The 54651-nt window shown below is 44.6% G+C and carries 54 protein-coding genes and 1 pseudogene; 29 read left to right on the forward strand and 26 right to left on the reverse strand.

All coding sequences use genetic code 11. From position 1 onward, the window contains the following. The 6 genes and pseudogenes from ACFPIK_RS16710 to ACFPIK_RS16735 all read left to right on the forward strand — a co-directional run. Positions 1 to 118, forward strand: a pseudogene (locus tag ACFPIK_RS16710) (IS1595 family transposase); the annotation flags it as partial. Positions 119 to 537: 419 nt separating this feature from the next. Next, positions 538 to 2049 (forward strand): S10 family peptidase, encoded by a 1512-nt coding sequence (locus tag ACFPIK_RS16715; RefSeq protein WP_377917351.1) that lies wholly within the window; start codon positions 538 to 540, stop codon positions 2047 to 2049. Positions 2050 to 2235: 186 nt separating this feature from the next. Next, a complete protein-coding gene (locus ACFPIK_RS16720; protein ID WP_377917353.1) occupies positions 2236 to 2454 on the forward strand; it encodes a DUF433 domain-containing protein in 219 nt (72 codons plus the stop codon). Between the two features lie 8 nt (positions 2455 to 2462). Further along, positions 2463 to 2804, forward strand: a complete 342-nt coding sequence (locus ACFPIK_RS16725) for a DUF5615 family PIN-like protein (protein ID WP_377917355.1) — start codon at positions 2463 to 2465, stop codon at positions 2802 to 2804. 55 nt (positions 2805 to 2859) lie between these two features. Then, the gene (locus ACFPIK_RS16730) at positions 2860 to 3468 is read left to right on the forward strand and encodes a nitroreductase family protein (RefSeq protein WP_377917357.1); all 609 of its coding nucleotides are present in this window, start codon (positions 2860 to 2862) and stop codon (positions 3466 to 3468) included. Positions 3469 to 3517: 49 nt separating this feature from the next. Beyond that, complete coding sequence (locus ACFPIK_RS16735) at positions 3518 to 3865, forward strand: hypothetical protein (protein WP_377917359.1); 348 nt, start codon at positions 3518 to 3520, stop codon at positions 3863 to 3865. A gap of 41 nt (positions 3866 to 3906) precedes the next feature. Here ACFPIK_RS16735 and ACFPIK_RS16740 read toward each other — a convergent pair whose 3' ends face one another. Further along, positions 3907 to 4470, reverse strand: coding sequence for an LOG family protein (locus ACFPIK_RS16740; protein ID WP_377917360.1), 564 nt, complete (start codon positions 4468 to 4470; stop codon positions 3907 to 3909). A 101-nt stretch (positions 4471 to 4571) separates the two neighbouring features. Between ACFPIK_RS16740 and ACFPIK_RS16745 the strand changes: the two genes are divergently transcribed. The 11 genes from ACFPIK_RS16745 to ACFPIK_RS16795 all read left to right on the forward strand — a co-directional run bounded on the left by ACFPIK_RS16745 (position 4572) and on the right by ACFPIK_RS16795 (position 15141). Then, complete coding sequence (locus tag ACFPIK_RS16745) at positions 4572 to 5153, forward strand: non-canonical purine NTP diphosphatase (RefSeq protein WP_377917362.1); 582 nt, start codon at positions 4572 to 4574, stop codon at positions 5151 to 5153. A gap of 33 nt (positions 5154 to 5186) precedes the next feature. Continuing rightward, complete coding sequence (locus ACFPIK_RS16750) at positions 5187 to 5807, forward strand: uridine kinase family protein (RefSeq protein ID WP_377917364.1); 621 nt, start codon at positions 5187 to 5189, stop codon at positions 5805 to 5807. Between the two features lie 55 nt (positions 5808 to 5862). After that, a complete protein-coding gene (locus ACFPIK_RS16755) occupies positions 5863 to 6207 on the forward strand; it encodes a hypothetical protein (RefSeq protein ID WP_377917366.1) in 345 nt (114 codons plus the stop codon). A 92-nt stretch (positions 6208 to 6299) separates the two neighbouring features. Then, positions 6300 to 9302 (forward strand): protein translocase subunit SecDF, encoded by a 3003-nt coding sequence (gene secDF, locus ACFPIK_RS16760; RefSeq protein WP_377917368.1) that lies wholly within the window; start codon positions 6300 to 6302, stop codon positions 9300 to 9302. A 116-nt stretch (positions 9303 to 9418) separates the two neighbouring features. Then, positions 9419 to 9781: a molecular chaperone DnaK gene (locus ACFPIK_RS16765; protein ID WP_377917370.1), complete on the forward strand. Its 363-nt coding sequence runs from the start codon at positions 9419 to 9421 to the stop codon at positions 9779 to 9781. A gap of 422 nt (positions 9782 to 10203) precedes the next feature. Then, positions 10204 to 10554 carry a hypothetical protein gene (locus ACFPIK_RS16770; RefSeq protein WP_377917372.1) on the forward strand — a complete coding sequence of 117 codons (351 nt, stop codon included), beginning with the start codon at positions 10204 to 10206 and terminating at the stop codon, positions 10552 to 10554. Next, complete coding sequence (locus tag ACFPIK_RS16775; protein ID WP_377917374.1) at positions 10547 to 11302, forward strand: sensor histidine kinase; 756 nt, start codon at positions 10547 to 10549, stop codon at positions 11300 to 11302. Before ACFPIK_RS16770 ends, ACFPIK_RS16775 begins: the two co-directional genes overlap by 8 nt. A gap of 62 nt (positions 11303 to 11364) precedes the next feature. Then, entirely contained in the window at positions 11365 to 11991 is a 627-nt protein-coding gene (locus tag ACFPIK_RS16780; RefSeq protein WP_377917376.1) for a response regulator, read from the forward strand. A gap of 10 nt (positions 11992 to 12001) precedes the next feature. Then, a complete protein-coding gene (locus ACFPIK_RS16785; protein WP_377917378.1) occupies positions 12002 to 13048 on the forward strand; it encodes a Gfo/Idh/MocA family oxidoreductase in 1047 nt (348 codons plus the stop codon). A gap of 53 nt (positions 13049 to 13101) precedes the next feature. Further along, positions 13102 to 13539 (forward strand): outer membrane insertion C- signal, encoded by a 438-nt coding sequence (locus ACFPIK_RS16790; RefSeq protein WP_377917380.1) that lies wholly within the window; start codon positions 13102 to 13104, stop codon positions 13537 to 13539. A 135-nt stretch (positions 13540 to 13674) separates the two neighbouring features. Beyond that, positions 13675 to 15141 carry a glycine--tRNA ligase gene (locus tag ACFPIK_RS16795; RefSeq protein WP_377917382.1) on the forward strand — a complete coding sequence of 489 codons (1467 nt, stop codon included), beginning with the start codon at positions 13675 to 13677 and terminating at the stop codon, positions 15139 to 15141. A gap of 90 nt (positions 15142 to 15231) precedes the next feature. Here ACFPIK_RS16795 and ACFPIK_RS16800 read toward each other — a convergent pair whose 3' ends face one another. Genes ACFPIK_RS16800 through ACFPIK_RS16810 form a run of 3 tightly spaced genes read right to left on the reverse strand, consistent with a single transcriptional unit; the run spans position 15232 to position 17366 of the window. Then, a complete protein-coding gene (locus tag ACFPIK_RS16800) occupies positions 15232 to 16071 on the reverse strand; it encodes a hypothetical protein (protein ID WP_377917384.1) in 840 nt (279 codons plus the stop codon). Then, positions 16065 to 16826, reverse strand: a complete 762-nt coding sequence (locus ACFPIK_RS16805; RefSeq protein WP_377917386.1) for a hypothetical protein — start codon at positions 16824 to 16826, stop codon at positions 16065 to 16067. Before ACFPIK_RS16805 ends, ACFPIK_RS16800 begins: the two co-directional genes overlap by 7 nt. A 51-nt stretch (positions 16827 to 16877) precedes the next feature. Continuing rightward, positions 16878 to 17366 (reverse strand): DUF6702 family protein, encoded by a 489-nt coding sequence (locus tag ACFPIK_RS16810; protein ID WP_377917388.1) that lies wholly within the window; start codon positions 17364 to 17366, stop codon positions 16878 to 16880. Between the two features lie 82 nt (positions 17367 to 17448). Here ACFPIK_RS16810 and ACFPIK_RS16815 point away from each other — a divergent pair, with 82 nt between their 5' ends. Beyond that, positions 17449 to 18027, forward strand: coding sequence for a HupE/UreJ family protein (locus ACFPIK_RS16815; RefSeq protein WP_377917390.1), 579 nt, complete (start codon positions 17449 to 17451; stop codon positions 18025 to 18027). Positions 18028 to 18110: 83 nt separating this feature from the next. Then, the gene (locus tag ACFPIK_RS16820) at positions 18111 to 20441 is read left to right on the forward strand and encodes a M1 family metallopeptidase (RefSeq protein ID WP_377917453.1); all 2331 of its coding nucleotides are present in this window, start codon (positions 18111 to 18113) and stop codon (positions 20439 to 20441) included. A 147-nt stretch (positions 20442 to 20588) separates the two neighbouring features. Here the strand turns inward: ACFPIK_RS16820 and ACFPIK_RS16825 are convergent, their stop codons facing one another. Further along, positions 20589 to 21002: an OsmC family protein gene (locus tag ACFPIK_RS16825; protein WP_377917392.1), complete on the reverse strand. Its 414-nt coding sequence runs from the start codon at positions 21000 to 21002 to the stop codon at positions 20589 to 20591. Positions 21003 to 21273: 271 nt separating this feature from the next. Between ACFPIK_RS16825 and ACFPIK_RS16830 the strand changes: the two genes are divergently transcribed. Beyond that, a complete protein-coding gene (locus ACFPIK_RS16830; RefSeq protein ID WP_377917394.1) occupies positions 21274 to 21555 on the forward strand; it encodes a GxxExxY protein in 282 nt (93 codons plus the stop codon). A 102-nt stretch (positions 21556 to 21657) separates the two neighbouring features. Here the strand turns inward: ACFPIK_RS16830 and ACFPIK_RS16835 are convergent, their stop codons facing one another. The 10 genes from ACFPIK_RS16835 to ACFPIK_RS16880 all read right to left on the reverse strand — a co-directional run bounded on the left by ACFPIK_RS16835 (position 21658) and on the right by ACFPIK_RS16880 (position 34667). Then, on the reverse strand, positions 21658 to 22782 hold the full coding sequence (locus ACFPIK_RS16835; RefSeq protein ID WP_377917396.1) for a glycosyltransferase: 1125 nt from the start codon (positions 22780 to 22782) through the stop codon (positions 21658 to 21660). Further along, entirely contained in the window at positions 22758 to 23918 is a 1161-nt protein-coding gene (locus ACFPIK_RS16840) for a glycosyltransferase family 4 protein (protein WP_377917398.1), read from the reverse strand. The genes ACFPIK_RS16835 and ACFPIK_RS16840 overlap by 25 nt, the downstream gene beginning before the upstream one ends. A 70-nt stretch (positions 23919 to 23988) precedes the next feature. Next, positions 23989 to 24888, reverse strand: coding sequence for a class I SAM-dependent methyltransferase (locus tag ACFPIK_RS16845; protein WP_377917400.1), 900 nt, complete (start codon positions 24886 to 24888; stop codon positions 23989 to 23991). A 3-nt stretch (positions 24889 to 24891) separates the two neighbouring features. After that, positions 24892 to 26016, reverse strand: coding sequence for a glycosyltransferase family 4 protein (locus ACFPIK_RS16850; protein WP_377917402.1), 1125 nt, complete (start codon positions 26014 to 26016; stop codon positions 24892 to 24894). Positions 26017 to 26262: 246 nt separating this feature from the next. After that, positions 26263 to 27645: an O-antigen ligase family protein gene (locus ACFPIK_RS16855; protein ID WP_377917404.1), complete on the reverse strand. Its 1383-nt coding sequence runs from the start codon at positions 27643 to 27645 to the stop codon at positions 26263 to 26265. Further along, positions 27636 to 28559 carry a glycosyltransferase family 2 protein gene (locus ACFPIK_RS16860; protein ID WP_377917406.1) on the reverse strand — a complete coding sequence of 308 codons (924 nt, stop codon included), beginning with the start codon at positions 28557 to 28559 and terminating at the stop codon, positions 27636 to 27638. The genes ACFPIK_RS16855 and ACFPIK_RS16860 overlap by 10 nt, the downstream gene beginning before the upstream one ends. Continuing rightward, positions 28543 to 29835, reverse strand: a complete 1293-nt coding sequence (locus tag ACFPIK_RS16865) for an oligosaccharide flippase family protein (protein WP_377917408.1) — start codon at positions 29833 to 29835, stop codon at positions 28543 to 28545. Before ACFPIK_RS16865 ends, ACFPIK_RS16860 begins: the two co-directional genes overlap by 17 nt. Positions 29836 to 29848: 13 nt before the next feature. After that, positions 29849 to 30916 (reverse strand): GumC domain-containing protein, encoded by a 1068-nt coding sequence (locus ACFPIK_RS16870; RefSeq protein ID WP_377917455.1) that lies wholly within the window; start codon positions 30914 to 30916, stop codon positions 29849 to 29851. Further along, positions 30916 to 33510 carry an SLBB domain-containing protein gene (locus tag ACFPIK_RS16875; protein ID WP_377917410.1) on the reverse strand — a complete coding sequence of 865 codons (2595 nt, stop codon included), beginning with the start codon at positions 33508 to 33510 and terminating at the stop codon, positions 30916 to 30918. Before ACFPIK_RS16875 ends, ACFPIK_RS16870 begins: the two co-directional genes overlap by 1 nt. A gap of 107 nt (positions 33511 to 33617) precedes the next feature. Next, complete coding sequence (locus tag ACFPIK_RS16880) at positions 33618 to 34667, reverse strand: radical SAM/SPASM domain-containing protein (protein WP_377917412.1); 1050 nt, start codon at positions 34665 to 34667, stop codon at positions 33618 to 33620. Positions 34668 to 34733: 66 nt separating this feature from the next. Between ACFPIK_RS16880 and gldB the strand changes: the two genes are divergently transcribed. Then, complete coding sequence (gene gldB, locus ACFPIK_RS16885; RefSeq protein WP_377917414.1) at positions 34734 to 35738, forward strand: gliding motility lipoprotein GldB; 1005 nt, start codon at positions 34734 to 34736, stop codon at positions 35736 to 35738. Here the strand turns inward: gldB and ACFPIK_RS16890 are convergent. Genes ACFPIK_RS16890 through nth form a run of 3 tightly spaced genes read right to left on the reverse strand, consistent with a single transcriptional unit; the run spans position 35701 to position 39364 of the window. Continuing rightward, complete coding sequence (locus ACFPIK_RS16890; protein ID WP_377917416.1) at positions 35701 to 36921, reverse strand: glycosyltransferase family 4 protein; 1221 nt, start codon at positions 36919 to 36921, stop codon at positions 35701 to 35703. The two genes, gldB and ACFPIK_RS16890, sit on opposite strands and share 38 nt — an antisense overlap. Further along, positions 36921 to 38693 (reverse strand): asparagine synthase (glutamine-hydrolyzing), encoded by a 1773-nt coding sequence (asnB, locus tag ACFPIK_RS16895; protein WP_377917418.1) that lies wholly within the window; start codon positions 38691 to 38693, stop codon positions 36921 to 36923. Before asnB ends, ACFPIK_RS16890 begins: the two co-directional genes overlap by 1 nt. Then, positions 38693 to 39364, reverse strand: a complete 672-nt coding sequence (gene nth, locus ACFPIK_RS16900) for an endonuclease III (RefSeq protein WP_377917420.1) — start codon at positions 39362 to 39364, stop codon at positions 38693 to 38695. The genes asnB and nth overlap by 1 nt, the downstream gene beginning before the upstream one ends. Before the next feature lie 179 nt (positions 39365 to 39543). Here nth and ACFPIK_RS16905 point away from each other — a divergent pair, with 179 nt between their 5' ends. Then, positions 39544 to 40677, forward strand: coding sequence for a DmpA family aminopeptidase (locus tag ACFPIK_RS16905; RefSeq protein WP_377917422.1), 1134 nt, complete (start codon positions 39544 to 39546; stop codon positions 40675 to 40677). Positions 40678 to 40695: 18 nt separating this feature from the next. Beyond that, positions 40696 to 41904 (forward strand): hypothetical protein, encoded by a 1209-nt coding sequence (locus ACFPIK_RS16910; protein ID WP_377917424.1) that lies wholly within the window; start codon positions 40696 to 40698, stop codon positions 41902 to 41904. Positions 41905 to 41909: 5 nt separating this feature from the next. Here the strand turns inward: ACFPIK_RS16910 and ACFPIK_RS16915 are convergent, their stop codons facing one another. Beyond that, positions 41910 to 43286, reverse strand: a complete 1377-nt coding sequence (locus tag ACFPIK_RS16915) for a methyltransferase RsmF C-terminal domain-like protein (protein ID WP_377917426.1) — start codon at positions 43284 to 43286, stop codon at positions 41910 to 41912. 129 nt (positions 43287 to 43415) lie between these two features. Between ACFPIK_RS16915 and ACFPIK_RS16920 the strand changes: the two genes are divergently transcribed. Further along, positions 43416 to 43775 (forward strand): DUF1304 domain-containing protein, encoded by a 360-nt coding sequence (locus tag ACFPIK_RS16920; RefSeq protein ID WP_377917428.1) that lies wholly within the window; start codon positions 43416 to 43418, stop codon positions 43773 to 43775. Between the two features lie 162 nt (positions 43776 to 43937). On the opposite strand, the gene ACFPIK_RS16925 is transcribed toward ACFPIK_RS16920, so the two are convergent. Both ACFPIK_RS16925 and ACFPIK_RS16930 read right to left on the reverse strand, forming a co-directional pair. Next, entirely contained in the window at positions 43938 to 45464 is a 1527-nt protein-coding gene (locus tag ACFPIK_RS16925) for a P-loop NTPase family protein (RefSeq protein ID WP_377917430.1), read from the reverse strand. Between the two features lie 2 nt (positions 45465 to 45466). Continuing rightward, positions 45467 to 46567, reverse strand: a complete 1101-nt coding sequence (locus ACFPIK_RS16930; protein WP_377917432.1) for a vWA domain-containing protein — start codon at positions 46565 to 46567, stop codon at positions 45467 to 45469. A 151-nt stretch (positions 46568 to 46718) separates the two neighbouring features. Between ACFPIK_RS16930 and ACFPIK_RS16935 the strand changes: the two genes are divergently transcribed. Continuing rightward, positions 46719 to 46949, forward strand: a complete 231-nt coding sequence (locus ACFPIK_RS16935) for a hypothetical protein (protein ID WP_377917434.1) — start codon at positions 46719 to 46721, stop codon at positions 46947 to 46949. Here ACFPIK_RS16935 and ACFPIK_RS16940 read toward each other — a convergent pair whose 3' ends face one another. Then, positions 46950 to 47360, reverse strand: a complete 411-nt coding sequence (locus ACFPIK_RS16940; RefSeq protein ID WP_377917436.1) for a type II toxin-antitoxin system VapC family toxin — start codon at positions 47358 to 47360, stop codon at positions 46950 to 46952. Beyond that, positions 47353 to 47592 carry a DUF6364 family protein gene (locus tag ACFPIK_RS16945; RefSeq protein WP_377917438.1) on the reverse strand — a complete coding sequence of 80 codons (240 nt, stop codon included), beginning with the start codon at positions 47590 to 47592 and terminating at the stop codon, positions 47353 to 47355. Before ACFPIK_RS16945 ends, ACFPIK_RS16940 begins: the two co-directional genes overlap by 8 nt. Positions 47593 to 47701: 109 nt before the next feature. Between ACFPIK_RS16945 and queG the strand changes: the two genes are divergently transcribed. Further along, the gene (queG, locus tag ACFPIK_RS16950) at positions 47702 to 48634 is read left to right on the forward strand and encodes a tRNA epoxyqueuosine(34) reductase QueG (protein ID WP_377917440.1); all 933 of its coding nucleotides are present in this window, start codon (positions 47702 to 47704) and stop codon (positions 48632 to 48634) included. A gap of 62 nt (positions 48635 to 48696) precedes the next feature. Here the strand turns inward: queG and nadC are convergent, their stop codons facing one another. Further along, the gene (gene nadC / locus ACFPIK_RS16955; RefSeq protein WP_377917442.1) at positions 48697 to 49554 is read right to left on the reverse strand and encodes a carboxylating nicotinate-nucleotide diphosphorylase; all 858 of its coding nucleotides are present in this window, start codon (positions 49552 to 49554) and stop codon (positions 48697 to 48699) included. A gap of 53 nt (positions 49555 to 49607) precedes the next feature. Continuing rightward, complete coding sequence (locus tag ACFPIK_RS16960) at positions 49608 to 50000, reverse strand: DUF4783 domain-containing protein (protein WP_377917444.1); 393 nt, start codon at positions 49998 to 50000, stop codon at positions 49608 to 49610. Positions 50001 to 50137: 137 nt separating this feature from the next. Here ACFPIK_RS16960 and gpmI point away from each other — a divergent pair, with 137 nt between their 5' ends. Both gpmI and ACFPIK_RS16970 read left to right on the forward strand, forming a co-directional pair. Then, entirely contained in the window at positions 50138 to 51664 is a 1527-nt protein-coding gene (gpmI, locus tag ACFPIK_RS16965) for a 2,3-bisphosphoglycerate-independent phosphoglycerate mutase (protein ID WP_377917446.1), read from the forward strand. Then, entirely contained in the window at positions 51661 to 52218 is a 558-nt protein-coding gene (locus ACFPIK_RS16970; RefSeq protein WP_377917448.1) for a hypothetical protein, read from the forward strand. The genes gpmI and ACFPIK_RS16970 overlap by 4 nt, the downstream gene beginning before the upstream one ends. A gap of 38 nt (positions 52219 to 52256) precedes the next feature. Here ACFPIK_RS16970 and ACFPIK_RS16975 read toward each other — a convergent pair whose 3' ends face one another. Next, positions 52257 to 53936, reverse strand: coding sequence for an amidase (locus tag ACFPIK_RS16975; protein ID WP_377917450.1), 1680 nt, complete (start codon positions 53934 to 53936; stop codon positions 52257 to 52259). 74 nt (positions 53937 to 54010) lie between these two features. On the opposite strand from ACFPIK_RS16975, the gene ACFPIK_RS16980 reads away from it, so the two are divergent. Next, complete coding sequence (locus ACFPIK_RS16980; protein WP_377917452.1) at positions 54011 to 54454, forward strand: hypothetical protein; 444 nt, start codon at positions 54011 to 54013, stop codon at positions 54452 to 54454. The last annotated feature ends 197 nt before the right edge of the window (positions 54455 to 54651 follow it).

The following is a 54651-nucleotide window of genomic DNA, read 5'->3' on the forward strand; positions in this document are numbered from 1 at the left end:
GATGCAGAACTACCTGGATGAGTTTTGCTACAAGCTCAACAGAAGATACTTTGGTCAAAAACTGTTTGACCGACTCATCATTGCTTCGGTTTACCCATACTGGTATGATTGCGGATAATCATATTAAACAATACTTCTCGTGAATTAAGCTGCACGAAATACACAAAGTTGAAATAAGCTAAGCGAAATACAGTTGAAATAGACTTCGCTTTGCTCAGTGAAATAAAAAATCGACATGATCTCAAGTATTTCATCTGTTTATAATTTCTTTTTCATTGGTCAGATGGAATCTCGCATGGATTATAATCCTTCCTCTGTGTGTCACTTGCGTCATGCTCGATTTCATGTGTTTATAATTTGATTTTCATTTGCCACTTAGCCTGTCCCGATTTTTCATCGGGAGAATGCCCTAGATAATTATTTCCCTGTGTGAGAAGCCATTCTCATGGGTATTTCACCCTGATTTATCAGGGTTTATTTCTATGGTATTTCACGAAGTGTATTTCCACTATATTTCAATCGTATTTCAGTCTTAATATGAAAAAATATACTCTTCTTTTAATAGCAGTCCTAATCTCAACTTCTTCCTTTTCCCAAGAAGATAACACTGAATCCAAATGGGTTCCCCGCGATCCAAAGAAATTTGAATCCGTCCACACGGGGACTTTCAATGGCCAAAAAATCACCTACAAAGCGGTCGTCGGGGAGACTTTTCTGAAAAACTCCAAAGGAGAAGTGACGGGAGCACTGTGGTCGACTTCGTATATCCGAGAGGGCGTAGATTCTTCCAAAAGGCCCGTACTTTTCATCTTCAACGGAGGTCCCGGTTCGGCTAGTATTTGGCTGCATGTGGGATTTTTTGGTCCCAAAGTGGTCAAGACCGACTCAGAAGCCAAGAATGATGACGGTGCCGCACCCTATCGGTTTGTGGAAAATACTCAGGCGATTTTGGATCTGACGGATTTGGTATTTATCGATCCGATTGGGACTGGGTTTAGCCAAATAGAAGGTGTGGGCAAGACTTCCGATTTTTGGGGATTGAATGAAGATGCGGAGTCGATCGCGCAGTTTATGCGGACTTGGGTGACGCAACACGGCAGATGGCAAGCCCCAAAGTTTATGGCCGGAGAAAGCTTTGGCACCACCCGCGCAGCCAAAGTGGCTGAAGTCCTGGAAGAAGGTGGCCAAACGATGGCCTTGAATGGGATCATTCTGATTTCTCAAGCCTTAGACTATGCGGGTTCGTCCAGTTGGGCGGATAACCTGACCTCCTTTTTCACCTACCTTCCCTCCCAAGCAGTGACCGCCTGGTATCATGGCAAAGCCGGGAAAGGAAAAACGATTGAAGCTTTTGCCCAAGAGGCGAGAGAATTTGCCTACGGAGCGTATTTGACTTCTCTTTTCCTCGGGGAAAAGCAAACCCAAGCACAGAAAGAAGCCATTGCCGAAAAACTAGCTTACTTCACCGGATTGGACAAGGCGTATATCCTTCGCTCTGATAATCAAATCCTGATGCATCGCTTCAAAAAAGAATTGCTGCGCGAAGAAGGCAAAGCCATCGGGACTTTAGACGGCAGGTATTTGGCTACCGAGACAGACAAGGCTGCTGAAGGACCAGTGTTGGGCGACCCGGCGAGCTACATGACGGGTGCCGCATACACGGCGGTATTCAACGACTACCTGATGCGGGATTTAAAGGTGACGATGGATCGGCCGTATTTCACCTCAGCCGAAGGAATGGGTGGCAGCTGGAACTGGAAGCCTGTGCCGGATGGAGCGTATTGGGAACCGACTTATGTGAGTACGGCGAGGTCTCTGAGCGAAGCCATGCACCGCAATACACGAATGAAAGTGATGGTAGCCAACGGATACTACGATTTGATCACTCCGTTTTTTGATGCGGAATACACCTTTGCACGCCATAATTTTCCTCAGGAACGGATAGAGATGACCTACTACGAGGCAGGTCACATGATGTACAATCGTCAGGAGGATTTTGATGCCTTGGCAAAGGATGTGAGGAAGTTTTTGGAGGGGCTGTTGAAATAAAAACCATGGGGAACACAACCTCCTAAAGGCTGGCCAGAGGCTTCCCAAAAAATGCGTAATCCGGTAGTGATTTGCTTTTAATTCTGGATTTATTTGAGGATGAGTCCTTTCTCAAGGATCCAGACATCGATTAGAAAGCGTCAAAAAAGTCAGCCGAATCAAAAAAACATCCGTAAATTATGCCCTATGAACTACTTGGAATACATCAGTATCGACCCCATCATTCGGTTTGGTAGACCGTGTATCAAAGGAACTCGAATCAGTGTCTCTGACGTGCTAGGCTGGATGGCCTCAGGAATGAGTATGGAAGATATTTTGGCTGACTTTCCAGAATTGACACTGGATCAATTGAAGGCTTGTTTGGCTTTTGCTGCGGATCGAGAGCAGAAATTAAAGTATGCCTAATCAATTCCATGGCATTACTTTTTGATCAGAATATCTCTTTTAGGTTAATCAAAGAAATCCTTCCTCATTTTCCAGAATCTAAACAACTTCGTGAAGCTGGCTTGGAGGGAAAGCATGATCGGGAAATTTGGAAATGGGCAAAACTCAAAGGATACTGTATAGTTACCTTCGATTCCGATTTTGTCGATTTATCGTTACTGTTCGGTTTTCCTCCGAAAGTTATCTGGCTAAGATTGGGAAATTCCTCCACAGATAGAATAGCAAAAATTATAATTAGCAAAAAAGAAGAGATTGAAGATTTTTTAAAAAATGAAGTGGAGGGAATTTTAAAATTAGAATCTGCATTTTAGCATCAGACTCAAACCATCCAAGAGTCGTTAAGAATTGATTAAAATTTAAATCACCATGCAAAAACCCGAATTCAATACCGAAGAGGTTACTAAAATTATTCGTGGACGTCGGTCCATGTTTCCCGCCCAATTCAAAGAAAATGACCCAATCGAGGACTCCATCATCGAGGAAATACTCGAAAACGCTAATTGGGCACCAACGCACAAGCTTACTCAGCCTTGGAGATTTATTGTTTACACCGGCGAAGGCCTGAAGAAGTTTGCGGATTACCAAGCTGAGATGTATAAAATGAGAGCTGAGAAAAACGGTACCAACTTCATCGAAGCCACCTATCAGAAGTTTAAAGAACAGCCATTGAAAGCTTCTCACGTGATCGCCATCTTGATGAAGCGAACCGAAGGATCAGGGATTCCGGTAATGGAGGAAATCTCTGCGGTTGCCATGGCTGTTCAAAACATGTACCTGACTGCCTGCGCTCATGGACTGGCCTGCTATTGGGGTACGGGCGGACCGACATTCTGGGCAGAAGCTCGGGAGGATTTCGGACTCGAAGGCGAAGACATGCTCATGGGCTTTTTCTACGTGGCCAAACCAGCTACGGATAATTGGCCTGCTGGAAAGCGAGAGCCAATTGCGGAAAAAGTGAATTGGGTGAGGGGGTAATTAGCATCTGGGAATGTATTTCTTCGATAATTGAAGGGTAATTTATTCTATGAAAAAATTTTTCAAATCCAGATCTGCACAAGTCTTTAGAGGCCTGTTGATAGTGGTTCTATTTGCAAAACTATCCAACTGGTTTTTAGACTTCACCGATGAAACCAATCAGCTCCTAAACATGATCATGTTTAGCTTGATAGGACTTGCCTATTTATCTTATTCTTGGGCTTTTGACAGGTTTTTTTTAAAAGTAATCTTCTTCATTTGCGGAGGATATTTAATACTGATGAATTTCCTCCCTGATTCGGCTTGGAAATCATCAATCGGGATTATCAGTATCGTTATCCCCATCATCATCGGCAGATTCATCCCAGAAGAAAAACAGGAAGTCCCCAATCCATAATTCATCAAAAAAGGAAGGCTCATCGCCTTCCTTTTTATTTGTTACCAATCCGCCGGTCTTCTTGCTTGATATTCGGCCATTTGATCCAATAGATCCGAGGGGTCATCCGAAATAATCAACATATCCTCCTGCTCAGGATAGAGAAATCCTTCGCCCATGGCATGATTAAGAAAGTCGATCAGCTTGTCATAATACCCATTCACATTATAAAGTGCCAAAGGCTTTTGGATGTAGTGAAGCTGATTGAGCGTCATGATTTCAAAAAGTTCCTCAAGCGTCCCGATCCCTCCTGGCATGGCAATAAATCCATCTCCCCGCTCTGCCATCAGCCACTTGCGATCCCGCATGGTCTCCACGATAATCAGTTCGGTACATCCTTGGTGTGCCACCTCCCGATCCACCAACTTTTGTGGGATAATGCCCAACACTTCTTTGCCAGCAGCGAGCATCTCGTCCGCAATTACCCCCATCAACCCTACCCGGCCAGCACCATAGACTAGGGATAAGTCACGCTTGATCATTTCCTGGGCTAATGCCCTCGAAGCAGTTTCATAAATCGTCGAGTTCCCTTTCTTGGAACCACAATAGACGGTGATCTTTTTCATGGGGGAAATTTAAAAGGAAAATCTCAGCACTTAGCCTGACACATCAAAATGGTTTGGATGCTGACGATTCGCTTTTCATTTTTGTCAAAAACCAATCCTGCATGAAAATCTGCTTTGCCACCAACAACAAAAAGAAAATCGAGGAAGTAAAAGCGGCCCTTGGGCCTGAGTTTGAACTCGTCTCTTTACAAGAAATAGGTTGTGTGGAAGAACTTCCTGAAACAGGAGATACACTGGATCATAACGCCTTCCAAAAAGCACGATATGTCAAAGAGAATTTTGGTGTGGATTGCTTTGCGGATGATACAGGCCTGGAAGTAGACGCTTTGGATGGAGCTCCGGGAGTGTATTCGGGTCGATTCGCAGGAGAACCACGCAGCGATGAGCGGAATATCGACTTGCTTTTGGAGAAAATGGCGGGAAAAACCAATCGAAAGGCTAGGTTCCGCACCGTGATTGCCTTGATTTTGGAGGGAAAAGAATACCAGTTTGAAGGAATTGCTGAGGGCGAAATTCTAATGGAACGGATAGGCGAAAAGGGGTTTGGGTATGATCCTGTTTTTAAGCCAATCGGTTTTGACAAAACCTTTGCACAGCTTTCTTTGGAGGAAAAAAATGAAATTTCCCATCGGGGAAAAGCAGTAAAAGCACTAATCGAATTTCTCAACCATAGAAAATTCTGAGATCACGTTAAAAATGAATTAACTTTGACGCCCATGAAGAAGCCTTTCATCGTCGGGATCACTGGAGGTTCAGCCTCAGGAAAAACATTGTTTTTGGAGCGATTGCTCAGCAGCTTTGATCCAGGGGAAGTTTGTCTGATCTCACAGGACAACTATTACAAGCCTAGGCATCAGCAGCCAGTAGATGCGCAAGGCATTCACAATTTTGATACTCCTTTCAGCATTGATTTTGAGCAATATGCCACTGACATTCGAAAAATCCAGGAGGGAGAGATCGTTTTTCGGGAGGAATATACTTTTAACAACGCTGCAAAAAAGCCTAAAATGTTGACTTTTTCCCCTGCACCGGTGGTGGTGGTGGAGGGAATTTTTGTGTTGTATTATCCGGAATTGGCAGATCTTCTGGATTTGAAAATTTTTATTGATGCCAAAGATCACATCAAACTCAAGCGTCGAATCATCCGGGATAAAGTAGAGCGAGGCTATGATTTGGACGATGTGCTCTATCGCTACGAGATGCATGTGATGCCTACTTACGAAAAATACATCGAACCTTTCAAAAGTGAGTCAGATCTCATTGTTACCAACAACCAAAGCTTTGACCGTGCCCTCGATGTGATCCGTACCTACCTGAGAGCCAAGTCAGGCCAATAGCAAAAAATACCGAGCAAAAAGCTTGAATTTCAAATATTGTCTATATTTGCCGCTCATGAAAAACAGGACAATCTATAGCAACACCTTCCGACAGCGATTCTCCATGCTGATGGCTTTGTTGTTTTGCCTGTTTGTGTCGAGTATCGAATACATTCCTCAGCACGAAGAGGCTGTCAAATCAGAACAGTCTTCCGAAAATCCAGATCAGACTTTTTTAAATGTTGCGGTGGATGCAGTAGTACCCTTTGTACTGCATGTAGCTGACACTGTTCTTTATCTGATTTACCAGATTTTCAGTTTCGAATTCAAAATCCCTACTCATCAGGCGGTATCTGCTTTTTTCTCCAATCAGCTGATTGAGATTCTTTTTGAGCGGATCATTTCCACCAAGGGGCCCTGATCCTTTCACCTTCTCGCGTTTATTTCCCTGTTTGGTTCTTTCCTGAGCCAACCATTCTCTTGTATTTATCAATCAATTAACTAGTTATCCTTATGCAAAACAAAGGTGTCATTGTGTTTTTGACGGTGATTATTACGGCACTTTGCCTGTATTACCTGTCATTCACACTCGTATCCAATGGCGTTCAGCAAAAAGCAACCGAGTATGCTACTGACGCTTCCGGCAATGTTGACTTTGCCAAAAGAAGAGCTTATCTCGACTCTGTCTGGAGACAGCCGGTATACAATTTTCTAGGTGCGGATTTTACCTATCAGGAAGTAAAAGAAACCGAGCTAGGTCTTGGACTTGACCTTCAGGGCGGGATGCACGTGACCTTGGAAGTTTCTCCTGTGGAAATTGTAAAAGGCATCGCGGGCAATCCAAAAGACGAGGCTTTCAACAAATCTGTGGACGAAGCAAGAGAGGAAGCCAAAACCTCCAATGCAAAATTCGTGGATCTTTTCTATGCTTCTTGGCAGCGAAACAATCCCGGTAAAAGCCTAAGCAGCATTTTCGCCACAGCAGCCAACAGAGGTAGAATTTCCCTGGAATCTTCTGATTCGGACATCTTGGCCATCATCGACACGGAAGTAGAAAATGCGATTGATCGTTCCTTCAACATTCTCAGAACGCGTATTGACCGATTCGGTACTTCTCAGCCAAACATTCAGCGAATCGCCGGTTCGGGCAGAATCCAGATCGAACTACCAGGTGCCGACAATCAGGAGCGAGTTCGTAACCTCTTGCAGGGTGTAGCAAAGCTTCAGTTTTGGGAAGTTCTCGAACTCAATGAGTACGGCGGTGCTATCGAAACAATCAACACTACCTGGGTTGCTGATCAAAAAGCATCAAAGTCAACCTCAACTGTTGCGGCCGACAGCACAGCCAGTGACAGTACTGCAGGTGACTCCACAGCAGTAGTTTCTCCTGAAGATTCTCTTAGAAATGCGCTTGAAAAGCAGTTGGAGCAAATCGATCCAACGAATTCAACCGGTACGGTTTCTCCGTTGATTACTTTGATGAAAGCCAATTACGGCTTGGTATACGATGTAAGAGACACGGTAATCATCAACAGAATTCTGAAAAATGAGCGTTACAAGTCTTTCCTTCCAAGAGACCTAAAGCTCCTTTGGGGCGTAAAGCCAACCACCGCTGAAGACGGAACAGAGGTATTGGAGCTGTATGCAATCAAACTAAACAAAGGTTCTGATCAAGCACCTTTGGAAGGTGATGTGGTAACGGATGCCCGTCAGACACTGGATCAGACTTCCCGCCCAGCAGTATCCATGCAAATGAATGCTGAAGGTGCCAGAAAATGGAGAAAACTTACCTCTGAAAATGTAGGCCGAAGAATCGCTGTAGTCTTGGATGACTATGTGTATACTGCACCGATGGTAAATGGTGAAATCCCTAACGGACAATCAGAAATCTCCGGAAATTTCACCCTATTGGAAGCACAAGATTTGGCCAACATCCTAAAGTCGGGTTCACTTCCGGCTCCAACTCAAATCGTGGAAGAGAGCATCATTGGACCTACCCTAGGTAAAGAAGCACAAAGTCAAGGTATCATCTCCATGATCGCTGGTTTGGTATTGGTAGTCTTGTTTATGGCTGCTTATTACAGCAAGGGAGGTTTGGTTGCTATTGCAGCCTTGGTGTTCAACATTTTCTTCATTCTTGGTATCCTTGCCCAGCTTGGTACGGCCTTGACCTTGCCTGGTATCGCGGGTATCGTATTGACCATTGGTATGTCAATTGACGCCAACGTATTGATCTTTGAGCGTATCAAAGAAGAACTTCGAAACGGTGTAGGCTTGATGGCTTCCATTCAGGCAGGTTATAGCAAAGCATTCTCTGCGATTTTGGATGGTAACGTAACGACCTTCTTGACTGGAGCGATTCTTTACGCCTTGGGTCAGGGTCCTGTAAAGGGCTTTGCAATCGTATTGATGATCGGTATTGCTTGCTCGTTCTTCTCTTCTGTGTTTATCACTCGAGTGATTGTATCATGGATGACCAAAAAAGGAGATAAGAGTACGATCAATTTCTCGGCGCCATTTGCAAAAAATGCACTTACTAGCCTGAACATTGACTTCTTGAGCAAGAGAAAGCTTGCCTATACTGTTTCTTCCACCATCATTGTAATTGGTTTGGCCATAGCTGCAATCAATGGGTTGAAGTTTGGTGTCGATTTCACTGGTGGCCGTTCTTATGTAGTAGCTTTCAATGAACCTGTGGTGCCTTCTGACCTGAAAGTAGGTTTGGATGGTGAATTTGACGGGTCAGTAGAGGTAAAAACCTATGGAGCTAGCAATACACTCAAGGTAACCACTTCCTATCTCATCAATGAAGACGACGACGCTTCCAACAAAGAGGTGGAAAGCAAAGTAAAAGAGGGAATTGCTAACGTAACAGGATTTACCTATGTAGAAAATGCCGAGCAAATCGGTGACAAGCAATTCTCCATTACCGGTTCATCCAAAGTAGGAGCAACAGTGGCTGATGACATCAAAGCCTCTTCTGCTGAAGCAATGATTGCTGCCTTGATCGCGATCTTCCTATACATTTTGTTGAGATTCCGTAAGTGGCAGTTCTCCTTGGGATCCATCATTGCATTGGTTCACGATGCATTGTTCGTAATCGCAGCATTTGCTATTGCGAGTGCATTCGGTGCCACATTTGAGATCGATCAGGTGTTTGTTGCTGCGATCTTGACCGTGATCGGTTATTCGATCAACGATACGGTGATCGTATTTGACCGAATCCGTGAGAACCTAGAAAACCGCGGGACTGGCAAGTTGACCAAAGTATTCAACGACTCTATCAATCAGACTTTGGGCCGTACCTTAATCACCTCATTTACCACCTTGATCGTAGTGATTGTATTGCTCTTCTTTGGTGGTGAAGTATTGAGAGGCTTCTCTTTTGCCTTGTTTGTAGGTATTACCGTAGGTACCTTCTCCTCTATTTACATCGCTACGCCTGTGGTAGTAGACTTGATGAAGAAAGAGTTGGAAAATGAACCTGCTCAAAAAGAAGTCAAAAAAGGAGCTTAATTTCTAAAATCGATCAGTTTATAGGAGTGGGAGAAATCTCACTCCTTTTTTTGTCCTGTTTTGTATAAATCCAGTATCTTTTGGTCATCAAACAAACAAACTTTTATCAACAAACTATGAAAATCAGCAAAGCAGACTTCGAACAGATGAAGGGGAAGTATGATCAGGAAGTAAAAAAGGGGAAACCTGCAAAAGACAAGAAAGGTGATGTAACTAATCAAACAGACTGGATATTTTTTGATCGAAGCACCTTGGAAGAGATTCTGGCTGATTCAAATGCAACTGGAATCAAATTCTATTTCACCGAATACACTGAAGCAACTGCCAAAGCTTTTTATCCAGAAAATCCAGATCAGTATGTTGGCAGAATAAACCTAGTCATGACTGCCTCAGGCGATGGACAAGGTGATATCTTAGATGCAAGCGGTGATCCCAGCTATTTCAACAAGGGGCAAATGTGTCCACCGCATTGCCAATAATTAGTTGAATTACTGTGCTTAGCGAATTGAAGAACATCATTTTTGGAGGTCCCTATTTTCTTTCAATTAACACAATTGGATTTTTAGGGATCTTTTTTTTTCTGATTTTACCCTTTTCGAAAAAAATAAAGACAGAAAACTATCTGCCTTTCTTACTACTGATTTTAGTAATCTCATACGAGGACTTTGCCCGTTATTTAACAGTCGATAAGGCCCTAAATCAAAAAATTCACGAATGGCTGTTCGATGTTCCTTTTCAGGGATGGAATGTTTGGGCTTACAATCTGTTTTATGGACAGATTTCTAAATTTCTCTTTCTATTTATCATTTTAAATCAAGTCCAAAATCAACGACTTCGTAATGCTATCCATGGAATCTGGAGCTTCTTTTTGCTATTCTGTATCCTACTCCAATTACTTGAATTGGAACCACTTTATGGGCTCCAACCGATAATTGGAGGTACTGGAAATGCTTGTATCATCATCGCCTGTTGCCTTTTTTTCGTAGATCTGATCACCTCAGATTTTTACTTGGAAAAGGACCCACTGGTACTTTGGCAGTTTTGGTTTGCCACCTTGACCCTTTTTCAGACCAGTCTTGTATTTCTTTCAGAAGTGTCATACGAATACCTAATATTTAGTAATACCTCCTTGTATAATTCATTGGTATATATTTCTCAGTTTTTGTACACCTCCACCATGGGTTTAATTGTCGCTAAATTCATCTCTGAATTGATGCTTAAATCAGCTAAAAAAATCAGACAAAATGCTTGAACAAGGAGATCAAATTGGCTTTTTGATCGTATCAGGCACATTTTTGACGGCAATGATGGGGACGTTCATCGTAGCCATGGTCGTGCTCCACCGTCAGCGACAAGTCCAGAACCGTCAGAAAATCGACAACTTAAAATCGGAGTACGAAAAGACTCTTCTCAACATCGAAAATGAAATCCAGCAGGAAACCCTGACCCAGGTCGGAAGAGAACTCCACGACAACATCGGGCAGCTGCTTTCTTTGGCCAAACTCAATCTCAATTCAGCCAAGCCTGAAAAACAGGCAGAAGGAAAAGAATTCATCAACCAAATCATCAAAGAGGTACGTGCGCTTTCCAAAACATTAAATCTGGATTGGGTAGAAGAAATTAGCATGGATGATTTCATCAGGCAACAATTGCATCGAATCGAATCCACAGGATATTGCCAAACTCTATTTGATTCGGATCAGTCCTTCAATGAACTTTCAAAAGACAGTAAGCTGGTCATGATCCGTGTGATTCAGGAATGCCTCAATAATGCCATCAAGCATGCCTCTCCCGATCAGATACAAATCAAGATTTACAAAGAAGACTCCCTCAGAAAAATTGATATTATAGATAATGGACGGGGATTTGATACTTCTATCCAATCAAGGGGAAGTGGCATGACCAATCTCAAAAAACGAATGGAAACCATTGGTGGCTCTATTCTCTTGTCATCCGTACCCGGAAAAGGAACACACATCACATTGAGTTTGGCTTTTTAGTTTCCGATGCCTACTTTCATCGTAATTCTTGATTCTGTAAATAACACCAATCTCACCCTGACATGATCCGAGTAGCGCTGGCCGATGACCACAAGCTTTTTGTTAAAGGATTGGAGGGCCTCATTGAGGAAAATCCCGGGTTTAAGGTTCAGGGAGTTTATCCCAACGGCAAAGAACTTTTGGAGTGCTTGGAAACACTGGAAGTGGATGTGATCCTTACAGATCTTAACATGCCCATCATCGACGGCTTTGGTGTGCTCAAACATGCTAAAAAGCATTATCCGGACATCAAGGTAATCGTGCTTTCGATGTATGATGATGAAAAGATTTTTAAAGAAACAATGAAACTTGGTGCTGACGCATTTTTACTCAAGGATGCAGATCCCGATGAATTGATTTTCACCATCAATGAAGTGTTTGAGGGCAGGTATGTGAAGAATTTTGAGCGGGTCATTCAGCAATCAAACCAAGCACCGTTTTTTGATGCATTCAGAGAAAAATACAGGCTCTCCAGAAGGGAAGCCCAGATTCTCAAAATGATCAGTGAAGGAATGCCAAACAAGGAAATAGCTGATTCTCTTTCCTTGAGTGTGCAGACGATCGAGACTCACCGAAAAAACATCAACCAAAAACTCCAAGTCAGTTCATTGATGGACCTTATCAACAAGGTCAACGAAATGAATCTGTAAATTAATCCCCATGAAGAAGCCTATCAAAACCGCCCTGATCGGCTATGGATCCGTGGCAGAAAAAATGCATGCCCCACTCATCGAGGTCTGTCCTGATTTGGATTTTGTCGCTGTAGTTGAACGAAACGGAACAAGATGTGAAGAAAAATACCCTCATGTAACCACCTTCAAGAGCCTCGAAGAGCTCCTCCAAGCTGATGTGGCTGATCTCATCTGTATTACGACTCCCAATGAATTTCATTTCCCAATGGCCAAGCAGTGTCTACTGGCAGGAAAACATGTCGTCGTGGACAAACCGGTGACTGTGCACTCTTGGGAGGCGGAGGAGCTTCAGAAAATTGCTTCAGAAAAGGGATTGATATGCAGCGTCTTCCATAATCGTCGATACGATGGAGACATTCGGACAGTACAAAAATTGGTGGCCGAAAACACCCTGGGAAGACTGGTCTACCTGGAGTCGCATTTTGATCGCTTCAGACCTCAAGTCTCAGAAAACTGGAGGGAAAAAGAAGTTCCCGGAAATGGAATCACCTACGACTTGGGCGTCCACTTGATCGATCAGATTGTATTGCTCTTTGGAGCTCCGGAAAGCATTTTCGCAGACATCCAAAAGCAGCGAACTAATGCTGTTTCGGATGATTACTTTGATATTTCACTTTTTTACCCCAGCTTCAAAGCAAGAGTGACAGCAGGAGTTCTGGTCAATGTGGCCACACCAAAATTTCTCCTTTTGGGAGAAAAAGGAAGTTACCAGAAGTTTTTCCTGGACGTACAAGAGCAGGCCTTCAAAGACGGCAGAAAGCCGGAAGGCGCAGATTGGGGAGTGGATCCGGAGGAGCGATGGGGAAAACTTTATCTAGAAAATGAAACTCGCCCATTGCCTACAGAAAATGGGGACTACCGGATCTTTTACCAAAATGTGGCAGATGCAATCCATCAAAAAACTCCTCTTCAGGTGACTTTACCTCAGACGATTAGGGTGCTCAAACTGATAGAAGCGTCATTTCGCTCGGCAAAAAAGGGCCGTAAAATCCAGCAGCAGGAAGGAGCTTGGTGATCAAATTGGCTTGGACTTTGCCAATAGGTGAGTTCAAACCAACTTTGTTTACCATGAAAAAACTGCTTTTCGCGTCCCTCTTTTTCTTGGGACTCATTCACGTCTCCACCGCTCAAGTCAGCGTGGGGATCAACCTTCAGAACACCCGCAATTTCATCACAGTAGGCACAAATCCGGACAAAGAATTTTTCTTTGACGGACGTCTGGGATTGGGTAGAGAAATCGGTCTGGAGCTCGTAGGGGCTTACAATTTTGTCCAAAAAAGCAATGCCAATGCCTACGTTGGATTGGGCTTGGGTCTCTTTGATCATTACCATCCCCGCAAGGACAGGTATTACGATGAGACTTACTTTGCCATTCCTTTTGGAGCCTTGATCAAGCCTTTTGACAATAAGAATTTTGGAATCCTGATCGAAGCCGCCCCGATCTTTTATGACGACTATGGAAGCTATCTCCGTGGTGGGATCGGGTTTAAGTACACCTTTAGGTAACCCAAACGGATTCTCAAGAAAGGCCACAAAACAATGGATTTTGTGGCTTTTTTTTGTCTAAAATTCAATAAAATACCTTTTTCGTTTCTATTGCTTCACTCTTGAAATCAATTTGTTTCCTTAATTTTGCGTCCTATGGCAAAGACAGAAACTCCCGGCGAAAACGCCCAATTGAAAGATATTATTTCCCATGCCAAAGAGTATGGTTTTGTATACCCTAGCTCTGAGATCTACGACGGCCTGCAGGCAGTATATGACTATGGAGCTTATGGCGTCGAACTGAAAAACAACCTCAAGCGCCTGTGGTGGGAAACCATGACCCGCGTATCTGACAACATCGTCGGCATCGATGCGGCGATTTTTATGCATCCGACTACTTGGAAAGCTTCCGGTCACGTGGACTCTTTCAATGATCCCATGATCGATAACAAGGACAGCAAAAAGCGTTACCGTGCTGACGTCCTCGTCGAAGAGCATGCTGCCAAGTTGGAAAATGAAGGACAAGTCGAAAAAGCCAAGTCTCTGACAGCTGCCCTGGCTAGACTCTTGGAAGCGGAAGACTTAGCTGGAGTGCGTGACCTGATCACCAATGAGGGTATCAAATGCCCGATCTCCGGCACGTCCAATTGGACCGATGTACGTCAGTTCAACCTGATGTTTTCTACTCAAGTGGGTTCGGTAGCGGAAGATTCCTCAACTATTTACCTGCGACCTGAGACTGCCCAGGGGATTTTTGTGAACTTCCTCAATGTGCAAAAGACGGTACGAATGAAAGTTCCTTTTGGCATCGCCCAGATCGGAAAAGCCTTCAGAAACGAGATCGTAGCCCGTCAGTTCATCTTCCGTATGCGTGAATTCGAGCAGATGGAAATGCAGTTCTTCGTACGCCCTGGCACGGAACTCGACTGGTATCAGAAGTGGGCCGATACCCGCATGAGATGGCATTTGGCCTTGGGTACGCCTGCAGCAAAACTCCGCAAGCACGACCACCAGAAGCTTGCCCACTATGCCAATGCCGCCATGGACATCGAATTTGAGTTCCCGTTTGGATTCAAAGAAGTGGAAGGTATCCACTCCCGAACTGATTTCGACTTGAAATCGCACCAAGAATACTCCAAGAAAAAGCAGCAGTACTTTGATCCGGAGATCAACCAAAACTACATCCCGTATGTGATCGAGACTTCGATCGGAGCAGATCGCTTGTTCTTGTTGACGCTTTGCAATGCGTTCGCCGAAGAGAAAACCGAGGAGAAAAGCAGAACCTACCTGAAGTTCCATCCGGCCATCGCACCGGTGAAGGCAGCTATCCTTCCGATCATTAAGAAAGACGGACTTCCAGAGAAAGCTCAGGAAATCGTAGATGCCCTGAAGTATGACTTCAACATTATTTACGAAGATTCCGGATCTATCGGAAAGCGCTACACCCGTCAGGACTTGATTGGAACTCCGTTCTGTATCGCTGTGGATCATCAGACTTTGGAAGACAATACCGTCACCATCCGTCATCGGGACACCACCGAACAGGAACGTGTAGCAATCTCTGAGCTTCATGGACGAATCGCTGAGGCGACGAGCTTCAAAAGGATTTTTGAGAAGATTTGATTTCGGATTTTTGATTTCGGAATTCGGATTTAAAAAAGCCGTCAGAATTGAGTTTCTGGCGGCTTTTCTATTGGGTAAATTAAATGGGTTTCACCACTTAAAAATCAAACTGGAACCAAGATTCCAAGTTCTAAGATTCACAGAATCATCGATAATTACTTCCAAGCTTCTAGGAGCGTATGAGATTTTTTGTTCGAATGGAAAATTTCCATGGATATAATCCAGATCAATACTCCAAAGAACCTGTGGACCTAGAATAAGCCGAACTGATACACCTCCATGGATTAGGAAAGCAGATGAGTTGTTTTTGAGAGGTTGGTGGACAAACTTGGAAGGAGCTCGAGTCGGAACAATTACTTCATAATCCAAATTACTTAAAATGCCATAACCTAAGCCTTGCTTCCAAGAGAAACTAAGTTTTTTATCCAAACCAAGCGTATAGCTATACCCGACTAGAAGATGGTGGATTTGATAATCCTTGTGGATAAATCGAAAAGTGGTTCCATCAAACTCAAACGGAAAAATTGAATTATCTGAACCTCCATTAGTAATTGGAAGAGAAGTCACCGGCAAAAGTGGTGTTGATCTTTGATCTTTTAATAGCTTAGCAAAGCCAGATGGATCAAATCCATTATTGGAATATCGATAAGCCGACCAAAAACCCAAACCTTTCAACATTCGATAGTTAACTCCCACTTGGTAGTAGTTTCCAGATTTTGCTGCGGCATTACCTCGTTTTTGTAACTGATCATAGTATAAAAAACCTACTTGAAATGGGGGCTGTCCCCAATCCGAAACGTTTTTTTTATAAGGCCCAATAGCAGAACTGAAACCTGCCGAAAATGACATTTCCCATCGGCTTGGAATAGTGTCCTGAGAAAAAGCAGGAAAGGCAGCTAGCAAAAAAAGAAGTGCAACGAATCTTACCATGTGTAGGAGATTTGGAAACCTGCATTTAGTGTACGGTAGTTCACTTCATCATTGAAATAAGTGTAGTTGGATCCTCCGGGAATCAGACGAAGCACATACCGGTAATTAAAATCTGCCCGCTGATAACTGATCTTTCCTCCAATTCGCAGTCCTTTAATCAATTCAAAGGACAAAGTCGAAACCAACCCTGCTACCAATCCATTGATCGGTTCTTTGGAATTATCATTGGCAAAATTGAATGGATCATAGAAATAGCGATAATCAGGATAGTCTAGCCTTCCAGGACCCGCCAAAAGCCCGAAATTTCCCTGCCATTTATTTTTTTCCCAAACATAACTTACCTCGGAAAGAACCGATTTTAGATTATAATCCGAATGAACCAAAAACTGCTCTCGTTCTACTGGTTGGGGAAGTCCATTTCGAATTGTTGACCCCAGCTGTTCAATAGGAAGTGTGTGTTGACTATTTTGGTAAATCAGAGAAATTTTCAAGGGATAAGAGGTTTGAAAACCAATTCCAAAACTCATTTGGCTCCCAGGTCTTGCATAGCCGTTTCCAAACTTTTGGATACCCAAATACCTCGGATTCGAAGACGTGGTATTATCAAAAATGCCAGCATAGTTTGCTTTTGCATAGCTACCTACAGGAAAAGAGGCACCGTATTGGGCTTGCAATTCTAGAGAATTCCAGAATTTACTCTGAGCCTGTAAAAATGTAGAAAGCCCCAAAAGCCAAAAAAACAAAAACCATCTCATATACTTTGAATTTCCTAAAGCTAGTAAAATAAAGTACTTAGTTTAACTAGTTTAAAACTCAATCTTCCCCTTTTCTTTTCCCTCACCTAGCAAGAGACTGCGGGGAGATTTGGACTGGGAATAGACGTGGACGATATTTTGCTGACCGTCAAAGTCTTTCAATAAGATGGAGCTTTGAACTTCGACGCTTTTTGGCATTTCCGCCACGGATGACTCCAAGTAAAACCAAGCCGCGTCCTCTTCCACCTCATAGCCCAGGTAGGTCAGTGTCACCGATTTTCCATTGACCCACACCTGATTGTGCTTGAGCAAGTAGGTTTTGACTTGGTTCTCCAGTTTGGCTTTATCCTTGGGCTTTAGGAAATCTACTTTTTCTTTAAACTCACTAGCCAAGGCGACCTCCAAGTCATCCCAAAAGATCTTCTGGGCAATCTCCATTTTCTTGCTTTGAGGATTGTAGCGCATTTCGGTCAGGGAGATAAAAAAGGGATGAAGCAAGGTCATCCAAGCGGCCATCACGAAAATGTAAACATGTTGCATTTAGGGGAGAGATTTAGACTTTTGTGAGAATTATCCTGTATTATTGCTCGCAAATTAACTCTTTTAGAGGCATCACCCGAACATGAATTCATTTGAACTCTACTTCAAACTGGGACTTCAGCACATTCTGGATATCAACGGTTTTGATCACATCCTGTTTGTACTCGCCCTTTGTGCCGTATATGTGGCAAGAGACTGGGCCAAAATCCTAATTCTGGTCACGGCTTTTACCATTGGTCATTCCCTGACGCTGGCATTGGCCACGTTCAATATCATTCAGGTACGCTCTGATGTAATTGAGTTTCTGATTCCGGTCACGATTGCAATCACAGCATTGGTTACCATTTTCAAGCCAAAACCAAGTTCGGGCAAGGGTGTTCAGTTGAATTACTTTTTTGCTTCCTTCTTTGGATTGATTCACGGTCTTGGCTTTTCCAATTACCTCAAGGAGCTATTGGGAAAAGAAGTGGCCATTTTCCAACCACTCTTGGCTTTCAACATTGGCCTCGAAGTAGGTCAAATCGTCATTGTAGCAGCATTTCTACTGCTTACCTCTCTCCTCAGCCTGGCAGGGGTCAATCGAAAAGAGTGGACGCTGATCGTTTCAGCGTTCGTCTTGGGGGTCGCTTGCATGCTCCTATTGGAAACCAAATTTTGGTAAAAAATCACCGTCAAAAACAGAATACTTTTCTGTTTGGCAAACAGATAGTTAATTAGGATTGGATTAGAACCCGAATGGATATGATGAAAAAATTACTTGCAATTGCAGCTTTAGGTCTAGCAGGAATTTCGCCTGCACTTGCTCAGCACACCGAGCAAAACCATGCGGTTAGATTTGAGCAGCTGGGCACTATGCTCCGCACACCCAATGTGTACCGCACTGCCTCCGGAGCTCCGGGCCATATGTACTGGCAGCAGCAGGCCAACTATGTGATCGATGTCGAGCTAAACGACGACAATCAGTCCATCAAAGGCAAGGAGACTGTCACTTACATCAACAACTCACCCGATCAGCTGACCTACCTATGGGTGCAATTGGATCAAAACAACCGAAGTAAAGATTCTGACACCCCAAAAACTACCGAATCCAGCATCAATCCCCGCATGAGCTTGCGTCAGTTGGAGGGAATTCTATGGCATTCGGAAGACTACGATCTGAAAATCCTTTCCATCAAAGACGCTTCCGGCAAGCCTCTCAACGTCGCCATCAACAAAACGATGATGCGGGTGGATCTTCCTCAACCCTTGAAAGCTGGGGAAACCTTTTCATTCTCCATCGACTGGAGCTTCAATATCCACGATCGGGTAGGCTTTATCGGTGGTCGCCCGGGTTATGAGTTTTTCCCGAAAGACGGCAATTACCTCTACACCATGGCAGAATGGTTCCCAAGAATGGCTGTGTACTCTGACTTCGAAGGCTGGCAAAACAAGCAGTTCCTCGGAGCAGGTGAATTTGCCTTGACTTTTGGTAATTACGAAGTACGCATCACTGTGCCTGCTGACCACATGGTCGGTGCGACCGGAGTTCTTCAAAATCCTGAGGAAGTACTTTCAGCTACCGAATTGCAGCGTTGGAATACGGCCAAAAAGACTTACGACAAACCGGTCATTATCCGTACCCAAGCTGAAGCGGAAGCACTTGAAAAGAAAAAAGCCACCGGCAAAAAGACGTGGATCTTCAAAGCTGAAAACGTACGTGACTTTGCCTGGACTTCTTCCCGTAAGTTTATCTGGGATGCCATGGCAGTGAAGCAAGGCGGAAAAGACGTGATGGCTATGTCTTACTATGCTAAGGAAGCCAACCCGCTTTGGGAGCAATATTCAACCCGAGTCGTAGCTCACACCATTAAATCTTACTCTTCGCACACCTTTGACTACCCTTATCCTACTGCCATCTCTGTGGAGGCAAGCAACGGGATGGAGTATCCGATGATCTGCTTCAACTATGGTCGTCCGGATGCAGATGGTACCTACTCTGATGCGATCAAGTACGGCATGATCTCCGTGATCATCCACGAGGTGGGACACAACTTCTTTCCGATGATCGTTAACTCTGACGAGCGTCAGTGGACTTGGATGGACGAGGGATTGAATACCTTCATGCAATTCATGGCAGAGCAGGAATGGGATAGAAACTATCCTTCCCGTAGAGGTCCCGCACATAAGATTGTGCCTTACATGGCTAGTGAAAAAAACCTACTGGAGCCGATCATGACCAACTCCGAAAATATCATCCAGTTTGGACCAAATGCCTATGCCAAGCCGGCCACTGCCCTGAATATCCTCCGCGAGACGGTAATGGGTCGTGACCTGTTTGACTTTGCCTTTAGAGAGTATTCCAGAAGATGGATGTTTAAGCATCCGACCCCTGACGACTTGTTCCGCACCTTGGAAGATGCCTCTGCGGTAGATTTGGACTGGTTCTGGAGAGGCTGGTTCTACGGGACAGACCCGGTAGATATTTCCCTCGAAGATGTGAAGTGGTACAAACTGGACAACCGCACTCCGGCACAGAAAAAGGCAGATGCGAAAAACGCCTTTGACCGTGAGGAGAGCTATGTTTCAAAGGAATTTAACAAGACGGATGTAGAGCGTACTGTCGTGGAGGCTGATCCGGCTACTCGCGATTTCTACAACAGCTACAATCCATTCACGGTGACTCCGGAAGATGAAACGGCCTACAAAAACTTCCTTGGAAGTCTAACTGAAAAAGAAAAAACACTCCTCAACAGCAACATGAACTTCTACGAGATGACCTTCAAAAACGTAGGAGGTCTCGTGATGCCGTTGATCATCGAGTTCCACTATGCTGATGGTACTTCTGAGATTGAGCGCATCCCTGCTGAGATCTGGAGAAAGAATGAATCTCAGGTGACCAAGGTATTTGCAAAGCAAAAAGAAGTGGTACGCTTTGTCCTCGATCCAAAAAGGGAAACAGCTGACATCGACGAAAGCAGCAACTACTGGCCAAGACAATATCAGCCGACTCGATTTGAACTCTTCAAAGGAGGAGGCGGAGTAAGAGGTGCTTCTATGGGAGACAATCCGATGAAGAAAGCTCAGAATAAAAAATAAGACAAATCCCGGGGAGTGATCTCCGGGATTTTTTGCTTTAAGAATTGGGGAATTTTAAAGGCAAAAAAACTCTCCTGAAAGACAGAACTTTCGGAGAGTTGATAAAGATTTGACCTAGGTGTAGAAAGAAAATCTCCTTTTTTTTGATTAGGCGTTCAACGTGTATTCCACACTGATTTCCATATTCAATGCTCTGGAGATCGGGCAGTTTTTCTCAGCATCTTTGACGAGTTCTGCAAATTGCTCTTCGGAGATACCCTCCACAGTTGCTTTCAATACAAGGTGAGATCTTTTCAACGTGCCTTCTTCGAAAGTGATTTGAGAAGTCACGTTCAATTCTTGGGGAGGGAAATTAGCTCCGCTGAGGTTGAAGCTAAGCTTCATAGCAAAGCAACCGGCATGCGCTGCTGCGATGAGTTCTTCAGGATTGGTACCCACACCGTCTTCAAATCGGGTGTTGAATGAGTATTGGGTTTGGTTAAGAACGGTGGAGTCAGTGGTCAAGCGACCTTTGCCTTCTTTGCCGCTGCCATTCCATACGGCTGTTGCTTTTCTGATCATGGGATTAAAGAGTTTTTATGGTGAAAAGATAATGCATAAAGGAAATTTGAGAGGTGAAAGTTTCAAGGTTTCTTGTTTCCCACAGATCTTCACGGATAAAATCACGGATTGACACAGATCACCAATAACCTATCAGTGAAAATCTGTGGGAACTATTTTTTAACTTAAGGTCATGCACGAAAATGAAATTACCTTTTTAATCCGTGGTGCAATTTTTAAAGTCTACAATACCCTCGGTCCGGGACTTTTGGAATCTAGCTAAGAAGCAGCTTTGGGATATGAATTAGTCAAATCTGGGCTGATAATTGAGCATCAAGTCGGTCTACCCATGATTTATGAAGAACTGAAACTAGATGTTGGATATCGATTGGACTTACTGGTAGAGAAAAAAGTAATTGTGGAGATCAAATCGGTTGAACTTTTGCAAAATGTGCACCATCTGCAAATAATGACCTATCTGAGGCTGGCTAAGTTGAAAGTAGGTTTATTAGTTAATTTCAATACCGATAACCTGCCAAAAAATATTATCCGAAAGATTAATGGATATCTATAAAGTTTCCCACAGATCTTCACGGATAAAATCACGGATTGACACAGATCACTAGTAACCTATCAGTGAAAATCTGTGAGACAAATCTGTGAGAATCTGTGGGAACTATTTTCTTGCTAATTTTTCAAACACCTCCAAATACCGCTCCGTCACGTAATCCCAATTGTATTTCTGGGTCAATCCAGCTCGGGCGGTTTGACGAAGATGACCGAGTGATTCAGGCTCAAGCTCTGCTCTCTCCACGATCTCTTTGACCGATTCCGGCCTTTTCTCAAAGTACCATCCATGCTTCCCGTTTTGCAACATCTCTTGATTGAATGGAGTATTCAAAGCCAATATTGCACATCCATATCCCATTGCCTTGAGCATCGCCGGATTGGTACCACCAAACTCATGTCCATGGAAGTAGGCATAGCCATGTGAATACAAAGCTGCCAGTTCGTTTGGATCAGTGACGTAACCGGTAAATAGCAACCGTGGATCCTGGATATTCTTCAACCGATTAGCCCAAGCATCATCATAAGGTACATCGCCTACGACGACCAATTTTTTTTGCGAAGCAGATTTCAAAAATCCTTCGATGATCAAATCCGCATTGTTATCAGGCACCAATCGGCCCACAATCAAGTAGTAATCTCGGCTTTCCAGATTCCAACGCTGGATGGGACCTGCATCCACACTTTCCCGGGGATTAGCACCATAAGCAATGACCTCGGAGTCTTTCTTGAAAAGCTCCAAGTACACCCTTCGCATTTCGTCAGAGTCATTGATCACCTGATCGTAAAATTTGGTAGCCATCTTCGAAGCCCAAAAGAAATACTTGGCGCCTAACCCTTTCCACTTCGGTCTCAGCCACTCCAGTCCATCCACATTGATAGCGGTAGGTTTGCCAAAAATTCGTGTAATTATTCCAAAAGGGCCATTGCCACTGTTCACCACGAAAATCACATCCACATCCGAAAAACAGGCATGGAGCATGGAAAAGAATGTGTGGGTAAGCTGGGTAAGGCTCTTAGACTCTATTGCAGGTGTGTAGATGCACTCAATCCCATTCACAAATCGCGGTCGGTCTTTGAACAATGCCCGATGATTGTACACTCGCACATGTACACCCTTGGCCACGAGTCGCTCTCCAAGTTCCTTGATCATCGTGTCGTAGCCCCCATAGACATAAGGATAGCCCTTGGCCCCCATGATGGCAACTTTCAATTTTCTCTCAGGTGCTGCCATAGGTGGTTGATGATTTTTTTCTCAAAAGCTTCCAAACTATAGGTATTCAATACACGGGTTCTGCCTGATTCCCCCAATTGCTCACGCAAATCAGGGTCTTGGATTAGTTGTTCCAAAGCGACCTTCCCTTCCTCTACATTTCCAATTGGAATCAAGAACCCGGTTTCGCCATTGACGACCATCTCCGACGCACCTCCAGACCGAGTGGCGACGACGGGTTTCCCAGCAGCCATTGCCTCTAAAATTACTGTTGGGAAAGAATCCGGCATCACAGAAGGCAATACAAAGACATCCAAGGAAACCATGACCTCCGGAATATCCTCTCTAAAACCCAAGTAACTCACTTTGGTCTCTAATTTCTTGTCTCTAATCTCTCTCTTCACCTCCTCCAAAATGGGCTCATATCCCGGAAACGGATCTCCCACCAATACAAAATGGGCCTCAGGAAATGACTTGCATAAGCTGTCTGCCAGTTCGATAAAAAACAACTGTCCCTTACCCGGATTGATCCTGCCAATCATGCCGATGAGCACGCTGGATTCGGAAAGTCCAAGTTCTTGCTTGAGCGTTGGGTTTGCTTTTAAAAATGATTCATAAGGAATCCCATTGTATATCACCTGAACCTTTGACTTTTTCAAAAATGGTTGCCAATGATCTGCAACCGCCTGGGAAACCGCTATTGGCATCGGAGTGGATTTATCCAACAAACCTGCCAGCCAACTCACCAATAGCCGTGGACCGAGGAGAATCTCATGGATGTGCCAAATGTGTGGAAGTCCCTTTCGCCTCGCCCAATATGCTCCAACTACTACTGCCAAGGTATTGGAGTACACCAGTTCAAATCCATATTTCTCATGGAGATGGTTGAGGAATCGATATGCTTTCAGATTTTTAATCAGTCTATTGAGTAATCCACTGGGGCTAACATATTTTCTTCGCAGGATTCCCAGGTTTTGGATGTAAAAAGGAATACCCAATTCCCCTAAGTCTCTTTGAATCGCTCCTTCATTGGTTAGGACGACCACAGGGGAAAAGCCCTGATTTTGGTAAAAGCGGAGGACTTGCAAGATTATTTTACCCGACCCGTAGCCCTCGGAGGAGCTTTGCAGAAAAAGGATATGTCGGGTTTTGGTCATGGTGCAAAAATATACTCCTTATTTCAGATCTGTTGCTTGTTTACCCTTAAGGCTGATTTGGCAGATCGTACTAGTTGCGGTCTCTTTGAAAATACAACCCCATGATTCCCGATTTGCCAAATGCCACGGATAAAACTTCCAATCCCCAGGCAAAAGGCAACATAATCCCAATCAAAAGAATCAGTCCAAAGGTCTTTTTCCGTTTCAGTCTTAAAATCAGATTTTCTCTATATCCAATTCTGGAAAGGAATGCCTGTAGCATACCCAAAACACCCAAGTGTATGGAATATCCTCGTTTTTCTATTGGAGCAAATCCCAATTTACCCAATTGATCAACCAAAATGGGTTCTGTCCAATGCGTCAGGTGCTTGGGAATATCCCAATGCATCCATTGATCTCCTGCGATTTGGGCTTGCCAAGAGTCTGCACGCGGTACCTCTATGTAGAGTAATCCATCTGCACTAAGATTGGATTTGACCAACTTTTCCAAAAGCACCATCGGCTGTGGCAGGTGCTCGAGGACGTGATTCAAAGTGATAAGATCAGCTAGCTTAGTTCCGATTTTTCCTTCCTGATAAAACTCACACCGAATCTCTACTCCGTATTTTTCCCTTGCAAAATCTGCTCTGGCTTGCTCGGTTTCAATACCGATTCCATTCCAGCCCAGTTCTTTTGCCACTGCCAAAAACTGCCCCTTTCCCGAACCAAAATCGATTAATTCTGTGGCTTTTGGACTAATTAGACTCACTTGCTTTAGAACCTTTTTAGCCTCGGAGAAAATAATCTTTTCAAAAATAGATTGACGATTGTCCACCACTGCATACACCTCATCGCGGTAGAGCTCGGCTGTATTTAGGGTATCAGGAAGGTAAGTCCAACTCACTCCACAAGAACCGCAACTCACTTTACCCAGTGCATTGGGGAGAGATTTGGGAGAGGAAAAACAAACGGGGCAGGAGATTTGCCGCATGGCTTAAAGTGACGGCTTCAGAATCAGCCGATGAAAAGCTTCAATAAATTTTTCTGCTGAAAAGTCCTTGAATCGCTCCTTTCCCTGAGAAATTAGCCGACTTCTTAGGACTTTTTCACGATCCAAAAGTATCATTTTTTCGGTCAAATCATCTCGATCCCCTGTCTGAAAAGCCAATCCGGCACCTCCGGCTACCTCGAGCAGCGCTTGTTGATCAGAGTGGATAACCGGCACTCCAAATCCCATAGCTTCCAAAATAGGGATACCGAAGCCTTCATTTTGAGAGGGGAAAACATAGCCAAAGGCTCCTTCATAGAGTGCCTTGATCTCTCCGTCACTCAGATATCCTGGAAGAAGTACCTGATCCTGCAGGCCTAAGTCAGACACCAACTTCTCTACTACGGGGAAATCATTCATCCGCTTACTCTGACCGGGACCTCCCGCGAGAACCAGCTTCTTGCAACCAGGATTTTGATTCAGGTAGGCAGCAAATGCATCTACCAGAAGGGGTAGGTTTTTTCTACGGTCAAAAGTGCCGATGTGAAGAAAATATCCATGGGAGTTTAATCCACACCTCGAAAGAAACTGCGTATCTGAGGCTGATTTAAGGCCTTTCGGGGCTTGATACACTACAGAAATTGGCCATGCATCTCCCAAGTGCTCCACAAGGGAAGATTTGGAATACTCCGTAGTGGTGATAATCTCGGTGTCCTCTTTTAGTCCTTTTTTAATCAGGTTGAGGAAATACTTCCTCCACCATCGGGGATAGTTTTCGGGCATTTGCCAAAAGAAGGCATCGTGTATCACCGTCAGCCTCCTACAGGGCAACGAAGCAGCCGGGGAAACAAAATCAGGACAAATCAGCACATCGGGTTTGTACTTCTTGACCAAATCTGGTAACTGAAACTCTTTCCAACGAAAATAATCCAAGTGATAATTAAGTCGCTGAATCTTGGATTTGGGACCCAAAAAAGAACGGTCGGCCGCTTGAATTTCGGGTTCATGGGTAAATATCCATTCGATCTCCGGATGGGAATATTTCCGTGCTGCCTTTGCCAATTCGAGCATGTAGGTCTTGATCCCCGTAGTGGCGACATTGAGATGCTGGAGATCGAGTAGGACTTTCAAGAGAATTGAAGTTTGATCGGATGGAGGATGTAGAAACCTAAGATTTGCCTACATCATTTTGAAAGTTTAAGTTAGGAATTAAGCGAACAGGATTGACAATATTTCATTTTGAATTTGAAACTGATCGGTGAAGGAATTTTTACTCCAATAAAAACTGGCGAAAAATGAGATTTAAGAATTGAATTTAATACTCAAGTCTATCCTGAAAGGAAACAAGAAAAAAACCAAAACATGTAAAAGGCCAGTCTATTGGTTAAGCCTGCCATACACTCTCACACTATATCCGATCATCCACCAAGTTATCCAGGCCACATAGGTATACATTTCAGCATTGGCGGTGAAAAGCGGCAGAAGCATCCCCACTTTGGTCACAGCACCCACAAAAGCGATCCGTGCAGTCATGGTTTGGTCTGTCCAATAAAATACCCTTAGACTTAAAATCACTCCAGTTGCCAAAGTCAGGATATATAGCATCATTCCCAACCAACCCAGCTGTACGCCATAAATCAAGAATTGATTCTCCCCTCCTACACGAAGCTCATCCGCTACACTACCCGCGTTCCCACTCATTGCCAATCCAATACCAAAAGGATTGGCAATCATGGAATCCAATGCCAATAGCCATTCTACCACGTGCCCTATACTGGAGGTATTTTCAAAAGTCAAGGTATCGATTACAAAAAAGTAAAAGTCATCCGAAGCCAGGAAGACCACATAAATACCAAATCCCACCAATGCCAAAAAACCCGCCGCAATAAGTTTATATAGCCTAAATACTAGGGCGACAAAGAAAATCATGACAAAAAATGCCCCAAATGCAGCTCTTGAGGCTGAAAACACCAAACTTCCGATCGAGCAGGCCATGACCAAAAGATGAATCCACGAGTGTTCTTTTTTGGAAGTCAAAAACCAAATCAACCCTGCCGCAAACCCCATCAGCACCGAACTGGCCATCTCAAGGGGATCAGAGAAAAACCCTGCCAAACGCTTGGTGACAGCCTGTGTTTCAAATGTCCAAGTCAATCCAAAGTTGCCCGTAGGATCTATATCATTGATCGCTTGATTATAGAGAGCATACCCTGTAAACTGTTGCAAATGTGCCTCAAGCAGGAAGTTTTCGAAGCAATTAACCAAAAATGCACCGATCGCTATTCCAAAGATGATCTGAAATAACTGATGAAAATCCCTGCTTTCCCATGTAGAATTTCTCCCAAGAAAATAGACAAAACCGGGAATCACCATGCCTTTATAGTAAAGAGCTCGATTGACAAAAGAACTTTCACCCAAAGGCAGCAGCATATACAAAAAACCCAAGGTCAAAAATCCCAAAAAGGTCCAATCCGTGGATTGCAACCGAAATGGATAGTCAAAAATTCTTTTTTGGTAAAATATCCAAACAACCAACGCAGTCAATACTACCACTTCCTTCAGGATCTGAAATACTCCTACCAACGCAGAGGACTGTGTAGCGAGATAAACTATACTTAAAGTGGTGATGTAAAAAGGAAGAAAGGCTGCCAAAAAATAAATGAAATAGGTCCAATTTCCCTTAATGATCAGCTCTTGCATGATCCATAAAAATCCGAACCCAACCAAAAAAGCGAGGATAATGAATACGATCAAGGCCATCTTTCCGCAGGTTTAATTTGCTGAGTCAAGCCGTCCCTAATTCCTTTAATCACAGCTTTCATTTTTTGAAACCGACCTCTCATCATGAAGTATCCAGCCCAAAGCAAAAACCGGAAGGAATGATATACAAATCCATAAGTAATCTTCAACTCTCGTAGGAGAAAGTATTGATTTCTCACATGGAAATAAAACACGTTAGGACTGAGAGTCCCCTCTGAATTTTTCTTTTTGGAGGCAGCTCCTGCTTCATGATATACAATTGCCTTTTCCGCTAGACCAATTCCAAAACCTGATTTTCTGATTCTTAAAGACCATTCTACATCCTCGAAATAGGTGAAATAGGAATCATTAAGAAGTCCGCAATGAAGCAATGCCTCTCTTTTAATCAGAAAACAGCACCCCGTAGCCCAATCCAACTCCTGCTTGTTGGTACGGTAATCTGCAAGTACATCTTGATCACCCAGGGTAATTGCCCTCCCAGAGAAAGGAAGAAATTTGCCTCCTGCACTCCAGATAATCTTTGGATTGTGAAGAAATAAAATGAGAGGCTGAACTACGCCTAGATGAGGCTGTTGAGAAAATTGAAGTAACATCTCCCCTAAAAAATCGGGCTTAACTTCTGTGTCATTGTTGAGCAACAGCACGTGGGAAAAACCCTGCTCCAGAGCATATCGGATTCCTACATTGTTTCCGCCGGTGAAGCCAAGATTCTCTTGATTTTGGATCAGGTGAATTTCAGGAAAAGCCTTTTTGATCCGTAGCCCTTCCTCATTGGAAGAGGCATTATCCACCAGAATTACTTTAAAGGTAGGATAATCCACTTTCCTTAAAGAAGCTAAACAAGCTAGGGTGAACTCCAGCCCATTCCAATTGACCAATATGATCGCCACTGATGTCTCAGAGATAAAAGCCATGGATCAACATACGATTGTGACGATACAACAATACCAAACAAATAAGGAATACCACCACTTCAGTGGAAATGATACCGATGCAAAGTCCAATACCACCCATCGCCGAAGTCAAGAAGGCGGAAACTACCACCATGTAGAGACACATCATCCAACTCGCGCGAAAAAGCAGCTCTTTCAAATCAGATACAAGAAGTAAGATTACATTGCCAATGTTCAGACAGGCTAAAAATGGCACTGAAGCGAGTAGTTGTAAATAGTCCACCGATTCTTTAAGCTCTGACCTTGAAAGCACCCTGATCACCCAAGGCGCACTCCAATAAGTAGCCATAGAAAGACAGGCTCCAGCCACTAAAACTCTTAAGTAAACTTTCTTTAAAAACTTAAAAAAGGAAATAGGATCCTCTTTGATCAGTCGGGAGGAATTTGGGAAGATCGCCTGAATAATCAGTGCAGGAAAAAGCCTCAGCACCATCACTACTCGCTCTGCCAAGCTATACATCCCAAGAGTCTCCGCCACCGAAAAAAAACTCAAAATGATCAGGCCACCATTGATGGAGATATGACTCGCCAGATTACTGAAAAACAACAACACATTATCTCTCAAGCTTTTTACGATTGCAGAAATCTCCGGCCGATAAAATCTGATTCCCAGAAATTCATGAATATAAAAAAGTAAAGAGAGATTGATGATCAAGCCAAATACTCCCATCATGAAATTGACCCATTGGCTTTGGTCAGGGGAATGGATGAAGAGGACAATCCCCATCAGATACAACAGCTTGGAAAAAATATTGGCGATCGATATCAGCTTCATTTTTTCCATCCCCTGAAAAAACCACAGGGGCAAGGTCGCTTCCGAAAAAAGCAACAGAACTGATAAAGCAAGGATGATTCGGTATTCCTGAAAAAGATTAAATCCAAAAATTCCAATCAGAATCGAGAGCGTAGCAACCGAAGCCAGCAGGATTTTGGCAGAAAACACATTGGAAACCAAATGGGAAAGCGCACTCTTATCCCCCTGGTTGACTGCAACTTCCCTGGGCGCACTCAGATTGTATCCAAAGCCCACGACAATGTTGAAAAGAATGATAACCGAAAGCGCCAAATTGACTAGGCCAAACTGATCTACTCCGATGTTCTGGATCAGTAAGGGCATAGAAATGATCGAAATCAGGACATTGGACGACTGGATAATAGCCAGGAAAAGAAAGTTCTGGATAGACTTGTTCCGGATAAAATTCCCGATCGGGATCAACAAGTTCAGTTTCTCAAACATGGCAGCTTAGGGTTTAGCTTTCCTGCACATGCTTCTGATACAGTCTGCGAAAATACAGTCCAAAAATCGTTATTAATCCCGCTATTAACCCCCCAAACACCATCCCTTTTATCAATCGGATTTCTGTGCGCTTTAGCGGAAATCGAGGTGAGTCAATGATTTGAATCAAAGGGGAATTGTTGCGATGATTGACCTTGGCGATCTCGAGATTCTTCACGATCTCTTGATAGACTCCTGCAGTAGCTTGCACGTCGATTTGGCGCTTTCTGCTTTCAACAGTCCCTGAGGAAAGAAGGGGATTGGCATTAGGAACCCGGTCTTGGGCTGAGGCATAAGCCCCTAAGCTCTCATCCAAAATCGCCCTGACAGAATCTGCTTGGGTCTGAAGGATACTGAGATTTTCCCCCGTTTTTTTGGTTTTGGTCTCAAAGTAGAATGAGTTCACTTTATTGACTAAGGTCTCATTAAAGACTTTGGCAAAAGCCTCATCTTTGGAGGAAATACTCACTTTGATGATGCTGAGTTTGCGGTCAGGCTTTGCTACAGCAAGTTGACGCTCGCGGATCAACTTAGAGATTTCCAACACAACCGAATCCTGCGTCACCGAGAAGGCATACCGTGGTACCGAAAAATCCAATGCCGAAAAATCCACCTTGGAAGCCCACTTTTCATCCAGTTTTTCAAATGCTACAAACCTATCTATAAGCAATTTTTCTTCAGAAAATGGACTTAACAGCGTTTCACTGATCATTCGGTCTGACCGATACAGCTCCATGATATTGTCCCCTTGGAAAAGTCCGCTTGTACTTCCTAGCGAGCCCAAATTTACCCCCACCAAAGAAGCAAGTCCAGACATTTGCCCTAAGCTTGAACCGCCTCCTTCCTCCAAGACAAAGGAAGTTTCTGCATGAAACACAGGTTTTTTTAAGACAGAAATAACCGCCCCTCCACCTACTCCAATGAAACCCGCGATCATCAGGACTTTCCATTGACTTAGGAAAAATAAAAGCCAAGCCCGAAGACCCAAGATGACTTCGGAAAGGGTAAACTGATCTTTAGAAAAATGTGGGTTATCTGCCATTAGGGATTGTTCCAATTGATTTGGGAAAGTACCAGCGCTAAAGTGGCCAAGCCGGTGGTCACTCCGACGACATCTCCGAGTCTAAGCGGGATTTTTGGACCTTTGGTAGGCACAATGACTTCAGCTCCAGGTTCTACGATTGGGAAAATACGGACACCAAAGAATCCGTGGGTACGTTTTACAGCACCGTTAGCATAGACGACATACGTTTGCCTGCGGTTGGCACGTCGCTCAAATCCGCCCGCACTGTTGATGTATTGCTTCAGTCCTCTGCCCTGCTCGTATCTCAAGGTGGTGGGGTAGACTACATCCCCTCTCATCCGGACAGTCTGAAGGAGTTTGGGCACGTTGAGAATATCGCCTTCTTCCAAAAGCAGGTCTTCCTCTGAACCGGGATTGGCTAGGATTTTCTCAAGGTTGATGGCTACAGCTTCTGACTCCTTGATTTTCACATCAAACCCTGGGGTTTCAGTAGCGATCTGATCGAGGGATTCCAGTTTTGCATTGGCTATCAGGCTGTCCGAGTTATTGGCCTTTTCCTTTGGGAGATCCTTGAAAAGTCGCTGTAAGAGTTCTTCCTGAGCCTCCGAGTTAGTGGGATCTTCTATCAGTCTCAACCTAAGGGCTTCGAGGTTTCGCTGTCTTCTGATTTGCTCAGATTCGGTATTGAAAAATTCCGTTCTGCGGATCAAGGTTGCCCCTTTGGCATATGCAAACTGATTCAGTCCACCTGCTCTTTTGATCAAATCGGAAATCCTTTCTACACTGGTTTGAATCGCAAAAATGCCGGGTGAATTCACCTGCCCCTCAACAGAAACAAGTCGTTGCATGGTGAAATTGGATCGCTTTCTCACGATCACTTGATCAAATGGAGCCAATGAAAGCGAATTGGGGTTAAAAGATAGGTCTGGGTTGACGGAAGTAGTGAGAATATCTGCCAAGGTACCCAGGTCAGAATCTTCTAACCTCCTAGCAATCTCGATTTCCTTGGTATTGGCGGATTCTTGAAGCCCACCTGCCAGGAGAATAAGCTCTTCTGAGGTCATTCCTTCCGAAAAAGGATAAGTACCCGGGCGCTTTACTTCTCCCAAAATCTGAACATAGCGCTCGTTTTGGATTTCATAAATGCTGGAGATTCGCACCACATCCTCTCGCTTAAGAGCCAAATCCGGCTTTGTCCCCGCTAATATTTCCTTGAGATTCACCTCGATTACTTCCGAACTCAAATCTTCCTTAGTTCTCAGGACACTTGCCCGCTGTGTGTAGGCATCTCCTTTGAGTCCTTCCGCGTTTTTGATCAACTGAGTAAGGGTCATACCAGCAGTCAATGCAAAGGTCCCCGGACGGAATACCGAACCTTTGATCTGCACACGGTTGGTATAGCGATTTAGGATTTTTCCGACAGTCAGTTCATCTCCACCTTTGAGGATAAAAAGGCCAAATTGATCTTGATAGACATCCGATACAGAGCGCTGATTGCCTGTGATGCGGGAAATGGAAATTCGGTCTTTAAATGCCAAATCGGAAAATCCTCCTGCATAACGAAGCAGGTCATCGAGTGTATCGTCAGGCTTCACCTCAAAAGTCAAAGGACGCTTCACTTCACCATTGACTTTGGCTCTCGCTAAAAATGGCTGGACCAGCAACACATCCTGATCTTGGAGCTGTACATCCAAATTAGCCGTACCATTGATCAGCAAATCATAGACATCTATCTCCGCGACTTGTTTGCTGTTTCGCATGAGCTTGATCGCGCGAAGGGTTCCATTGTCATTGGGTCCGCCTGCGGCATATAGGGCATTGAACACGGTGGAGAAAGCACTCAGGGTAAACGTGCCCGGCAATCTAACCTCACCTAAGATATGCACCTTGATCGTCCTCACATTTCCCAGAGTCACCTGCAAAAAGGTATTGGGATTAGGACCCTGCATACCTGTATAGAATTTGGAGACTCTGTTTTTGATGATTCCGGTGGCCTCTTCCAGAGATTTGCCGGAGACAGAGACTGGCCCTATATTGTCCAAAAGCACAAAGCCCTCCGGATTGACGGTGGCCTCATAGTATTTTTCAGACTGACCATAAATATCCACATAGATCAGGTCCCCAGGTCCAAGGAGGTAACTTTTTGGAGTAGCCTGATTGAGGCTGGGCTCGAAACTCAGCCTTCTGTTTTTCTGGAAAAATAGGTTGCTCCCAAAAATCTGGGCGTCCACCGGTTGGGATTCTGCCAAATCCTGAGTTTGAGTGAGACCCCGGGTAATGTCGTTGATATCCAATTGAACTCTGGAATCTCGATTGGAAACCCCAGAAGACCTGGAACTTCCACTTCCAGCACTGAGGCCTTCTACGCGGTTTCTTAATTTCTCAACCTCACCGGAAGGCATCCCACGCATTTGCGCCATTTGTAGAAAATCCGAAGTACTCAACCCCGCCTCTTGCGCACGTTTGATCAATTCCTGAACTTGGTCATCCGTGAGTTCATCAACTTTGATGGAGGCAATATCGGTACTTTGCTGCGCAAAGGCTGAGGGATGTGTCAGCGCCATAAAGCATAACAAGGCAAAAAAGTACCAGATTCTTTTGAATAAAATCATGAGAATTAGAAGGTTCCGAAGGATATAAGGGTAATCCGATGGATAAAAATCCATCTATTTCTTAATTATACCAAATCTGACCTTAGAATTGGGAGCAGGAGACCTATTTATTCTGAACAATTTCTGCAGATTTCGATCTGCGATCTGTCCTCAAGCAGTTGAGTTCTGAACTGCTGATAGGCCATCGAGTGCCAAATTTTTCCCATTAGATCGACTCTCAAATCTCCCATGACGTGTTTGGCATCTTTGTCAAAGCAGCAAGGCACGACCTTTCCATCCCAAGTGACCACAGCCCCTTGCCACATTCTCCAACATTTGTTTTCCATTTGCTTTTTGAGTTTCCAGGTTCCTTTTCCGTCAGGGATGTACCTGGAATATCCCAAATCTGAAGGAATCAGCTCAGAGCCATTTTCAAAGTCATAAATCTGGGTGGACTTTAGCTGGAGTTCATCGACACCGATTTCTTTTGACCAGGTTTTCAGACTGGGAATTTGATGCTCATTTTGTCCCGTAACGAGGAATTGGAGTACGATACGTGGAAACTCCCTTCCCTGCTTTTTTCGCTCTTCGAGCAAAAGCATCAGGCCCTTTTGGACCTTTTCGAGACTGCCACCAATCCGGTATTTTTCATAGATCTCCTGTGAAATACCATCCATCGAGACGATCAGTTGCTTCAGCCCAGAACCCAGAATTTCAGAGACATTTTTTTCGGTAAAATAATGAGCATTGGTCGAGGTCGAAGTGAAAATACCCTTACCATCCGCATACTTGACCAGATCCAAAAACCCAGGATGTAGAAAGGGCTCTCCCTGAAAATACAAATGAAGCCAAGTCAGATGTCCCGAGACCTGGTCAATGACTTTTTGATAGAGCACTGTCTGAAGCATTCCGGTGGGCCGGGTGAAAGCTCTCAATCCCGATGGACACTCGGGACAGCGCAGGTTGCAGCTGGTAGTCGGTTCAATGCTCAAGGTGGCCGGCAAACCCCAACTAAATGGATGCTTGCTCATCCTGCTCCAATGAAAAGAAACCCAAAGCTTCACCAGATTTGCTGCTTTGCCTACAGTCAAATACCCAAAAAATGCTTTTGCTGTGATCCATTGATTTTTCACTCTGAAAAATAGGGGTAAAAATTCAAGTGGGGAAAGGTCAAACATTATCAATCGCCCCAAATTGTCGTTTGATTCAAAAGCCTTTCTTTATTTTGCTCCAAAATTCTCCTTATGCGTCAGCTCCTTTCAGTTTTCTTTCTGATTTCTTTGATCGGATTTATCTCCTGCGAGAAAAAAGAAACCGCTTGCGAACTAGATTCCGACATTCTCAGCCAAAAGCCTGCTGTCGAAATTGTTCGCTTGGAAGATGAATTTTTTGCTGCCAAAACCGCTGAAGACATCAATCATCTGATCGAAAAGTACCCTGATTTCGCTGACCGATTTTTGGAAAAAGGGCTTTACCCCAATCAGGATTCCTTGGTATCCGTACTCCTGACCGCCCATACCGATTCGGCTTTGAAGGTATTGCACGATTCGGTAAAGGTGGAGTTTGCAGACATCTCGGATATCCAAACGGAATTGGAACATGCTTTTGCCTACATCAAGCATTATTTCCCCGATTTCAAAATTCCTAAAGTGTACACCTATGTTTCAGGATTTACCACTGATCTACTGATCGAGGAAGATATGATTGTCATTGGCTTGGACTATTTCCTCCCCGCCGACCACGCATTTCAGCCGGATCTACCCAGGTACCTCGCCAACAGGTATGAGCGAAAGTACCTGGTGCCAATGATTGTCTTGGCGATTTCTTCCAGATACAACCAGATAAATCCTGCTGACAATCGTCTGCTATCCGAAATGATTTTCTATGGGAAAGCCTACCATTTTGTGAAAGCCATCATGCCCTGCACCTCCGACCAGTTTATCATCGGCTATACCCCAGCCGAAATCGAAGAATGCTGGGCTAATGAAGAGTTTATCTGGTCGCACTTTGTGGAAAATGAACTCCTTTTCCAGACCAATCCATTTGAAATCCGCAAGTACATCGGCGAGGCTCCTTTCACCGACGCCATCAGCACCAATGCCCCGGGAAGACTGGGCAGATGGGTAGGATGGAATATTGTGGATGATTACCAAGCAAGTCAAGACATCGAGCTTCCCTTGCTGATGGCTGAGTCCGATGCGGAAAAGATATTCAGGCAGTCCGGATATCGACCACGTCGCCAGGAGTAGCTTTTGGAGTAGGCTGGATCACTTCGATGAGTCGGCTCACGGCTAGTTCCTTGGCAAATTGAGTTTCGGCCAGGTTTTTGGCTCTGTTTCCCATCTTTTGTATTTGGTCATGCTGAGATTCCAACTCCTCCAATCTGGCGAATGCTTTTACCCATTTTCCGGGGAGAAAAGAAATTCCCAACCCATGCGTCTTGACCAAGTCATGCACCCACCCCTTGTGATTGACCAAAATGGCCTTTCCCGCAGCAATGGCATCGAAAAATTTGTTGGGACTGTTGGTTTTCAGCACAGGATAATGTGCAAAAGAAATCCAGGCAAAGTCCGCCAGAGCCAGCACCTCATTGACTTGCTCCTTGGAGCCAAAAGGAAGAAAATGGGTATGCCGGAGATTTAAGGATTTTGCTTTTTCCCGAAGGAGGGCCTCATGACTCCCTTCACCCATGATGAGAAAATTCCAGTTTTTCCCTCGCTCTTGGGCCATTTTTGCAAGATCCAACAATTCCTCTACCGCATTCACTTGACCCAAGGCTCCGGTATAGGTGATTGTCAAACCTGAGGTCAGCCCGATAGAGTAAGCAAGGGTATGGTTTTTCTCAGTAGGAAAGAACTGACTGAGGTCTGAGAAATTGGGAATCAAAGACACGCTACGATCGGGACTGATCTGGTTGAGATGAGCGGCTATCCCTGGGGATAAAGCCACTAAGCTTAGGGATTGATCGTAGATTTTTTTCTCCAAACGCCTCAAAAATCGGATCAACAAGGGATTTTGGATCGCGCCTACCTGAATCGGTGCTTCCGGCCATAGGTCCCTCACTTCAAAAATGTAAGGAAGAGCAAGCTTTCTTTTTGCCCACAACCCAATCCACCCTGTGGTCAGTGGTGTGGAGGTGACATAAAGCAAATCTGGACGGGAGAGCTTCTTCAGAAGCTTTTTGCTTTGTCTGACAAATCTCAAAAAAGACCATACCCTTCTGAAAAAACCAAATTTCTGATCATAAGCCACAGGGAGGTAATGCGCCTTAATCCCATCAATCCAGCGCTGATCATAGGTTTTTCCAGAATGAGCTGTGATCAGTTCTACCTCCACACCAGCCTTCGCTAAGCCTTTGGCTAGGTGGTAGGATCTGACAGCTCCCCCTTGCTCGGGGGTGCGGAAATACTGATGGATGTAGACAAGCCTCATTACTCTTGCAATTTCAGCCATTCAGCTAGAAGAAAGAGGTTATAGATCACTAAAAAGTGGTCTTTTACATAATTCTCCGGTTGCTGAGACAGCCGTAAGACTTCCTGGGGAAGTTCTGCACGGTAACTATTGGCAAAATCTTTCAGGGTAGCAAATACCTTTTTGGCAAATGGCCCATTTTCCCCTAACCATTCCAAAAGAGGAAGCCCAAAGCCTGTTTTCTTTCGTTCTGAAATCCAGCTGAGGTTCAACTCTTCCAGACAAGAAGCCATCCAAGGTTTGCCCCTCAAGGCTGAAGAATCATTCACGCGCTTCCATAGCGAAATGAGTAGCGGATCGAGGTAAGGCGACCGTCCTTCGATTCCATGTGCCATAAGCGAATTATCCTGAATCTTGAGCACATCCTGCACGAGATAAACCTGCCGGTCAAAATCCAAAGCTGATTTATAGGTATTCAAATTTGGATCCATGATCCTAAGGTAATCCCCGTAAAGATCCGGATTGGGGTTGCTAAGCGCGGAGAAGTTGAGGAAGGTTTCTTGGACGTTTGGTTTGATGGCGGAAGTGAATTTTTTCCACTCTCTGCCAAAAGGAAGTTTTTGAAGCAGAGGCGCCCAAGTGATCCAAAAGGATTGGTTACTCAGGTATTGATGAAAAGCCTTGTGCCGCTGATAGCCACCCCAAAGCTCGTCGGCACCGGCACCGGAAGCGATGACTTTGACTTGATTTTTGGCCTTCTTGCCAATCATCCACGTGAGAAATCCTGCCGAATCTCCAATAGGCTGGTCTACACTGCTGACAAACTCATCCCAATGGTTCAATACGGTTTTTTGGTCAATCTCGACTAGCTGATGATCAGCTGGATAGGATTGAACAAATCGTTTGGCAGCATCTCCGTCAGCGTACTTTTTCCTGTACTTTTTTTCGACCTGAATCGTGAATGCGGGAAGTGGAGTACCTGTCTGCTGATACCAAAGCGCGTAGAGTAAGCTGCTATCCATTCCTCCACTCAGCATAACTCCCAAGGGTACATCTGCATGAAACTGATGGAGAATTACCTTTTCTAAGGTGGATTTAAACAGTTCTTGGGTAATGGTTTTTTCAGTTGAATTTGGGATGAATAAAGTATCCCATCTAAAGGTGTTGTGATGCAAAATCTGGCTGTACCGACCGGGCTTCCAGGCTCTCACTCCTCTGTAAAAAGTCTTCCCAGGGGTAGGATTTCTGAAGTAGAAATAATTTTCCAACTGCTCCAGATCCGCTTTGGCTTGGGTCACTTGGGCTATTCCTCGAGTTTCAGAGGAAATGAAGAGCGTATCTTGATGTTGGGCAAAATAAAGCGGCTTTTCCCCATTTGGGTCGCGAGCTACCAAAACTGATTTACTTACCAAATCCACATAGATGAGGGTAAACATTCCCTGGATTTTCTTGAGCCCTTCGGTCCCAAATAACTTCAGGTAATAAACCAACACTTCAGTGTCTGATTGGGTGACCATCTCCACACTAAGAGATTGGAGGAGCTTTCTGAGCTCTCGGAAATTGTAAATCTCCCCATTCCAAATCAGGAGGGCTGTTCCATCCTTGGTCCAAAAAGGCTGATCCGCATCCGGTCCGGGATGTAGGATTCGCAGGCGATTGACCCCTATCCAGAGACCGGGCCAAGGAGAATAGCATGCCTCTTGATCAGGCCCACGATGGCTCGAGGCTTGGACCAGCGTCTGAATTGACGCTTTTTTGGCACTTTTCCCCCATATCAAATGAATCCCACACATCAGCCCTCTAATTGTTCTTTGGGTTCTTTTCCCTGATTTTTTTCAAAAAACTTACAAAGATGCGTGATGTTACACTCCTCGCACTTGGGTTTTCTGGCCAAGCAGGTATAGCGACCATGAAGAATCAGCCAATGATGAGCCTTGTGAATGTATTGCTTAGGAATATGTTTGACGAGTTGCTTTTCGACTTCCAAGGGTGTCCTTGCAGTCAATGGCACCAATCCCAACCGTCTGGAAACCCGAAACACGTGCGTATCCACGGCCATATTGGGCTGCTGCCATACCACCGAAGTGATCACATTGGCAGTTTTGCGGCCTACACCGGGCAACTTAACCAGTTCCTCCACCGTGGAGGGTACTTCCCCACCAAAATCTTCGATTAGCATTTTGCCTAAGCCGATCAAGTGCTTGGTCTTGTTGTTGGGATAAGAGATTGAGCGAATGTGTGGAAAAAGCTCATCAAAATGAGTAGCAGCAAAGTCTGCCGGAGTTTTGAAATGCTTGAAGAGTTCGCGGGTGACGATATTGACACGTTTGTCGGTACATTGAGCAGAGAGCACGACGGCGACCAAGAGTTGGAACGGATTTTCGTATTCTAGTTCGGTCTCCGCCACGGGCATATTTTCGGAAAAATGCTGGATAAAAGCCTCGTATCGTTGTTTTTTGAGCATTTCTGTTTGGTTCTTGGAAAGGGTAGGTAAGATAGGTATTATTGGAAAATTGGAAGATTTGAAAATTGAAAATTTAGTCTCGCCAGCATGAAATCGAGCATGACTAAAAAGTCACACACTGGAATGATTATAAGATTTGCGAGATTCCATGTGGCCTTTAAAAATCAAATTATAATCACATGAAATACCCATCTGCATTGAGTTTACTCACACTCCTTCTTTTCCTGATGATGCATCCAAGTTTTTCCCAACCCCGACCCCGCGATTTGGGGGTCCCTTTCGGTATTTTGCCTGCTGGTCCGCTCAATGCCATCACGGATGTGCCCGGGGTCAAGGTCGGCCACCTGACCAAAATCGGGGAATCAGATATCCGAACGGGTGTCACTGCAATTCTGCCACACGGGGGAAATCTTTTTCAGGAGAAAGTACCCGCTGCGATTTTTGTAGGAAATGGATTTGGGAAACTGGCTGGCGTCACCCAAGTGCAAGAATTGGGAAATCTGGAATCACCTATTATCCTCACCAATACTTTGAGCGTCGCTGCCGGAATCGGAGGGGTAGTTCGCTATTCACTCAGTCAACCCGGAAATGAATCGGTCCAATCGGTCAATGCGGTAGTAGGTGAAACCAATGACGGATACCTGAACGATATTCGAGGCATGCATATTTCTCCAGATGAAGTCGTGCAGGCTATTCAATCCGCAAAAACAGGTCAAGTCGAGGAAGGAAATGTCGGTGCGGGCACAGGCACGGTATGTTTTGGATGGAAAGGAGGAATCGGAACTGCTTCAAGAAGGCTTCCCGAAAGTCTGGGCAACCACACGGTAGGAGTTTTGGTGCAGACCAATTTTGGAGGAAATCTGCAAATCGCCGGTGTCCCAGTAGGTGAAATGCTAGGGAAGTACCCTTTCAAAGATGCCTTGGAAAAATCTGATGGCAGCTGCATGATCGTGGTGGCGACTGATGCACCCGTCTTGGAACGGAATCTGGAGCGAATGGCCCAGCGTGCCATGATGGGCCTGGCTAAGACTGGCGGAATTGCTTCCAATGGCTCGGGAGATTATGTGATTGCTTTTTCCACCGCAGAGGGTTTGAGAATTCCGCATTCGGTACCATCTCAGGCGCTTCAAAAAGCAGAATTTTTGGGAAATGAAGATATGACGGCACTTTTTATGGCAGTCATCGAAGCCACCGAGGAAGCAATTATCAACTCACTTTTTGCAGCCGAAACGATGGTTGGAAAAGATAATCGAAAAATGGAGGCACTGCCCAGGGAAAAAGTTTTGGAATGGTTGAAAAAATCTCATTTTTAGTCTCTTATCCACTTTTTTATGGAGCCACAGACAGATAAAAAACAACAGGACCTCACTTGGCTGGAACATTTACAGAAAAACAGCTGGGAGCCGGAGGTTATTATTTCAGGTATCACTTTAGCAGTCTTGTTCATCATCCCTTCCAAGCTATTTGACTTTTCGGTGATGCTGATTCAGGATTATGGATTGGAAGCAATTCCCGGCAAGTTGGTGTTAGTTTACGCCACTTTAGTGATTACAGTGTTTAAAATCTTCCTGGTGATCCACCTCATCATGCGATTTATCTGGGCGGGTATGCTGGGAATTACTTATGCTTTTCCGCAAGGGGTAATCAAAGAAAACCTGTTTAAATTTTCTCAAAATGTAGATTACCCACATCCTAATTCCTACCTGATCAAACTGGAGCGCTGGTGCAGTATGCTGTATGGATTTCCGATATCGGTTGCAGTACCTATCCTTAGCATTTCCCTTTATTTGTCCGCGCTCCTTGGGTTGTACATCCTGTTCGACCTAGAGTTTCAGGTGATTTATGTGATCTTTATGCTATCCTTGGTGGTTTTGGTGGTCACTACTTTTGTAAAAAAGGAATCCAAAGTGAAGCACAGTATCGGCAAAAGTATGAGCGGAACGATCGGTGCGGTCTACCAGAGTAATTTAGGCAAATGGGCATTCACCTATTTTTCTTTCCTCTTATTGGCGATTTCTGCTCCCTTTATATCGAATGATCTGAGCGGATTTAGCGACTATGAGATCAATGTCAGTTTGGATGACGCTGAATACGAATGGCCAAAAGATGAAGGGTATTTTGAAGAATACAATTCCGAAAAAAATCGCTTTGCTCGGGTCTGGACTACTCACAAGACAGTCAATTCTGAAGTGTTGACTATTTATTTACCCCTTTACAAGAGAGAAGAGCAGTCAAAAACCCGAATGAATGAGCTGCTTGTGAATGAAGATTCCATTCAATGGAACAGGCTGGAAACCTACCAAGATCAGTATCGGATTTTTGTAAATGATTCACTGATAGAAGTCAAAAAATGGACTAAAGTTCGAGCCGGTTTGACAGGCCAGAAGGCCCTCTTTGGTCAAATTCTGATCGCACATTTACCTGCAGGGATCCATGAAGTACGAGTGGAAAAACTGATTTACCTGACTCCATTTTTAGGGATGGGAGACGAACTCCGTCACCGGAAAAAATGGGCTAGATTCGAATTCATAAAAGAATGATTGAATCACATCCTAATTCGCCACTCCTTTGGGTAGTAGTTGTTCAGTCGGTTTCCGAGATTTTTTCCCCAGCCGAGAGGTAAGTGTTGGTAGGTAAACAGAATCCAACCTTTGGGAAGGCCGTCAAAAGACTGTTCGTTTTTTCTAAGGAACTCCAAGGCTTGATCGTGGCTGAGTTCGACTTGTGCAAAGCCATTTTTCGGCAAGGTCGAAAGCGCCCATTCAGGGCTGGGGATCCATTCGTTTTTCTGTTTTTTGCCTAATTCCACCCCGAAATACCGAAGACTCAGGGCTTGGGCGATTTTTTCAAAATACCGGTAAAAGTCCTTGTTGATCCTAAAGTAGGAATCATTCAAGAGGTAATATTTCCCAGTTTGGTCAAATCCCAATTCCTTGTCCAAAGCCTCTCCTTCCCGATCTCCTATGACCTTCAGGACCGGATGTTTGAAATCTTTTATTCTTCCGGGTTCTTGGGTGGAAGCCGAATCAGGTCGCTTAAGAACGGTGATAAAAAAACCTTCCCCCTCTACTTGGTGTGGAAAAAAGCGATAACCGAAAAAGGTACCATCTTCTACCTCCACGTTTGATTCGATGATTCCCCAAGATTTTTCCAATGGAATCCGAATTGGTTCGAAGGCGAATTCTTCAGTCAGAAATCGGATCATTTCCTCATTTTCCTGCTCGTTGAAGGTGCAGGTAGAATAGATCAGGTAGCCTCCACCTTTGACCAAAGCTCCGGCTTGATCCATGATCCGTTTTTGGCGCGAGGAGCAAAGCGTGACGTGATCGAGGGACCATTCCTCTCTTGCTTGAGGGTCCTTGCGAAACATGCCCTCACCTGAACATGGGGCATCGACCAAGACCAGATCGAAGAAACCTTCCAAGTCAGAAAAGTGATCGGGATCGTTGTTGGTCACCACGATATTTCCCAATCCCCATTTGATGGCATTTTCCTTAAGGATTTGAGCTCGGGATTGGATCACTTCATTGGCGACCAAAAGTCCTTCATTTCCCAAATAGGTAGAAAGAAGCGTGCTTTTACCTCCCGGTGCGGCTGCCAAATCAAGGTAAACTCCTTTGGAAATTTCCAAGCTTTCCAGAACATGCTCGATAAACATGGAGGAAGACTCCTGCACGTAATAGGCACCTGCATGAAAGGCAGGATCGAGTGTAAAGCTGGGACGTTCTTCCAAAAAGTAGCCCTGAGCTGACCAAGGAATCGGGCTTTTGGGCCAGTTAGGGGAAAAGTGTTTTGCGGGATTGAGGCGAATGGATGTTCGCGGAGTCCGATTGATTGCCGCTTTGAAATTATCGAATTCTTCCTTTCCTAATAGCGAAAGCATTTGGGTTTCAAAGTCGGCTGGCAGTTGGATTTCGGACATGTGACAAAGATAAGTTTTTTGGTCAACGGACGACCGTCAACCGTCCACTGCAACATGAATTGGCAGATTCAGCCGTGGTCTGTCGTCTGTGGACTGTTGACCTTTTTCATTAACTTCAAATAAAAACTTATGGAACTTCTCACCAACCTCGTCATCGGCTTGATCGCCCTTTTGCATCTATACTTTCTTTGGTTTGAGATGTTTGCCTGGGAGACGACAGGGAGGAAGATTTTTCGGCAGATGCCTGCTGAGATTTTCCCCAAAACCAAAGTAATGGCTGCTAATCAAGGGCTATACAATGGATTTTTGGTAGCTGGACTGGTTTGGTCAAGGGTAATTACTGATCCGATTTGGGCAGAAAAAGTTGCCCTGTTTTTCCTGACCTGCGTGCTGATTGCAGGGATTTTTGGGGCGATTACAGCGAGTAAAAAGATCTTCTATGTGCAGGGCTTGCCGGCTTTGGTGGGGATTGTGTTGATTTTGATTTGATTTTTTCACCGAAGAGGCTCGGAGGACGCAAAGAAAAAGTGTTCAGTAAACAGTTTTCAATAGTCAGGATTCTGAAGACTGAGACTGCTCCTGATAACTATCGGGACTGATCACTGAAAATCTCCTGCGGTGAATAATAAAAAAGAGGCTTGCGCCTCTTTTTTAATTGTCATCCTCATCGAAGTCGTCTTCTTCATCACCTGCGCCCATGTCAAACATGGAACTGAACAGGTCCTTAAACTGGAGTCCGGTGTCCAAAAGCTTTTTGCTTAATTGGGAATATTCAGCCAAACCGTGTAGCGCAAACTCCATGAAGAATTCTTTCTCTTTTTCCGGCAAATTTTTCACCATCTGAGTGACCACTTCCTCCAAACCAGGCACGGAGTGAAGTAGTGTTTTGTATTCCTTGTCAGCTTGTGAAGTCAAAATATCCAGCTCGTTTCCTTCCCCAAACCAGGCCAAGGGAATCACATAAGGATTGCCTGATTTGTCCTTTTTCTTTTGTTCCGGAGAAGGGAAATAGTTGACAAATTGGGTACGGATCGCTTTTCCAATCAAGTTGTACGCGACCAGTCCTGCACCTTCCTGTTCGCCTTCATAAACCAGCTCAACCTTTCCGGTTATTGCAGGAATTACTCCGATTAGGTCTGCAATTCGGACTACGGTATTGCTTTCCCCATTCAAGTAAAGTCTTCTTTCCGCGGCGGAAATCAGGTTTTCATAAGCCGAAATGGTCAATCGTGCCGAAACCCCGCTTTTTTCATCCACAAATTCGGAACCTCTTGCCTCGATGGCAATCTGCTCGATCAGGTCTTTCATCAGCTCAGGTACATGGATTTGGTCCACTGGCTTTCCAGCCAAATTGGCTTCCTGAGCGGTGATCTTCTTGCCGATCTCGATGGATTTGGGATAGTGGGTGATGATCTGACTCTCGATTCGGTCTTTCAGCGGAGTCACGATGCTTCCCCGGTTAGTATAGTCCTCCGGGTTAGCAGTGAAGACAAATTGGATGTCCAAGGGAAGTCTCAACTTGAACCCACGGATTTGGATGTCTCCTTCCTGCAAAATATTGAAAAGCGCCACTTGAATTCTTGCCTGCAAGTCCGGCAGTTCATTGATCACGAAAATGCATCGGTGCGAACGCGGCACCAAGCCATAGTGAATCACCCGCTCATCGTTGTAGCTAAGCTTCATCGTGGCGGCTTTGATCGGATCCACATCACCGATCAAGTCAGCCACGGAAACATCCGGTGTGGCCAATTTTTCCGCATAGCGATCCTCCCGGTGAAGCCAAGAAACTGGTGTGTCGTCGCCTTTTTCATAGATCAGATTTTTGGCAAAAGAGGAAAGCGGATGCATCGGATCGTCATTGAGTTCCGAGCCAACTAATACTGGGACGTATTCATCCAGCAGATGCGTCATCATCCGCGCGATTCTGGTTTTGGCCTGACCTCGTAAACCGAGCAAGTTGATGTTGTGACGAGAAAGAATGGCTCGTTCAATATCCGGAATGACCGTATCCTCATAGCCCCAAATGCCGGCAAAGACATTTTCTTTGGCTTTGATCTTTTGGATCAGATTGTCACGGAGTTCTTCTTTGATGGATTTGGGTTGATATCCTGAAGCCTTGAGCTGGCCGAGGGTCTTGATCTGTAAGAGTTGGTGTCCGGTGAGTTTTTGGTAGTCCATGCTTAGAAGCGTTTGGTGCGGTTTCGTCTATAATCTTCAAAAATGAGGTCCCCAAGTCCCTTCAGGCTACTGTAGTAGGCATTGCCGTTGTTGACTTTGGTAAACTCTTTTACAAATTCTTTGAGGTAAGGATCCGAGGCAATCATAAAGGTCGTCACGGGGATTTTCAGCTTTCGGCATTGGGCCGCTAGTTTGAGCGTTTCCGCGAGGATTTTGCTGTCGATGCCAAAGGCGTTTTTGTAGTATTTGATCCCGACTTTGAGGCAAGTAGGCTTACCGTCGGTGATCATGAAGATTTGCTTATTGGGATTTTTTCTTCGGCGAAGCAAATCCATCGCAAGCTCTAACCCAGCAACGGTATTGGTATGGTAAGGACCCACTTGGAGGTAGGGCAAATCCTTGATTTCGATCTGCCAGGCATCATTTCCAAAGACGATAATGTCTAAAGTGTCCTTAGGGTATCGGGTTTTGATCAGTTCGGCCAAAGCCATGGCCACCTTTTTGGCCGGGGTGATCCGGTCTTCCCCATAAAGGATCATGGAGTGGGAAATGTCGATCATCAGCACCGTGGAGGTCTGCGATCTGACCTCATTTTCCATGACTTCCAAATCATCCTCCGTGAGCAGGTATTCGCCCGAAAGGCCGTGATTGGCTTGGGCATTTCGTAGGGAATCGGTCAATGCGATCTGATCCAAATTGTCTCCGAATTCGAAGGCCCGACGGTCGGTACCTCGCTCATCTCCAGTTCCGGAATGGGTGGTTTTATGCTGTCCTGATTTTCCTCGCTTGAGTTTGCCAAAGATTTCTTCCAAAGCGGATTTACGAATCGTCTGCTCGGCTTTTCCGGTGATTTTGAACTCTCCCTTTTGGTTTTCCTCGGTCAGGTAGCCTTTGGATTTGAGGTCCTCAATAAAGTCCCCAATGCCGTAGTTGGGATTGGTAAGGTTGTACCGCTTGTCCAGATTGGTTAGCCAGCTCAGCGCCTCAGCCACATCTCCTCCCGTCATGGTAACGAGCTGAAGAAATATGTTAAGCAGGTTTTCGAAAGTGTTTTTCTCCGGGTCCTGTGGAGGCACGTATTGCGTAAAGCGAAATCCTTTCATTTCAAGAAGCTAGAGATTAGACACAAGATTCAAGACTTTTTGTAAGGTAACAGAAGTCTAAGGATCAAGAATTGAATTACTGGGTTTGTTGAGGGTTTAACAAAGGGAGAGGCTGCTGAGTTTAGTATTCCTAATAAAAACCGGTGAAAAGATGCAAAACTATCACAGCGCAGTAGGGATCATGACGGGAGTGTTAATCCTTTTTGTCACTTTAATTCAGTTCAATATCGCGCAGGTTTTGATTTGGGCGATTTTTTTGGCAGGGCCATTTTTGATCTTGTGGATGGTGTGGGCGGTTTTGGCTGCACCAGTTGAAATCGAGGAGACCTTTGATGAGCAGTGGTATCAGGATCGGGAGGATTTGAGGAGGGGAGAGGATTAATTAGTTCGAGAAAAATTCCTTTGGGGAGAGGACACGGATTTCTTTGGCAAATTTAAAGTCTTTTTTATCCCTTGTGACCAAAAAATCGCATCCATTCATTAAAGCCGTATAGTACTGCAAAGCGTCTTCTTTGTCTTTAAAATCGGATTCCAAAGATTTATATATCAAATCTTTGCCTGCTGAAAGTATTTCACAGGCTTTAAAAAAGTGACTCATCGTAAATTCAGAGTAAGGCAATTTGTACACATTGAACACCAAGTAATAAAGATTTCCGATACTGCTTTCCGCTATTTGAAGTTTGGCTAGCCCATTGGCATGTAAATCCAAAAACAATTTCGCTTCATGGTAGAATGGCTCTCTTTTCCCAATAATATCTAAGACCACATTGGTATCCAGAAAAATCTTAACCATATTTTTCTTTCAAATATTTAGTCAAAGCTACTTTGTCGGACTCTTTTGGTGCCTTTGTAGGCTCCATTTCCTCTAATCTTTCTAGGAGTTTTTTAGCAGCAAGTTGTGAATCTGAGTATTGAACTGAAGGATCTTCCTTTTCAAAAATATTCTCAATCATCTTGGATAGAGAAATTCCCTGGCCTGCAGCCCTTCTCTTGGCTTTTTCTACAATCTCTTTTTTGACGGTCAAGGTTAGTTTCGTTTTCATAATCACACGTGTTCACTTGAAATATACGTGTCTTTTTATGAATGTTTTCAATTTCCTCATTAAAATGATTTAACCTACTTTTCGTATTGCTATGACCTCCTCCGAAAAACACGCCCAAATCCTTAAATCTACCGCAAAACGACTGGGGTTTGACTATTGCGGGATTGCCAAAGCAGGTTTTTTGGACTCAGAAGCCTCCAGATTGGAAGAGTGGCTCAATCGCAACTATCAGGGTAAAATGGCCTACCTGGCCAATCACTTTGACAAGCGATTGGATCCCACCAAACTCGTCGAAGGAGCCAAAACGGTGGTTTCCCTGATCTACAATTACTACCCGGAAAAGCAGCTTCCTCATCAGCCCGAAGACCTCAAGCTCGCCAAATACGCTTATGGCCAGGATTACCACGACGTGATTCGGGCTAAGCTCACGGAGTTTTTGGAAGTGCTACGGGAAGAAATCGGCGAAATCAACGGGCGCTCCTTTGTAGACTCGGCACCTGTCATGGAGCGGCAGTGGGCACAGCGAGCCGGACTGGGTTGGATTGGGAAAAACAGTCTGCTTCTCAATCGGCAGATGGGCAGTTTTTTCTTTTTGGCGGAGTTGATCATCGATCTGGAAGCGACACCCGACACGCCTCTAGCGAAAGACTATTGTGGTACTTGCACCGCCTGCATGGATGCCTGTCCCACCGATGCCATTGTACAGCCAGAGGTGATTGATGCGTCAAAGTGTATCTCGTATTTGACCATCGAACTCAAAGAGGCCATTCCGAATGAGTTTGCTGGAAAGATGGAAAACTGGGTTTTCGGCTGCGACATCTGTCAGGATGTGTGTCCTTGGAATCGCTTTTCCCGACCGCATCAAGAACCGGCATTTAAACCCAATGAGGAATTAGCCAACTTTTCAAACAAAGAATGGGTCGAAATGACGGAGGAAACGTTTTTAAGAGTTTTTTCCAAATCTGCGGTAAAACGCACCAAATTCTCAGGGATCAAACGGAATGTGGATTTCTTGAAAAAGTAAGTTCGGAATTAATGAGAATGAAGACACTCACATTGGCGAACCTAGAATTGCCTTACCACGTCTTAAAAAGCTTTTAAGCTGATATCCAAGCTCCTTACCGAGTGGGTCAAAGCGCCCATAGAAATGTAATCGACCCCACATTCGGCCACTGCTGCGAGGGTTTCCTCGGTGATTCCTCCCGAAGCTTCGGTAGAGTATCTTCCCCCAATCAACTGCACAGCTTCTCGCATCGTAGCGTAGTCCATGTTGTCCAACATGATGTAATCGATTCCACCGACTTCCAGTACTTCTTTGACTTCATTGAGATTTCGGGTTTCGATTTCGATCTTAAGGTTTAGCCCATTTTCAGCGAGGTACTTTTTCGTGCGAGTGATCGCCTCACGAATTCCTCCTGCAAAGTCCACATGATTGTCTTTGAGCATCACCATGTCATAGAGTGCAAACCGGTGATTGACACCTCCTCCGATGTGCACGGCCCATTTTTCCATCAGACGAAAATTGGGAGTCGTCTTACGAGTGTCCATCAGACGCGCTTTCGTGTGAAAAATCAATTGGGTAAGCTGATGGGTTTTAGTTGCGATGGCACTCATTCGCTGCATGCAATTGAGTACAAGCCTTTCGGCAGACAAGATCGAAACAGAAGAACCAGAAACAATCAAACCGATATCTCCAGGATCGACTTGGTCTCCATCTTTCTTCAAAAACTCAACCTGTAGCCCAGGATCCACGGCTGTAAAAATCATCCCTGCTAACTCAACTCCGGCCAAGATTCCAGCATCTTTGATGATCAACTTGGCTTTGCCTTGCTTATTCTCGGGAATGGACGCCAAAGAAGAAAAATCTCCAGGCCCAATATCCTCGCTCAATGCAGAGCTGATAAAATTCTGTAATGCCTCGGGAGTCAAATAAGCTGGTTTCATGAAGCAAAAATAGCCTTTTTGGCTGGCTGGAAACCGAAAACTTTTTTAGAAAACTAGCTTTTCACAAAGTCCAGCCCATAAATTCGGAAGGAATTTTCCACTTGGGACACTTTAATAAACACTTTGTAAGAGCCCTGACCGGAGGCATATTCTCCGATGTAAGTACTTACACTGCTTTGGTTTTCATTCTTGAAAACAAGAGAAAAATCAATCGGTGGATTTTTTTTGAAAAAGTCCTTGAGTACTATTTCTGCTTGGTTTTTGGAATACTCTCCTTGTTGTCCATTGATATTCAAAGAGATAGTAGGATTGAAATACCTAGCCAATTCACTGCTTGAGCCTCCCTGTATCGCCGAAATGATCGGATCAATCTGAGAGGCTGAGCCGCTTTCCACCAATGGCGAAATCCAAAGAAGTAAGAATAGGATCAGGTTAACCTTGAGCATCAACCCATTTTTGCAAATTCCAAGCCAAAAAATCTGTATTCAAAAGTTGTTTTAGATCCTATGGAAAAATCCAAGACAAGATTTGCCTGATATCTTTTTGGGGGAAAGATTGGATCGAAAAGTAATATATTTGCCCCATGGATAAGAAAGTTTTATTGATGATTTTGGACGGTTGGGGTATCGCGACCAACCCGGCAGTTTCTGCAATTGACAAGGCCAAAACGCCATTTGTGGATAGCCTTTACACCAAATATCCCCATGCCAAGCTTGAAGCCTCCGGTCTTGCCGTGGGTCTTCCGGAAGGACAAATGGGTAACTCTGAAGTAGGCCACATGAATATCGGCGCAGGCCGGGTGGTCTATCAAGACCTAGTCAAAATCAATCAGGCTGTGAAACACGGGGAACTTAACACCCATCCTGTTTTGGCAGCTGCATTTGAAAAAACAAAAGCTGAGAAGAAAAAAGCCCACTTCATTGGACTAGTTTCAGATGGTGGAGTCCATGCACATATCGATCACCTCAAAGGATTGTGTGATGCTGCCAAGCATCATGGCATGGATCAGGTATTTATCCATGCCTTCACAGACGGTAGAGATACCGATCCAAAAGGCGGAATCAAATATTTGGCAGACCTTCAGGAGCACCTAAAAACCTCAGCAGGCAAAATCGCCTCAGTCATTGGAAGATATTACTCCATGGATCGGGACAACCGCTGGGAGCGTGTCAAGCTAGCCTATGACGCGATGGTTCATGGCGAAGGAGAAAAGTCGAAAGACATCCTAGCCTCCATCAAAAAATCCTATGAAAACAATGTGACTGACGAATTTATCCGTCCGATCATTCAGGCAGGTACCAACAACAAGCCAATCGCGGTCATCGAAGAAGGTGATTTGGTCATCTGCTTCAATTTCCGCACCGACCGTGGAAGAGAGATAACACAGGTCTTGACCCAGCGTGATTTTGAGGATTACAACATGAAAAAGCTGTCCCTCGACTACATCACGTTTACCAACTATGACGACACCTTCACCGGTGTTCAGGTATTATTTGAAAAAGACAATCTCAATAATACACTTGGAGAAGTCCTAGAAGGTGCAGGTAAAAAGCAAATCCGTATCGCTGAGACCGAAAAGTATCCACATGTGACGTTTTTCTTTTCGGGAGGTAGAGAAAAAGAATTTGAAGGGGAAAGCAGATTGCTTTGTCCTTCTCCAAAAGTCGCTACCTATGACCTCAAGCCTGAAATGAGTGCTTTTGAAATAGCAGCTAAAATCAATCCTGAACTCAAAAAGAAAAGTGCTGATTTCATCTGTCTCAATTTTGCCAATGCAGACATGGTGGGGCATACAGGAGATTTTGATGCTGCTGTCAAAGCCTGTGAAGCCGTCGATGCCTGTGCGCAAAGCGTGGTCACCACAGCCTTGGAAAATGGATACACTGTCATCGTCATCGCGGATCATGGTAACTCAGACATGATGATTAATGAGGATGGCACGCCAAACACAGCTCACACGACTAACTTGGTACCCTTTATATTGGTTGATGGCAAAGAACAACTTCCGGTGAAAGACGGGAAATTGGGGGACTTGGCACCTACCATTCTTACCCTCATGGGGGTGAATATCCCATCAGAAATGACCGGAGATATCCTGTTAAACTCATGAAAATTCTAAAATTCTCACTCTTGGGGCTGTTCATTTGGGCAGCCTTTTCCTGTACATCTTCTAGTAAAGAGGGTAAGCTCGAAAAGTTACCCTACTTTGATGTAAAGAGCTTTCTAGATCTCGAAATCGGAAAACTTGATAGTGTGACAGTCATCAAGACGTCCGCGATCAACGGGGAAGAGCAAACCGAGGAAGTGGTTTATTCCATTCAGGATTGGAAAGAGGAATTTGACTATTTCTATCAGGCTGATATCAATATTCCTTCCTTGGCGAGTTCTTATTCCACAGAAACGATCTCAGACTATTTGGTTCATCGTCTTTTGCCAGATTCCAAAGGTAAAGTGAAGGAAATCAAGGTCAGGTATTTTCAAAATTATCCTGCCTCTATCACTTTTAAAATGAGGGAGGAAAATCTGTTTTTCTTCTCAGCCACTTCAGGCGAGCTTTATCTCAACCAATCCACAGGAAAAGTGGACCATTACCTCATCGAGACTACTCAAAAGGTGATGTTTTTGAAACCTACGCATATTAAAATTTCAGGTCTACTGAAATAAGCAAAAAGGGCTCTCAAAAAAACTGAGAGCCCTTTTTGCTACTTATCAAACATCGGAGGCCGTTTGGCTTGCCAGTCGGTGTTTTCCTGGATTAGTCTTCCCACCATGATCAATTTTTCTTCATCAAAAAGATTTGCCAAAAGGGTGATGGAAGTCGGGCTGCCGTTTGGAGCAAAGCCATTGGGCAGACAAAGGGCAGGATGACCCGTCAGGTTAGTGATCTGCAGCTGCTGACCAGCGAAAGAAGGCGTGACAATGACATCGTATTCTTTCATCAAGTCGTGCATTTCTTTGATCAAAATACTTCGCTGACGGCTCATTTGCACATATTCTACGGCAGGAATGAATCTCGCTGCCCGAAATAGGTTTGGCCAGGCATTGCGATGCTGCGCGACCATCTGATCATCCAAATCCAGTCGGGTCAACTCATCAAAGGCTGCCGCGCCTTCTACCATCAGCATGGACACCAAAGGCGCAGCATTGATACTGGTTTTGAGTTCGAGCGGATGAAGCTCGATTCCCTGATTTTTCAACACTTCCAACACCGCTTGGTCATTTTTGATATTGGGCCGATCGCCTTCAAAAAACGGTTTGAAGTAACCGATTTTGAGTTTTTTGACCTCATTCTTTGCAGAATAATTGAAAGCCGCAGGAATTGTACTGGCATCTTTTTCATCCATTCCATTGATCACGGAAAGCACGATTGCATTGTCCAAAGTGGAACGGGAAATGGGGCCGATCTTGTCCATCGACCAGCTTAGGGCCATCGCACCATGCTTACTTACCCTGCCATAGGTGGGCCTCAAGCCAGTCACCCCATTCCGGGTAGAAGGGGAAACGATCGATCCGAGTGTTTCTGTACCGATGGCAAAAGGAACAAGCCCTGCACTGACCGCTGAAGCCGACCCAGCCGAGGAACCACTAGACCCCTGCTTGAGATTCCAGGGATTTTTGGTCACCCCGCCAAACCATACATCTCCCATTGCCAAGGCGCCAAGGGTAAACTTTCCAACCAAGACCCCACCTGCTTCTTCCAGTTTTTGAACCACCGTGGCAGTCTCATCGATGACCTGATCCTTGTAGGGCATCGCTCCCCAAGTGGTTTTAGTGTTCTTTACAGCCAAAAGATCTTTGATCCCGTAAGGAATGCCATGCAATGGTCCGCGGTATTTGCCTTCAGACAGTTCCTTGTCCATGGCTCGGGCTTTTTGCAAAGCAGTCTCCTCCATCAGTGTCACAAGGCATTCGAGTGTGTCAGAATAGGTTTTGATCCGATCCAGGTAGATTTTGGTCAGTCGCTCCGATCTGATTTGTTTGTTTTTGATCAAAACGGAAAGGTGGCTAACCGGAAGGTAGGCGATGTCATTTTCCTTAGCCGGGAGTTCTACTTTACTTGGCAACCCCCAGTCGTATGCTCTTTGGTCTTGACTTGGGAAAAATCCTTGTGGTAGAGGATTGAATACCAAGGATGGAGCAACCGAATTTTCCAGCTTGGTCTTGCGTAGGATTTCAAAATTGCTGCGATGGTTATTCAGCGTAGCGATCATGCTGTCTTTTTCCTGCGGAGTATAGGAAAGGCCAATCAAGTCCGCTGCCGAATCGATAGTGGCTGGTGTGATGTCACCAAAATTTCTTCCAAGCGTAAAGCCAAATGCAAGTACGGCTGCAGCTCCAAGTGCCAGAAAAGGACGGGAGCCTAGGTGATTTTTTCGTTCCATTGGATAGTTTTGTGTAATTGCCAAACAAGTAGCGCCTGAAGGTGTTCAATTACCCAAAAAAAATCAAACCACCCATGGATCAAAAACCGAGCTTTCCCACTTTTCCCATGCACTACCGCGGATTGCTGCTCTTAGCAGGGATGTATACGATCGCTTGGTCTGCCTTCTACAAGTATTTCGGAGATGTGTTACTACGATGGATGGCCATGGGCAATACTGGTCTAGAACCCTTACCTGCAGGATACTTTGGGGGACTTGGGATACTGGTAGGGTTAGTCATTTTCTTCTCGGCCTTTTATCCTGTGTCTTGGGTATGGTTGATTTTGGGGGGAATTACAGGGAAAATCATCCTTGCCATCTGGTTTACGTTGGGATTTGCACCTGATTTGGGTTGGAACAAGCGTAGCATTTTTCATCTGGTATTCAACGAATTGATATGGCTCATCCCACTGATTCTGATTTTTTTGCGAAGCTTACAAGTAAAAAATTACCTAAACCAGACTGAAGAAAAGGAGTAAGTTATTGATCTCACCTTGCACTCCTACTTGGTAAAATAGTTTGCACCAATTATTGCTTCAGCAACAATTGGCTCAAGTTTGGCTAATTTCTGGTATGAAACGCTGCTGCTAGTGTAGGATTATCTGATTTTTTGAGTGCTTGTAATTTTTTCTGGATGTTGACGAAGTCGGAGAAATTGATTTTTGAGGCGTCAGCC

It is taken from the genome of Algoriphagus aquatilis (genome assembly GCF_042657405.1).
Classification (GTDB): domain Bacteria; phylum Bacteroidota; class Bacteroidia; order Cytophagales; family Cyclobacteriaceae; genus Algoriphagus; species Algoriphagus aquatilis.

What these genes read in the sequence shown, in the direction of transcription:
- ACFPIK_RS16880 (WP_377917412.1), bottom strand. Translation starts at nt 34,667, where the DNA reads ATGTTTGACCTTTCCCCACTTGAATTTTTACCCCTATTTTTCAGAGTG.
- ACFPIK_RS16800 (WP_377917384.1), bottom strand. Translation starts at nt 16,071, where the DNA reads ATGGTAAGATTCGTTGCACTTCTTTTTTTGCTAGCTGCCTTTCCTGCT.
- ACFPIK_RS16795 (WP_377917382.1), top strand. Translation starts at nt 13,675, where the DNA reads ATGGCAAAGACAGAAACTCCCGGCGAAAACGCCCAATTGAAAGATATT.
- ACFPIK_RS16930 (WP_377917432.1), bottom strand. Translation starts at nt 46,567, where the DNA reads ATGAAAGGATTTCGCTTTACGCAATACGTGCCTCCACAGGACCCGGAG.
- ACFPIK_RS16805 (WP_377917386.1), bottom strand. Translation starts at nt 16,826, where the DNA reads ATGAGATGGTTTTTGTTTTTTTGGCTTTTGGGGCTTTCTACATTTTTA.
- ACFPIK_RS16845 (WP_377917400.1), bottom strand. Translation starts at nt 24,888, where the DNA reads ATGCGGCAAATCTCCTGCCCCGTTTGTTTTTCCTCTCCCAAATCTCTC.
- ACFPIK_RS16860 (WP_377917406.1), bottom strand. Translation starts at nt 28,559, where the DNA reads ATGGCTTTTATCTCTGAGACATCAGTGGCGATCATATTGGTCAATTGG.
- ACFPIK_RS16835 (WP_377917396.1), bottom strand. Translation starts at nt 22,782, where the DNA reads ATGGCAGCACCTGAGAGAAAATTGAAAGTTGCCATCATGGGGGCCAAG.
- ACFPIK_RS16920 (WP_377917428.1), top strand. Translation starts at nt 43,416, where the DNA reads ATGGAACTTCTCACCAACCTCGTCATCGGCTTGATCGCCCTTTTGCAT.
- ACFPIK_RS16975 (WP_377917450.1), bottom strand. Translation starts at nt 53,936, where the DNA reads ATGGAACGAAAAAATCACCTAGGCTCCCGTCCTTTTCTGGCACTTGGA.
- ACFPIK_RS16775 (WP_377917374.1), top strand. Translation starts at nt 10,547, where the DNA reads ATGCTTGAACAAGGAGATCAAATTGGCTTTTTGATCGTATCAGGCACA.
- ACFPIK_RS16750 (WP_377917364.1), top strand. Translation starts at nt 5,187, where the DNA reads ATGAAGAAGCCTTTCATCGTCGGGATCACTGGAGGTTCAGCCTCAGGA.
- ACFPIK_RS16915 (WP_377917426.1), bottom strand. Translation starts at nt 43,286, where the DNA reads ATGTCCGAAATCCAACTGCCAGCCGACTTTGAAACCCAAATGCTTTCG.
- ACFPIK_RS16785 (WP_377917378.1), top strand. Translation starts at nt 12,002, where the DNA reads ATGAAGAAGCCTATCAAAACCGCCCTGATCGGCTATGGATCCGTGGCA.
- ACFPIK_RS16970 (WP_377917448.1), top strand. Translation starts at nt 51,661, where the DNA reads ATGAAAATTCTAAAATTCTCACTCTTGGGGCTGTTCATTTGGGCAGCC.
- ACFPIK_RS16910 (WP_377917424.1), top strand. Translation starts at nt 40,696, where the DNA reads ATGGAGCCACAGACAGATAAAAAACAACAGGACCTCACTTGGCTGGAA.
- queG (WP_377917440.1), top strand. Translation starts at nt 47,702, where the DNA reads ATGACCTCCTCCGAAAAACACGCCCAAATCCTTAAATCTACCGCAAAA.
- ACFPIK_RS16730 (WP_377917357.1), top strand. Translation starts at nt 2,860, where the DNA reads ATGCAAAAACCCGAATTCAATACCGAAGAGGTTACTAAAATTATTCGT.
- ACFPIK_RS16865 (WP_377917408.1), bottom strand. Translation starts at nt 29,835, where the DNA reads ATGTTTGAGAAACTGAACTTGTTGATCCCGATCGGGAATTTTATCCGG.
- ACFPIK_RS16815 (WP_377917390.1), top strand. Translation starts at nt 17,449, where the DNA reads ATGAATTCATTTGAACTCTACTTCAAACTGGGACTTCAGCACATTCTG.
- ACFPIK_RS16980 (WP_377917452.1), top strand. Translation starts at nt 54,011, where the DNA reads ATGGATCAAAAACCGAGCTTTCCCACTTTTCCCATGCACTACCGCGGA.
- ACFPIK_RS16755 (WP_377917366.1), top strand. Translation starts at nt 5,863, where the DNA reads ATGAAAAACAGGACAATCTATAGCAACACCTTCCGACAGCGATTCTCC.
- ACFPIK_RS16870 (WP_377917455.1), bottom strand. Translation starts at nt 30,916, where the DNA reads ATGGCAGATAACCCACATTTTTCTAAAGATCAGTTTACCCTTTCCGAA.
- gldB (WP_377917414.1), top strand. Translation starts at nt 34,734, where the DNA reads ATGCGTCAGCTCCTTTCAGTTTTCTTTCTGATTTCTTTGATCGGATTT.
- ACFPIK_RS16855 (WP_377917404.1), bottom strand. Translation starts at nt 27,645, where the DNA reads ATGGCCTTGATCGTATTCATTATCCTCGCTTTTTTGGTTGGGTTCGGA.
- ACFPIK_RS16765 (WP_377917370.1), top strand. Translation starts at nt 9,419, where the DNA reads ATGAAAATCAGCAAAGCAGACTTCGAACAGATGAAGGGGAAGTATGAT.
- ACFPIK_RS16790 (WP_377917380.1), top strand. Translation starts at nt 13,102, where the DNA reads ATGAAAAAACTGCTTTTCGCGTCCCTCTTTTTCTTGGGACTCATTCAC.
- nadC (WP_377917442.1), bottom strand. Translation starts at nt 49,554, where the DNA reads ATGAAACCAGCTTATTTGACTCCCGAGGCATTACAGAATTTTATCAGC.
- ACFPIK_RS16720 (WP_377917353.1), top strand. Translation starts at nt 2,236, where the DNA reads ATGAACTACTTGGAATACATCAGTATCGACCCCATCATTCGGTTTGGT.
- ACFPIK_RS16740 (WP_377917360.1), bottom strand. Translation starts at nt 4,470, where the DNA reads ATGAAAAAGATCACCGTCTATTGTGGTTCCAAGAAAGGGAACTCGACG.
- secDF (WP_377917368.1), top strand. Translation starts at nt 6,300, where the DNA reads ATGCAAAACAAAGGTGTCATTGTGTTTTTGACGGTGATTATTACGGCA.
- ACFPIK_RS16935 (WP_377917434.1), top strand. Translation starts at nt 46,719, where the DNA reads ATGCAAAACTATCACAGCGCAGTAGGGATCATGACGGGAGTGTTAATC.
- asnB (WP_377917418.1), bottom strand. Translation starts at nt 38,693, where the DNA reads ATGTGTGGGATTCATTTGATATGGGGGAAAAGTGCCAAAAAAGCGTCA.
- ACFPIK_RS16905 (WP_377917422.1), top strand. Translation starts at nt 39,544, where the DNA reads ATGAAATACCCATCTGCATTGAGTTTACTCACACTCCTTCTTTTCCTG.
- ACFPIK_RS16925 (WP_377917430.1), bottom strand. Translation starts at nt 45,464, where the DNA reads ATGGACTACCAAAAACTCACCGGACACCAACTCTTACAGATCAAGACC.
- ACFPIK_RS16960 (WP_377917444.1), bottom strand. Translation starts at nt 50,000, where the DNA reads ATGCTCAAGGTTAACCTGATCCTATTCTTACTTCTTTGGATTTCGCCA.
- ACFPIK_RS16780 (WP_377917376.1), top strand. Translation starts at nt 11,365, where the DNA reads ATGATCCGAGTAGCGCTGGCCGATGACCACAAGCTTTTTGTTAAAGGA.
- ACFPIK_RS16875 (WP_377917410.1), bottom strand. Translation starts at nt 33,510, where the DNA reads ATGATTTTATTCAAAAGAATCTGGTACTTTTTTGCCTTGTTATGCTTT.
- ACFPIK_RS16735 (WP_377917359.1), top strand. Translation starts at nt 3,518, where the DNA reads ATGAAAAAATTTTTCAAATCCAGATCTGCACAAGTCTTTAGAGGCCTG.
- ACFPIK_RS16810 (WP_377917388.1), bottom strand. Translation starts at nt 17,366, where the DNA reads ATGCAACATGTTTACATTTTCGTGATGGCCGCTTGGATGACCTTGCTT.
- ACFPIK_RS16840 (WP_377917398.1), bottom strand. Translation starts at nt 23,918, where the DNA reads ATGACCAAAACCCGACATATCCTTTTTCTGCAAAGCTCCTCCGAGGGC.
- ACFPIK_RS16940 (WP_377917436.1), bottom strand. Translation starts at nt 47,360, where the DNA reads ATGGTTAAGATTTTTCTGGATACCAATGTGGTCTTAGATATTATTGGG.
- nth (WP_377917420.1), bottom strand. Translation starts at nt 39,364, where the DNA reads ATGCTCAAAAAACAACGATACGAGGCTTTTATCCAGCATTTTTCCGAA.
- ACFPIK_RS16745 (WP_377917362.1), top strand. Translation starts at nt 4,572, where the DNA reads ATGAAAATCTGCTTTGCCACCAACAACAAAAAGAAAATCGAGGAAGTA.
- ACFPIK_RS16890 (WP_377917416.1), bottom strand. Translation starts at nt 36,921, where the DNA reads ATGAGGCTTGTCTACATCCATCAGTATTTCCGCACCCCCGAGCAAGGG.
- ACFPIK_RS16820 (WP_377917453.1), top strand. Translation starts at nt 18,111, where the DNA reads ATGAAAAAATTACTTGCAATTGCAGCTTTAGGTCTAGCAGGAATTTCG.
- gpmI (WP_377917446.1), top strand. Translation starts at nt 50,138, where the DNA reads ATGGATAAGAAAGTTTTATTGATGATTTTGGACGGTTGGGGTATCGCG.
- ACFPIK_RS16715 (WP_377917351.1), top strand. Translation starts at nt 538, where the DNA reads ATGAAAAAATATACTCTTCTTTTAATAGCAGTCCTAATCTCAACTTCT.
- ACFPIK_RS16725 (WP_377917355.1), top strand. Translation starts at nt 2,463, where the DNA reads ATGGCATTACTTTTTGATCAGAATATCTCTTTTAGGTTAATCAAAGAA.
- ACFPIK_RS16825 (WP_377917392.1), bottom strand. Translation starts at nt 21,002, where the DNA reads ATGATCAGAAAAGCAACAGCCGTATGGAATGGCAGCGGCAAAGAAGGC.